The 57,671-nt window shown below is 54.0% G+C and carries 49 protein-coding genes (2 of these 49 cut by a window edge); 32 read left to right on the top strand and 17 right to left on the bottom strand.

Annotation, left to right across the window (positions count from 1 at the left end):
- Positions 1–4,225: the 3' portion of an adhesion domain-containing protein gene (locus JQ822_RS11835; protein ID WP_342344241.1), read on the top strand. It extends 2,981 nt beyond the left edge of the window; only the last 4,225 of its 7,206 coding nucleotides appear in the window; the start codon falls outside the window, past its left edge; the stop codon is at positions 4,223–4,225.
- A 50-nt stretch (positions 4,226–4,275) separates the two neighbouring features.
- Here JQ822_RS11835 and xseA read toward each other — a convergent pair whose 3' ends face one another.
- On the bottom strand, positions 4,276–5,649 hold the full coding sequence (xseA, locus tag JQ822_RS11840; protein WP_213133627.1) for an exodeoxyribonuclease VII large subunit: 1,374 nt from the start codon (positions 5,647–5,649) through the stop codon (positions 4,276–4,278).
- A 161-nt stretch (positions 5,650–5,810) separates the two neighbouring features.
- Between xseA and guaB the strand changes: the two genes are divergently transcribed.
- Both guaB and guaA read left to right on the top strand, forming a co-directional pair.
- Positions 5,811–7,277 (top strand): IMP dehydrogenase, encoded by a 1,467-nt coding sequence (gene guaB / locus JQ822_RS11845; protein ID WP_213133628.1) that lies wholly within the window; start codon positions 5,811–5,813, stop codon positions 7,275–7,277.
- 63 nt (positions 7,278–7,340) lie between these two features.
- Complete coding sequence (gene guaA / locus JQ822_RS11850; protein WP_213133629.1) at positions 7,341–8,918, top strand: glutamine-hydrolyzing GMP synthase; 1,578 nt, start codon at positions 7,341–7,343, stop codon at positions 8,916–8,918.
- A gap of 81 nt (positions 8,919–8,999) precedes the next feature.
- Here guaA and mscS read toward each other — a convergent pair whose 3' ends face one another.
- Positions 9,000–9,878, bottom strand: a complete 879-nt coding sequence (gene mscS, locus JQ822_RS11855; RefSeq protein WP_213133630.1) for a small-conductance mechanosensitive channel MscS — start codon at positions 9,876–9,878, stop codon at positions 9,000–9,002.
- A gap of 369 nt (positions 9,879–10,247) precedes the next feature.
- The gene (locus JQ822_RS11860) at positions 10,248–10,451 is read right to left on the bottom strand and encodes a DUF2633 family protein (protein WP_213133631.1); all 204 of its coding nucleotides are present in this window, start codon (positions 10,449–10,451) and stop codon (positions 10,248–10,250) included.
- Between the two features lie 348 nt (positions 10,452–10,799).
- On the opposite strand from JQ822_RS11860, the gene JQ822_RS11865 reads away from it, so the two are divergent.
- Complete coding sequence (locus tag JQ822_RS11865) at positions 10,800–13,070, top strand: sensor domain-containing phosphodiesterase (RefSeq protein ID WP_213133632.1); 2,271 nt, start codon at positions 10,800–10,802, stop codon at positions 13,068–13,070.
- Here the strand turns inward: JQ822_RS11865 and ppx are convergent.
- From ppx to purM, 4 genes are all read right to left on the bottom strand, one after another.
- A complete protein-coding gene (gene ppx, locus JQ822_RS11870) occupies positions 13,050–14,591 on the bottom strand; it encodes an exopolyphosphatase (RefSeq protein ID WP_213134072.1) in 1,542 nt (513 codons plus the stop codon). The genes JQ822_RS11865 and ppx overlap by 21 nt on opposite strands.
- 4 nt (positions 14,592–14,595) lie before the next feature.
- On the bottom strand, positions 14,596–16,662 hold the full coding sequence (gene ppk1 / locus JQ822_RS11875) for a polyphosphate kinase 1 (RefSeq protein WP_213133633.1): 2,067 nt from the start codon (positions 16,660–16,662) through the stop codon (positions 14,596–14,598).
- 190 nt (positions 16,663–16,852) lie between these two features.
- On the bottom strand, positions 16,853–17,497 hold the full coding sequence (gene purN, locus JQ822_RS11880) for a phosphoribosylglycinamide formyltransferase (protein ID WP_213133634.1): 645 nt from the start codon (positions 17,495–17,497) through the stop codon (positions 16,853–16,855).
- The gene (gene purM / locus JQ822_RS11885; protein ID WP_213133635.1) at positions 17,494–18,531 is read right to left on the bottom strand and encodes a phosphoribosylformylglycinamidine cyclo-ligase; all 1,038 of its coding nucleotides are present in this window, start codon (positions 18,529–18,531) and stop codon (positions 17,494–17,496) included. The genes purN and purM overlap by 4 nt, the downstream gene beginning before the upstream one ends.
- Before the next feature lie 447 nt (positions 18,532–18,978).
- On the opposite strand from purM, the gene upp reads away from it, so the two are divergent.
- From upp to JQ822_RS11900, 3 genes are all read left to right on the top strand, one after another.
- Positions 18,979–19,605 (top strand): uracil phosphoribosyltransferase, encoded by a 627-nt coding sequence (gene upp, locus JQ822_RS11890; protein ID WP_096756189.1) that lies wholly within the window; start codon positions 18,979–18,981, stop codon positions 19,603–19,605.
- A gap of 96 nt (positions 19,606–19,701) precedes the next feature.
- A complete protein-coding gene (gene uraA, locus JQ822_RS11895; protein WP_213133636.1) occupies positions 19,702–20,991 on the top strand; it encodes a uracil permease in 1,290 nt (429 codons plus the stop codon).
- Between the two features lie 95 nt (positions 20,992–21,086).
- A complete protein-coding gene (locus JQ822_RS11900) occupies positions 21,087–21,788 on the top strand; it encodes a DnaA inactivator Hda (protein ID WP_213134073.1) in 702 nt (233 codons plus the stop codon).
- Positions 21,789–21,821: 33 nt separating this feature from the next.
- Here the strand turns inward: JQ822_RS11900 and arsC are convergent, their stop codons facing one another.
- Entirely contained in the window at positions 21,822–22,181 is a 360-nt protein-coding gene (gene arsC, locus JQ822_RS11905; protein WP_213133637.1) for an arsenate reductase (glutaredoxin), read from the bottom strand.
- 13 nt (positions 22,182–22,194) lie between these two features.
- Positions 22,195–23,658 carry a beta-barrel assembly-enhancing protease gene (gene bepA, locus JQ822_RS11910; RefSeq protein WP_213133638.1) on the bottom strand — a complete coding sequence of 488 codons (1,464 nt, stop codon included), beginning with the start codon at positions 23,656–23,658 and terminating at the stop codon, positions 22,195–22,197.
- Between the two features lie 226 nt (positions 23,659–23,884).
- On the opposite strand from bepA, the gene JQ822_RS11915 reads away from it, so the two are divergent.
- The 4 genes from JQ822_RS11915 (at position 23,885) to iadA (ending at position 27,414) form a co-directional block, all read left to right on the top strand.
- Positions 23,885–24,949 (top strand): AI-2E family transporter, encoded by a 1,065-nt coding sequence (locus JQ822_RS11915; RefSeq protein ID WP_213133639.1) that lies wholly within the window; start codon positions 23,885–23,887, stop codon positions 24,947–24,949.
- A gap of 167 nt (positions 24,950–25,116) precedes the next feature.
- Positions 25,117–25,776, top strand: a complete 660-nt coding sequence (locus JQ822_RS11920; protein ID WP_213133640.1) for a nucleoside recognition domain-containing protein — start codon at positions 25,117–25,119, stop codon at positions 25,774–25,776.
- Between the two features lies 1 nt (position 25,777).
- Positions 25,778–26,239 (top strand): YjiG family protein, encoded by a 462-nt coding sequence (locus JQ822_RS11925; protein WP_213133641.1) that lies wholly within the window; start codon positions 25,778–25,780, stop codon positions 26,237–26,239.
- An 11-nt stretch (positions 26,240–26,250) separates the two neighbouring features.
- Complete coding sequence (iadA, locus tag JQ822_RS11930; RefSeq protein WP_213133642.1) at positions 26,251–27,414, top strand: beta-aspartyl-peptidase; 1,164 nt, start codon at positions 26,251–26,253, stop codon at positions 27,412–27,414.
- Positions 27,415–27,465: 51 nt separating this feature from the next.
- Here the strand turns inward: iadA and bcp are convergent, their stop codons facing one another.
- The gene (gene bcp, locus JQ822_RS11935; protein WP_135324785.1) at positions 27,466–27,936 is read right to left on the bottom strand and encodes a thioredoxin-dependent thiol peroxidase; all 471 of its coding nucleotides are present in this window, start codon (positions 27,934–27,936) and stop codon (positions 27,466–27,468) included.
- Complete coding sequence (locus JQ822_RS11940) at positions 27,936–28,508, bottom strand: glycine cleavage system transcriptional repressor (RefSeq protein ID WP_213133643.1); 573 nt, start codon at positions 28,506–28,508, stop codon at positions 27,936–27,938. The genes bcp and JQ822_RS11940 overlap by 1 nt, the downstream gene beginning before the upstream one ends.
- A 145-nt stretch (positions 28,509–28,653) precedes the next feature.
- On the opposite strand from JQ822_RS11940, the gene dapA reads away from it, so the two are divergent.
- From dapA to ypfH, 6 genes are all read left to right on the top strand, one after another.
- Positions 28,654–29,532, top strand: a complete 879-nt coding sequence (gene dapA, locus JQ822_RS11945; protein WP_135324787.1) for a 4-hydroxy-tetrahydrodipicolinate synthase — start codon at positions 28,654–28,656, stop codon at positions 29,530–29,532.
- A gap of 16 nt (positions 29,533–29,548) precedes the next feature.
- Positions 29,549–30,583: an outer membrane protein assembly factor BamC gene (bamC, locus tag JQ822_RS11950; protein ID WP_213133644.1), complete on the top strand. Its 1,035-nt coding sequence runs from the start codon at positions 29,549–29,551 to the stop codon at positions 30,581–30,583.
- Positions 30,584–30,694: 111 nt separating this feature from the next.
- Positions 30,695–31,408, top strand: coding sequence for a phosphoribosylaminoimidazolesuccinocarboxamide synthase (gene purC, locus JQ822_RS11955; protein WP_003835086.1), 714 nt, complete (start codon positions 30,695–30,697; stop codon positions 31,406–31,408).
- Between the two features lie 128 nt (positions 31,409–31,536).
- Complete coding sequence (gene ypfJ, locus JQ822_RS11960) at positions 31,537–32,403, top strand: KPN_02809 family neutral zinc metallopeptidase (RefSeq protein ID WP_213133645.1); 867 nt, start codon at positions 31,537–31,539, stop codon at positions 32,401–32,403.
- Between the two features lie 15 nt (positions 32,404–32,418).
- Positions 32,419–34,434, top strand: a complete 2,016-nt coding sequence (locus JQ822_RS11965) for a tRNA(Met) cytidine acetyltransferase TmcA (RefSeq protein ID WP_213133646.1) — start codon at positions 32,419–32,421, stop codon at positions 34,432–34,434.
- Between the two features lie 73 nt (positions 34,435–34,507).
- Complete coding sequence (ypfH, locus tag JQ822_RS11970) at positions 34,508–35,206, top strand: esterase (RefSeq protein WP_213133647.1); 699 nt, start codon at positions 34,508–34,510, stop codon at positions 35,204–35,206.
- 47 nt (positions 35,207–35,253) lie between these two features.
- On the opposite strand, the gene JQ822_RS11975 is transcribed toward ypfH, so the two are convergent.
- The 3 genes from JQ822_RS11975 to JQ822_RS11985 are packed head-to-tail and all read right to left on the bottom strand — an operon-like array spanning position 35,254 to position 36,969.
- Positions 35,254–35,454, bottom strand: coding sequence for a hypothetical protein (locus JQ822_RS11975; protein ID WP_096756206.1), 201 nt, complete (start codon positions 35,452–35,454; stop codon positions 35,254–35,256).
- Between the two features lie 27 nt (positions 35,455–35,481).
- Entirely contained in the window at positions 35,482–36,609 is a 1,128-nt protein-coding gene (gene dapE, locus JQ822_RS11980) for a succinyl-diaminopimelate desuccinylase (protein ID WP_213133648.1), read from the bottom strand.
- Positions 36,610–36,612: 3 nt separating this feature from the next.
- Positions 36,613–36,969: an ArsC family reductase gene (locus tag JQ822_RS11985; RefSeq protein WP_213133649.1), complete on the bottom strand. Its 357-nt coding sequence runs from the start codon at positions 36,967–36,969 to the stop codon at positions 36,613–36,615.
- Positions 36,970–37,357: 388 nt separating this feature from the next.
- Here JQ822_RS11985 and ypfM point away from each other — a divergent pair, with 388 nt between their 5' ends.
- Positions 37,358–37,417, top strand: coding sequence for a protein YpfM (gene ypfM / locus JQ822_RS11990; RefSeq protein ID WP_001386977.1), 60 nt, complete (start codon positions 37,358–37,360; stop codon positions 37,415–37,417).
- 73 nt (positions 37,418–37,490) lie between these two features.
- On the opposite strand, the gene acrD is transcribed toward ypfM, so the two are convergent.
- Positions 37,491–40,604 (bottom strand): multidrug efflux RND transporter permease AcrD, encoded by a 3,114-nt coding sequence (acrD, locus tag JQ822_RS11995; protein ID WP_213133650.1) that lies wholly within the window; start codon positions 40,602–40,604, stop codon positions 37,491–37,493.
- Between the two features lie 184 nt (positions 40,605–40,788).
- Positions 40,789–42,486, bottom strand: a complete 1,698-nt coding sequence (gene narQ, locus JQ822_RS12000; RefSeq protein WP_213133651.1) for a nitrate/nitrite two-component system sensor histidine kinase NarQ — start codon at positions 42,484–42,486, stop codon at positions 40,789–40,791.
- A 264-nt stretch (positions 42,487–42,750) separates the two neighbouring features.
- Between narQ and aegA the strand changes: the two genes are divergently transcribed.
- The 3 genes from aegA to JQ822_RS12015 all read left to right on the top strand — a co-directional run bounded on the left by aegA (position 42,751) and on the right by JQ822_RS12015 (position 46,540).
- The gene (gene aegA / locus JQ822_RS12005) at positions 42,751–44,730 is read left to right on the top strand and encodes a formate-dependent uric acid utilization protein AegA (RefSeq protein ID WP_213133652.1); all 1,980 of its coding nucleotides are present in this window, start codon (positions 42,751–42,753) and stop codon (positions 44,728–44,730) included.
- Between the two features lie 67 nt (positions 44,731–44,797).
- Positions 44,798–45,373, top strand: coding sequence for a GDP-mannose pyrophosphatase NudK (gene nudK, locus JQ822_RS12010; protein ID WP_213133653.1), 576 nt, complete (start codon positions 44,798–44,800; stop codon positions 45,371–45,373).
- A 123-nt stretch (positions 45,374–45,496) separates the two neighbouring features.
- The gene (locus JQ822_RS12015; RefSeq protein ID WP_213133654.1) at positions 45,497–46,540 is read left to right on the top strand and encodes a DUF1176 domain-containing protein; all 1,044 of its coding nucleotides are present in this window, start codon (positions 45,497–45,499) and stop codon (positions 46,538–46,540) included.
- Here the strand turns inward: JQ822_RS12015 and tkt are convergent.
- A complete protein-coding gene (gene tkt / locus JQ822_RS12020) occupies positions 46,530–48,524 on the bottom strand; it encodes a transketolase (protein ID WP_213133655.1) in 1,995 nt (664 codons plus the stop codon). The genes JQ822_RS12015 and tkt overlap by 11 nt on opposite strands.
- A gap of 278 nt (positions 48,525–48,802) precedes the next feature.
- Here tkt and maeB point away from each other — a divergent pair, with 278 nt between their 5' ends.
- The 11 genes from maeB to eutG form a co-directional block, all read left to right on the top strand.
- Positions 48,803–51,082, top strand: a complete 2,280-nt coding sequence (maeB, locus tag JQ822_RS12025) for an NADP-dependent oxaloacetate-decarboxylating malate dehydrogenase (protein ID WP_213133656.1) — start codon at positions 48,803–48,805, stop codon at positions 51,080–51,082.
- Positions 51,083–51,240: 158 nt separating this feature from the next.
- Entirely contained in the window at positions 51,241–51,576 is a 336-nt protein-coding gene (gene eutS, locus JQ822_RS12030; protein ID WP_096756222.1) for an ethanolamine utilization microcompartment protein EutS, read from the top strand.
- A gap of 12 nt (positions 51,577–51,588) precedes the next feature.
- The gene (gene eutP, locus JQ822_RS12035) at positions 51,589–52,068 is read left to right on the top strand and encodes an ethanolamine utilization acetate kinase EutP (protein WP_096756223.1); all 480 of its coding nucleotides are present in this window, start codon (positions 51,589–51,591) and stop codon (positions 52,066–52,068) included.
- Positions 52,046–52,759, top strand: coding sequence for an ethanolamine utilization acetate kinase EutQ (gene eutQ, locus JQ822_RS12040; RefSeq protein WP_213133657.1), 714 nt, complete (start codon positions 52,046–52,048; stop codon positions 52,757–52,759). The genes eutP and eutQ overlap by 23 nt, the downstream gene beginning before the upstream one ends.
- Before the next feature lie 9 nt (positions 52,760–52,768).
- A complete protein-coding gene (eutT, locus tag JQ822_RS12045; protein WP_213133658.1) occupies positions 52,769–53,572 on the top strand; it encodes an ethanolamine utilization cob(I)yrinic acid a,c-diamide adenosyltransferase EutT in 804 nt (267 codons plus the stop codon).
- On the top strand, positions 53,569–54,585 hold the full coding sequence (gene pta, locus JQ822_RS12050) for a phosphate acetyltransferase (protein ID WP_213133659.1): 1,017 nt from the start codon (positions 53,569–53,571) through the stop codon (positions 54,583–54,585). Before eutT ends, pta begins: the two co-directional genes overlap by 4 nt.
- A gap of 41 nt (positions 54,586–54,626) precedes the next feature.
- Positions 54,627–54,920 carry an ethanolamine utilization microcompartment protein EutM gene (gene eutM, locus JQ822_RS12055; RefSeq protein ID WP_005121908.1) on the top strand — a complete coding sequence of 98 codons (294 nt, stop codon included), beginning with the start codon at positions 54,627–54,629 and terminating at the stop codon, positions 54,918–54,920.
- A 121-nt stretch (positions 54,921–55,041) separates the two neighbouring features.
- Positions 55,042–55,329 (top strand): ethanolamine utilization microcompartment protein EutN, encoded by a 288-nt coding sequence (gene eutN, locus JQ822_RS12060; RefSeq protein ID WP_213133660.1) that lies wholly within the window; start codon positions 55,042–55,044, stop codon positions 55,327–55,329.
- Between the two features lie 11 nt (positions 55,330–55,340).
- The gene (locus tag JQ822_RS12065; protein ID WP_213133661.1) at positions 55,341–56,744 is read left to right on the top strand and encodes an aldehyde dehydrogenase family protein; all 1,404 of its coding nucleotides are present in this window, start codon (positions 55,341–55,343) and stop codon (positions 56,742–56,744) included.
- A gap of 12 nt (positions 56,745–56,756) precedes the next feature.
- Positions 56,757–57,596: an ethanolamine utilization protein EutJ gene (eutJ, locus tag JQ822_RS12070; RefSeq protein ID WP_213133662.1), complete on the top strand. Its 840-nt coding sequence runs from the start codon at positions 56,757–56,759 to the stop codon at positions 57,594–57,596.
- Positions 57,586–57,671: the 5' end (the start) of an ethanolamine utilization ethanol dehydrogenase EutG gene (eutG, locus tag JQ822_RS12075; protein ID WP_213133663.1), read on the top strand. The gene runs 1,102 nt beyond the window's last position; only the first 86 of its 1,188 coding nucleotides appear in the window; it begins with the start codon at positions 57,586–57,588; its stop codon lies beyond the right edge, outside the window. Before eutJ ends, eutG begins: the two co-directional genes overlap by 11 nt.

A 57,671-nucleotide genomic window follows, 5' to 3' on the forward strand; every position in this document is an offset into this window, starting at 1 on the left:
GGTGGACGCGTCGCAGTGGTATGACAATAACGTTAATCGCGTGCATGCGGTGAAGGTGAAGAAAGGCGAGACGCTACAACTGAAGGTCACGGTGAAAGACGCCAGCGGTAACCCGGTATCGGATGCGGCGTTTGTGCTGAGCCGTGGCGATGGTTACACCCGAAGTAATGTGAAACATGCCGCTGGCAGTGGTGACAGTATTGTGTCGCCGGTGGTCATTGACGGCGAATCTGTTAACGACACGGCGACGAAAATTGGCGGCCTGACGGGCGTGGACGGTAGCAAAATTATTAATGTGACCCGCCCGGATACGCACGGCACTAAAGTGGCGATAACGGCGGCGCTGTATGGCAATGACAGCGTGAGTGCCAGTCTTGATACCATCTTTACGGTGGTTACCAGCCCCGACTCGGATAAGGCGGCTCTGTGGGGACATATGGCGGACACGCTGACGGCGGCAGACGGCACGATCTACCACCGGCCGCTGCTGTACGCGGAGCTGAGTAATACCCTCAGTGTGGTGAGTTATACGGAAGATAACGAGGCATGGACCCGGTTTTACGGACCCGATGGTCGCAAGAACAATGCGGAGATGTGCGCCGCCGGATATTACCCTGCCATTGACGGCCTGGACGCGCTTTATCGCCAATACCCGGACAGACGCATCAAGACGGCGCAGGGCTGGCCGATAGACTACTCCTACTGGAGTGGCAGCTATGCGAGTCAGTTTTCTTCTGAAGCGCCCATCAATTTTTATGTCGTCGATCTGGATGATGGCAGCCATCATTCTGTGTCGGCAAAGGATGCCAGCGCCATGCAGTACCAGATTTGTACGAGTACGGAAGCTGCACTGGCAACGACGATTGCGCTGACCTCGACGATGGCAATGGATGAAACCGCGCAGGCGGTGAAAGTGAAGACGGGTGAAAGAGTGCCGTTAACGATCACCACCAAGGATGCTGCGGGTAACCCGGTCGGGAACACGGCGTTTACGTTGACGCGAGATCAAGGCTCCAGACGCGGTAACAACGCCATTAGTTCCTGGCCAATACCCGTCATGCAGCTGGTACTGGCCGGACAGGCGTCGCAGGACTGGCTTTATAACGGTACCTATTATGGCGTCACGGGATCGGACGGTACGCTGTCCTTTGATCTGGGTGAAGATACTGGGCCGGGGTTGAAGACGGTGCTGAACGCCAGCTTGTATAAAACCCCTGCGGCAACCTCGTTGCTGTCGACAGTGTTTACCGTGCTCACCAGTCCTGACAGCAACAAATCCCAGATGTGGGGGCATATGCCGGAGACCTTCACCGCCAGCAACGGCGCGGAATTTATGCGCCCAAGGCTGATGCCTGAGCTGGATTCAGAAACGGATACGGCGGGGCTCATTCAAAATAATGAAATGTGGTACACGGTGAAAAATGTAAATAGCGGGCGCGGGGCCTGTACGATGAGCCAAATGCCGACGGCGGCCGATTTAACGTCGCTGTATAACGATCACCCGGATGGCGCATTAATCGCTGATTACGGTCTCCCGATGATCGTGTCGTATGGGTGGTGGGCGGGTAATAAGACGCTAAGCGGCCAATCGTTATTATATCAATACATTAATTTTCAAAACGGTATCATGAAAACAACGACATCTTCGTCCCCGACCAACGTAGCGCAGATGTGTCTGACGGCAAAACGTGAGTATGTCATTACGCTTGACTCCTCCACATCATGGAATGAGAAGTACGCGAGCTTCATGGCGAAGAAAGGCGAAACGATACCGGTGACGGTTACTGTAACCAATGCCACTGGCGTCCCACAGGCAAATACCACAGTAGTACTGAATCGTTCTGCATCGACCACACGTGCTAATACGGCGATAACGAGCACTGCGGCTTATATGACGTTGACGCCCGTTGCGCCTGCAGGGAGCGCGACGAGTTTCAATACCAGTTCGTCGAAATGGTATGGGGTGACGGATGCTGACGGTAAGGTGCAATTGACGTTAGCTCAGAACAATTCGAGCGGTCTGAAAACGACGGTAACCGCCTCGGTGGAGGGGGACAGTTTAGCCAAGGTCAGCAAAGATATGATCTTTACCGTTATCACCAGTCCGGACAGCGATAAGGCCACCATGTGGGGTCATATGCCGGAAACGGTGACCAATAGCGCAGGCGTTACATTCCATCGCCCTTATCTGGCGGCGGAGACGTCGGACTATACTTCCAGCGTGACCAGCAGCAATGAACTCTGGCCGCGGAGAGCGAGATCCTCCACGCTGACGGCAGGGACGTCCGATTGCGATGAGGCGTACCAGCCTTTATTAAGCGATCTGCAAACATTGTATGCAGATAATCCCAGCGGAGCGTTGTTTGAACGTTATGGTTGGCCAGTGAAAGAAAAATGGTACTGGTTTGCGGTAGATCGCGCGGCGAATACCGGGAACTATCAGTCTGTGCGGCTGGATTCGGGCGACGTTGCGTCAAACGGTACGGTGTATACCGCGGGGGCGCAGGTTTGCCTGGTCGACCCTCATCCCGCGTTGCCCGCGACGATTGAACTGACTTCCACTATTGCCATCGACACGGCAAGTGATGCCTTGAAGGTGAAAAAAGGCGAAGAGATTCCGCTGACTATCATTATAAAAGATAGCAACGGTAATCCGGCTGCAAATAAAGCATTTACGATTTCGCGCGGTCAAGGCTTTTCTCGCCGAGGGAATTCGAATACCAGCGGGAACGGCGGTGCGACGGACGATCTTACGCTTGAGCAACTGACGCCAACGGCGACAACGGCGCTACTGAAGGATTATCTCGCTGTTTATCACGGCGTGACCGGTGCGGATGGTAAGGCGACGTTTAGCCTGCGCCAGGACACTGCCCTGGGGCTGAAAACGGCGATCTCGGCGAAGATGGACGATTATCCTAATTTGACCTCTTCGCTTAACGTGATCTTTACCGTGATTTCCAGCCCGGATAGCGACAAGGCCGAATACTGGGGGCATATGCCGGAAACGGTGACCAGCAGCGACGGCGTGGTATTTAAGCGGCCACTGCTGGCGGCTGAGGCGCCGTCGAAAGACAACACTTCAGGCGCTTACAATGGCAATGAGATTTGGCCGATATTTAATCATAATGGCTCAGGGCTGGCGAGCAAATCGGGCTGCCCTGATAACAACCAGCCGACATTGAGCGAGATGCAAAAACTCTACAGTGATTATCCTGATGGTCAATTGGGAGAACAGTATGGCTGGCCTGTCGTAAATTTTACCTGGTGGGTTCTCGACAGAGCGGGTCTGTCTTACCAGAGTATAGACCTTCAAAAAGGTAATATTCACGTGAAGGGTTCCTCTGGCGATGATCGGACAGATCAGACGCTGGTTTGCCTGGTAAATCAGCGGGCACCCGTCGCGGCGATTACGCTAACTTCATCGGCGATGGACGTGGATAAACAGGCGGCAGTGGCCAAAAAGGATGAATCGCTTCCTATGACCGTCACAGTGAAAGACAGCGCGGGTAATCCAGTGATGAGCCAGGAATTTACGCTGTCGCGCGGTGACGCGCTGTCGCGTGCTGGCGATGTCGTCACGTTGTACGGTCGAGATGACCTCAGATTACAGCAGATATCGCCTTTCTCAGAAACTCTTTCGATGACCACTAACACTGTTGTCTTTCACGGCGTCACCGGCCCTGACGGTACGGCGACGTTCGAGCTGCGCCAGGACCAGAGTGTCGGGTTGAAAACCATGCTAACGGCGACGCTATCGAGTGATACGACAATCCACTCCACGCTGGGTGCTATTTTCACCATACTGACTAGCCCGGATACGGATAAGGCGATTTACTGGGGACACATGGCGGAGACGGCCGCGGTAGAGGGTAAAACTCTCCATCGGCCGTTATTGCTGGCGGAGTTGCCATCGGGTGCAACGGCTGTAGGGCATATAGGCATTAGCGGCGAAACATGGGCGTTGGCTCATACAATCGATGCCGCCGGATGGGATCTTGCCGCCCAGTGCGGCAGCCTGCTGAAGGCGCCAACCTATGATGAGCTGAATGAACTGCATGCCGTACCATTTAGCGCATTGGGCTGGCCGGCGTCGCCGTCTTTTCCGTATCTTTCGCGTAGCCCGGCAAGCGGCGATCTCTACTGCGGGGTTGAAGAAGCAAGCGGCAACATGAACTGCGGAATACACAAATCCAGTACGGCAGGTTTTGCGACCTGCCTGCCGTGAGGTGTGGGTTAGCGGGTACGATTTTTAGCGCTGCGCCAGGCGACAGCGGGCTACTTCGCTTTTGGCTGTCGCTTTTTCGCGGCAGCCTTTACCAATTTTATCTCGCTTTCCACCCAGCCATCGTTCAGGCGGGTGGTGAGCAGAGCGCCTGGTCTGGCCTGTTTGGTTGTCTTTAACACTGCGCCATCGTTTGTTGTGGTGACGCTATAGCCGCGCGCCAGCGTGGCTAACGGGCTGACCGCCTCCAGATGCGTGACCGCGTTGCCAAAACGCTCGCGCTGTTCGCTAAGGCGCGTGCGAATGTTTTCCGCCAGTCGATACTCCAACTGCTGAATACGTGATTGCGCACGATGAATGCGCGGCTGCGGGTTTTGCTGATTCAGCCTTTGCTCAAGGCGAATTTGCTGCTGTGAAGCGCGCTTGAGCTGGTTTTCCAGCGCAAAGCTCATGCGCTGACGCAGTCGCTCCAGCGCCGTTTGCTGGCGAGCCAGACGCAACTGCGGGTGCTGCTGTTGCAAGCGGTGATGTAGCTGGGTAAATCGACGAGTGCGATTGGCGAGGTAGTAATCCATCGCCATGCCTAAACGTTGCTGGACGGATTGAATCTGGCGCAGCAACTCCTGCTGGTTACGGCTAACAATTTCGGCAGCCGCAGAAGGCGTTGGGGCGCGCAGGTCGCCAACAAAATCGGCGATGGTCACGTCAGTTTCGTGGCCGACTGCGCTAACTACCGGGATCGTGCTTGCAAAAATCGCCCGCGCCACGCGTTCGTCGTTAAAGCTCCATAAATCCTCCAGCGAGCCGCCGCCGCGTCCGACGATGAGTACATCGCACTCGCCTCGCGCGTTCGCCAGTTCAATGGCGCGAACAATCTGCCCCGGCGCATCATCGCCCTGAACGGCGGTCGGGTAAATGATAACGGGCAGGGAAGGATCGCGACGCTTCAGGACGTGGAGAATATCGTGCAGCGCGGCGCCCGTTTTGGAGGTAATCACCCCGACGCAGTGGGCAGGAGAGGGCAGTGATTTCTTGAACTGCTGATCAAACAATCCTTCGGCCTGCAGTTTGGCTTTCAGTTGCTCATACTTCTGTTGCAACAGGCCTTCACCCGCAGGCTGCATGCTCTCAACGATAATCTGGTAATCACCACGCGGTTCATACAGCGTAATGTTCGCGCGCACCAGCACTTGCTGCCCGTGTTGCGGGCGGAATGTCACACGACGGTTGCTGTTGCGAAACATCGCGCAGCGCACCTGAGCGGTGTCATCTTTGAGCGTGAAATACCAGTGGCCGGACGAAGGTTGGGTGAAATTCGAGATTTCGCCGCTGATCCACACTTGTCCCATCTCCTGCTCAAGCAGCAGACGAACCGTCTGATTAAGGCGACTTACGGTAAAGATTGACGAGGTTTGAGAGGATAACATGTGAGCGGGATCAAATTCTAAATCAGCAGGTTATTCAGTCGAAAGTAACATGCCCACAGAGGAGCGCAAGGTTTTTTTGCAAAAAAGTGTGGATGCAATCGGTTACGCTCTGTATAATGCCACGGCAATATTTATTAACCAATCTGGTCGAGATATTGCCCATGCTACGTATTGCCAAAGAAGCCCTGACGTTTGACGACGTCCTCCTCGTTCCCGCTCATTCTACCGTTCTGCCGAATACTGCTGACCTCAGCACGCAGTTGACGAAAACCATTCGTCTGAACATTCCTATGCTCTCCGCAGCCATGGATACCGTGACTGAAGCGCGCCTTGCGATTGCTCTGGCACAGGAAGGCGGCATCGGTTTTATCCACAAAAACATGTCTATCGAGCGCCAGGCTGAAGAAGTCCGTCGCGTGAAGAAACACGAATCAGGCGTGGTGACTGACCCACAGACCGTGCTGCCAACCACGACTCTGCGCGAAGTAAGAGAACTGACCGAACGCAACGGTTTTGCGGGCTATCCGGTGGTGACGGAAGATAACGAACTGGTGGGTATCATCACCGGTCGTGACGTGCGTTTTGTGACCGACCTCAGTCAGCCGGTTAGCGTATACATGACGCCAAAAGAGCGTCTGGTTACGGTACGTGAAGGCGAAGCGCGTGATGTTGTGCTGGCAAAAATGCACGAAAAGCGCGTTGAGAAAGCGCTGGTTGTTGATAACGGCTTCCATCTGCGCGGCATGATCACCGTAAAAGACTTCCAGAAAGCTGAGCGTAAACCTAACGCCTGTAAAGACGAGCATGGCCGTCTGCGCGTAGGTGCGGCTGTAGGCGCGGGTGCAGGTAACGAAGAGCGTGTTGATGCGCTGGTTGCCGCAGGTGTTGACGTGTTGCTGATTGACTCCTCCCATGGCCACTCTGAAGGCGTATTGCAGCGTATTCGTGAAACCCGTGCGAAATACCCGGATCTGCAAATCATCGGCGGTAACGTTGCAACGGGCGCAGGCGCTCGTGCGCTGGCTGAAGCCGGTTGCAGCGCGGTGAAAGTGGGTATTGGCCCTGGTTCTATCTGTACGACTCGTATCGTCACCGGCGTGGGCGTTCCGCAGATCACTGCGGTTTCCGACGCGGTTGAAGCGCTGGAAGGCACCGGTATTCCGGTTATCGCCGACGGCGGTATCCGTTTCTCTGGCGATATCGCTAAAGCGATCGCTGCAGGCGCGGCTGCGGTAATGGTGGGTTCTATGCTGGCCGGTACCGAAGAATCCCCGGGTGAAATTGAACTCTACCAGGGTCGTTCTTACAAATCTTACCGTGGTATGGGCTCTCTGGGCGCGATGTCCAAAGGCTCTTCTGACCGTTACTTCCAGAGCGATAACGCTGCTGACAAACTGGTACCGGAAGGTATCGAAGGTCGCGTTGCCTATAAAGGCCGCCTGAAAGAGATTATCCACCAGCAGATGGGCGGCCTGCGCTCCTGTATGGGGCTGACCGGCTGTGGTACTATCGACGCGCTGCGAACGAAAGCAGAGTTTGTCCGCATCAGCGGTGCGGGTATTCAGGAAAGTCACGTTCACGACGTGACCATCACCAAAGAGTCCCCTAACTACCGCATGGGCTCCTGATAAGTTTCCGCGCCCGGCTCAATGCCGGGCGAATTTGTTTCACTTGCCTCGGAATTAGCGTCAATGACAGACAATATTCATAAACATCGCATTCTCATCCTCGATTTTGGATCGCAGTACACTCAACTGGTGGCACGTCGCGTACGTGAGCTGGGCGTCTACTGTGAACTGTGGGCATGGGATGTTACGGAAGCACAAATTCGCGAATTCAACCCAAGCGGTATTATTCTTTCCGGCGGCCCGGAAAGCACTACTGAAGACAATAGCCCGCGAGCACCGCAGTATGTGTTTGAAGCGGGTGTTCCTGTATTTGGCGTGTGCTACGGCATGCAGACCATGGCGATGCAGCTCGGTGGCCATGTTGAAGGGTCTCACGAGCGTGAATTCGGCTACGCGCAGGTAGAAGTTCAGACCGACAGCGCGCTGATCCGTGGCATCGAAGATTCACTGACCGCAGATGGCAAACCGCTGCTGGACGTGTGGATGAGCCACGGCGACAAAGTGACCGCTATCCCGGAAGGCTTCGTCACCGTTGCCAGCACCGAAAGCTGTCCGTTTGCCATTATGGCGCATGAAGAAAAACGCTTTTACGGCGTGCAGTTCCACCCGGAGGTCACCCACACCCGTCAGGGGCTGCGTATGCTGGAGCGCTTTGTGCGTGACATCTGCCAGTGTGAAGCCCTGTGGACGCCGGCAAAAATCATTGACGACGCCGTGGAGCGTATCCGTCAGCAGGTTGGCGACGACAAAGTGATCCTCGGCCTGTCCGGCGGCGTTGACTCCTCCGTGACCGCCATGCTGCTGCATCGCGCCATCGGTAAAAACCTGACCTGCGTATTCGTTGATAACGGTCTGCTGCGCCTCAATGAAGCTGAGCAGGTCATGGATATGTTCGGCGATCACTTCGGCTTGAACATCATTCACGTTAAAGGCGAGCAGCGTTTCCTGGACGCGCTGAAAGGCGAGAACGATCCGGAAGCCAAACGTAAAATTATCGGTCGCGTGTTCGTTGAAGTCTTTGACGAAGAAGCGCTGAAACTGCAAGACGTGAAGTGGCTGGCGCAGGGCACTATCTACCCGGACGTTATCGAATCTGCCGCTTCTGCAACCGGTAAAGCACACGTCATCAAATCTCATCACAACGTCGGCGGCCTGCCGAAAGAGATGAAGATGGGTCTCGTTGAACCGCTGCGTGAGCTGTTCAAAGATGAAGTGCGTAAAATTGGCCTGGAGCTGGGGCTGCCGTACGACATGCTGTACCGTCACCCGTTCCCGGGGCCAGGTTTGGGCGTACGCGTGCTGGGCGAAGTGAAGAAAGAGTACTGCGACCTGCTGCGTCGTGCGGACGCTATCTTCATTGAAGAGCTGCACAAAGCTGACCTGTACAACAAAGTGAGCCAGGCGTTCACCGTGTTTCTGCCGGTACGTTCCGTTGGTGTGATGGGCGATGGACGTAAGTACGACTGGGTGGTTTCTCTGCGTGCGGTAGAAACCATCGACTTTATGACTGCTCACTGGGCACACCTGCCGTATGACTTCCTCGGTCGCGTGTCCAACCGCATTATCAACGAAGTGAACGGTATTTCCCGCGTGGTGTATGACATCAGCGGTAAGCCGCCAGCAACGATTGAGTGGGAATAACAACGTCCCCCTTAACCTGATTTTACGCAGGTGACTCGCACAAAACCCTCTGTTTTTACAGAGGGTTTTTTATTATTGCAGTTAATCGACCAGCTGTAGCTGCGGCTGTGATTGTGATGGAACGTTCTGAACACGGACATCCATTTGTGGATAAGGTAGATCGATATGGTTGGCGTCCATCGCTTCTTTGATGTTTTCCAGCAGATCGTAATATGTGTTCCAGTATTCGCCGTTACGCACCCAAACGCGAACGTAGAAGTTTAGCGATGAGGCGGCAAGTTCGCCCAGACGCACGGTCACGCCGCGACTCTGATCAATGCGTTCATCTTGCTCGATGATGTGATTAATGACGCGTTTCACATCTGCAATACGGCTCTGATAGCCGACGCCAATCACCAGGTCGATACGGCGAAACGGGTGGCGAGAATAGTTGATGATATTGTCAGAGATAATCTTACCGTTGGGGATCACCACTTCTTTGCTATCGGCGGTGAGCAGAGTGGTTGAGAAGAGATGTACCTTTTCAACCGTCCCGGTGACCGCGCCAATTTGCACGATCTCGCCGGAGCGGAATGGGCGCAAGGAGACCAGTAGCACGCCGGCTGCAAAGTTGGACAGCGACCCCTGCAGCGCCAGGCCAACGGCCAGCCCGGCGGCACCAATGATGGCAATAATGGATGACGTTTCGATGCCGATGCGACCCAGAGCTGCAACGACAAAAAATGCGAGGATGATATAGCGGACCAGCGCGGTGAAGAACTGGATAATAGTGATGTCGACTTTACGCTTTAACAGCAGCTTCTCCAGTCCTCGAGAAAGCAGGCGTGAGACAAATTTACCGATAAACAGTAGAATCACGGCGGCAACAATGTTCCAGCCAAATTGAATCACCGCATCGCTGTGCCCGGCGATCCACTCAAAACCGCTTCGTATTTTAGGAAATAATGTAAAACCCTGCATGGTATTACCCTGTTGAATATAAAAATGATAAAAGGCTTATATAAATTTCAATTGCATATGACATACAAATAAACGAGCCATTTATATTAATTAATAATATTGATTAGCGGCTATTTGAGCTGTGTTTGTGCTTTTTATGTTCAATAAACAAAAACATAGGAAATCTGCGTGAATAGTGCTGCGACGTGGTATGAAAAGATAGTGTAATTGTGCGGAAAACCAAAATGCCTTGTCGGGGCACAATGTACGGGGGTATAAAAAGGGTAAGAGAAGGGAACGCAAATCCCTTACCGGATGGTTAAATGTCAGGCGATTAGCCATCCGGTAAGGAATCTTGTAATTCATGACATCACAAAGGTCTACGAGCGATTAACGTTGGTCAATTTGTGCCGGGGAAGTCTGTTGCGACAGACTGCTCTGTTGGGATTCTTTCTTGTCCTGATGGTGGTGCCACGCACCGATAGCAGAGTAGACGAAGCGTCCAAAGAAGAAGAGAAAGCTGATAAGCAGTACGATCCTGATCATTCGACTGTTAAATCGGTGTCGTTTTCGTAGGCTGGTAACCTGGCTCACAAAGGGTTCCTTCAAGTGTACCCAACGATGGGCGATACTTACATTAAGGCACACTGTGAGGGAATGGTCAATTCATTATTATGTAAAAAGCATCAGTCGTTTTATCTTCTTATGTTATGAAAGATAATTTTATTATTTGCATTAATAATGGATTAACGATAACAAAAGAGGAAAAAAGTAATAAATGATTAATGAGGAATATTTTTCTTGATATATATCAAATGCCCTCAGCAAGTGATAACTAAAATCGATGCGTCATTGCGGCGTGCTATACATCATCGCTTTAAAGCCAGGAGGGATACCTGTCTGAATACCCCATCAGGATGTGAGGGACTCTACTGAGCATCTATGAAACTTAATAAAAAATATATTAGTACCAGAGATAAGTGGTGGGCATTACCTCTCCTTTTACCCTCCTTGTTGTTGCCTTTATTGAGCGGTGCGAACACCTACGCATATATTAGTACGAGTACCGTCGTTCTTTTTTATCTGCCTTTAGCGCTGATGATAAGCCTGATGCTCTTTTTTGGCTGGGCAGCATTGCCGGGAATTATCGTTGCGATAGTCTGGTATAAACTCCCGCAGGTCGGGGTGTCTGAAACAGTGTCAATCATTGCGCACTTTATCGTAACCATTGTACTCTGCTGGGGAGGGTATCGGGTATTTGCCCCCCGTCGGAGCAATGTGGCTCATGGCGACTCTCATCTGATGTTCCAGCGCATATTTTGGCAGGTTTTCTGTCCGGCAACGCTGTTTCTGGTGCTCTTTCAGTTTGCCGCGTTTGTTGGCGTGTATGAGAGCAAATCCGGCATGATGGGTGTCATGCCTTTTAATACCGGCACGCTGATTAATTATCAGGCATTACTGACGGGGAACCTTGTAGGCATCCCGCTGTGCTATTTTATCATTCGTGTTGTACGGAATCCTTTTCACCTACGCGGCTATTTTTCTCAGTTAAAGCAGCAGTTTGATTCCAAAGTAACGAAAACAGAGTTTGCAGCGTGGTTGATGGTATTGGCTACGTTAATGACGCTGTTGTGTATGCCGTTAAATGAAAATAGCTCAATATTCAGCACAAATTATACCCTGTCTCTGTTATTGCCTGTCATGTTGTGGGGGGCAATGCGCTATGGCTATAGATTTATTTCGTTGATATGGGCAGTCATACTCATTACGGGAATACATCATTTTCGGAGCTATATGCCCTGGTATTCGGGTTACGATACGCAACTGGCGATCACCTCCTCGAGCTACCTTGTTTTCTCTTTTATCGTGAATTATATCGCTGTATTGGCGACGCGTCAGAGGGTTGCGACCCGACGTACCCATCGTCTGGCCTACTTTGATCCCATGGTACATCTTCCAAACCTGCGTGCGTTGAACCGGGAGTTGAAGAAGGCGCCATGGTCCGTGCTCTGTTTTTTGCGGATCCCCGGCATGGAGCCGCTGGTAAAAAACTATGGCATCATGCTACGTATTCAGTACAAGCAAAAAATCGCTCACTGGATAGCCCCGTTCCTTGAACAAGATGAGTACGTCTTTCAACTCTCCGGTAATGATTTAGTCCTGCGTTTTAACACTGAGTCCCATCAGCAGCGTATTGAGGCGTTGGATCAGCATATAAAGCAGTTTCGCTTTATCTGGGATGGTATGACTTTACAGCCGCAGGTGGGGATCAGTTATTGCTATGTTCGTAATCCGGTGAGTCATATCTACCTGTTATTAGGTGAACTCAGCACCATTGCCGAGCTCTCCCTGGCCACCAATGCGCCTGAAAATTTACAACGACGCGGTGCCATGCACCTGCAGCGGGACCTAAAAGATAAAGTAACGATGATGAACCGGCTGCAGCAGGCGCTGGAGCACAACCGCTTTTTCCTGATGGCGCAGCCAATTTATGGCGTGCGTGGGGATGTGTATCATGAAATCCTGCTGCGCCTGAAAGGGGATAGCGACGAAATCATTACGCCAGATAGTTTTTTACCTGTCGCGCATGAGTTTGGCTTGTCCTCCAGCATCGATATGTGGGTGATTGAAAATACGTTGAAATTTATGGCTCAGAATCGGGAAAGCATGCCAGCCCGTCGCTTTGCCATCAATCTATCCCCTACGTCAGTGTGCTGCGTCCGACTGCCGAGTGATATCGCTAAATTGCTGACGAAGTATCAGATTGAAGCGTGGCAGCTGATATTTGAGGTAACAGAAAGCAATGCCTTAACCAATGCAGAACAGGCGCAGGCAACGTTGCTGCAATTGCAGCTACTCGGTTGCCAGATTGCGATTGATGATTTTGGAACCGGCTATGCCAGCTATGCACGGTTGAAAAATGTGAGTGCCGATATCCTGAAAATTGACGGCAGCTTTATTCGTAATATTGTTTCGAATAGCCTCGACTACCAAATTGTGGCGTCTATTTGTCACCTGGCACGCATGAAAAGAATGATGGTGGTGGCGGAGTATGTCGAAAGCGAAGAGATACGCAGTGCGGTGATTTCTTTGGGGATTGATTACATGCAGGGCTATCTGATAGGCAAACCGCAGCCACTGAATGAGATCCTTGAAGAACAGGTGCCAGAAGCCCTGGCACCTGCAGAAGACTCACGCGGCGATATCGGGTGAGCTTTCTTCTTCAATTTTAAGCCGCCAGCCCGTTACGCCCTCCCAGTATTGCTGCTCTTTTTCCAGATCGAGCAATACCAGTGCGTTCTGGCTGAACCAGTCGTGTGGGAAGCGTAAGGTCCAGTGGTTCTCGTCTGCAATCAGCGTGAGCGTCGGCGGCGTTGTCGTCGCCTGGCGCTGATTATTCAGCAAGACGCCCAGACGTAATAACTGGATAAGTGGCAGGAATTGCTTCTTCTTGAACAGCGTAAAGCGCGGGAGATCGTCCAGCTTAACGGCTTTGCGATGGTAACGAACCAATGTCGCCATCATTAACTGCTGCTCCTGGTTGAATCCCGGTAAATCGCTGTTTTGCAGAATATAAGCAGAGTGACGGTGCAGGCCGCTGTGGTTGATGTTCAGCCCGACTTCATGCAGCATTGCGGCCCATTTGAGTAATGCTTCCAGCTGTGGATTTGCCAGTTTCGGCTGCTGCGCATGCCACTGGTCGTACATCTGCATGGTGGTTTCCAGTACGCGTCGCGCCTGTTCACTGTCGATGTTGTACTGGTTCGCCAGACTGCTGGCGGTACGACTGCGCACGTCTTGGTGACGAAAGCGGCCCTCCATCTCATACAGCACGCCTTCACGCAGCGCCCCATCGGAAAGGCGAAGCTCACGAATACCCAGCGCATCAAAAACGCCGCACAGGATAGCGAGACCAGGGACAAATACCGCTTTTCGTTCCTCGGATAACCCTGGCATACTGAGCGCTGTAAAAGACGAGTGCTTCAGGACTTCATTGATCAGCATCTCCAGGCGTTCGGGGGTGATAAAACCATCTTTCTCACCCATCTCCAGCAGCACCTCGTGCGCCGCTTTGATGGTGCCTGAGGCGCCCAGTGCCACGTTCCAGCCCTGAATACGAAACTGCCAGGTTAAGGTTTCCAGCTTCTGTGCCGCCGCCATACGGGCGCGCTGGAAGTTTTCCCGGTTGATAATGCCGCCCGGGAAATACATTTGGGCAAAGCTGACGCAGCCCATCCGACGGCTCTCGACCAGTTTAGGTTCGAAATCTTCTCCGATCACCAGTTCGGTGGAACCACCGCCGATGTCGATCACCAGCTTACGACCTTTCTCCGGCTGGGTATGTTCAACGCCCATAAAAATCAATCGGGCTTCTTCGTTACCGGAAATAATCTCGATCGGATAGGGGATGACCTTTTCCGCACGCTTGAGAAAATCAGTGGCATTTAGCGCCTGACGCAGCGTATGGGTCCCCACAATACAGACGCTGGATGGGGGGAAGCCCTGCAGACGTTCCGCGAACAATGACAAACAGCTTAATCCGCGCTCCATGGCTTCTTCGCTCAGCTTATTGTCTTCGCCGAGTCCATCCGCCAGATGTACGCGTTGCTTCAGTCGGCCGATAATTTGCATCGCCCCGTCAACCACACGGGCAATGACCATATGGAAACTGTTTGAACCAAGGTCGACCGCGGCAAACTCCTGCGGTCGTGGTGACTTGTCGTGTATTGGCATATCTTTAGTCAGGTTGCTCGAGTGATTTGATGTAGTCATAAATCGCTAATTGTGACTGAACTTTACGGCGGTTTCCGCGCGGCACGTAGCGATTACTGAGTTCTTTATCGATGAAGCGAGCCTTCACCGTGTCGCTGAACAGGATCTCGATAATATCCAGCACGCGCTGCTTGAGGTGTGGATCCAGCAGCGGTGTGGCCACCTCGATACGATAATCAATGTTTCTCGTCATCCAGTCCGCAGAGGACAGGTACACCTGCTTATCGCCACCGTTCTCGAAGATATAAACCCGGTCATGTTCAAGGTAGCGGTCAACGATGCTGATAACGCGAATGTTGTCACTGATACCTTCCAGATTTGGGATCAGGGAGCACATCCCGCGAATCAGCAAATTAACCGGCACGCCCGAGCTTGACGCCGCATAAAGACGGTCAACGAGGCCTTTATCAACCAGATTGTTCAGTTTTAACGTAATGCCGGAGGAGCGCCCCTGCTGCGCATTGGCGATCTCTTTGTCGATCATCGCGTACAGCAGACGTCGTGAGTTCTGTGGGGAAACCAGCAAATAATCGAAGGTCACCGGACGATACGGATTTTCGATAAAGTTGAACACCCGACGCACTTCGTTGGTAATGCGCGAATCGGCGGTCAGCAATGAATAATCGGTATACAGTCGCGCTGTTTTTTCGTTGAAGTTTCCGGTACCGATATGGGCGTAGCGCACCACCTCGTCGCCTTCTTTACGCGAGATAAGGAACAGCTTGGCGTGAATTTTCAGACCCGGCGCGGAGAAAATGACGTGTACGCCTGCTTCGGTAAGACGCTTGGCCCAATGAATATTGGCTTCTTCATCAAAGCGAGCCTGCAACTCAACGACCACGGTCACTTTTTTACTGTTGTGAGCCGCATGGATCATCGCGTCGATGATACGGGAGTCTTTTGCCACGCGGTAAATGTTGATCTTTATTGCCAGTACGCTCGGGTCAAATGAGGCCTGACGCAGCAGTTCAAGTACGTGTTCAAAAGTATGATACGGATAATAGAGCAGCACATCGCGCTCGCGGATCGCATCAAATCCGTTACGGAATTTCTCGTTATCAAACCAGATATGGCGCAGGCGAGGCAGCGGCTTGTTCACCAGGTTGGCTTTGCCAACGTTGGGGAAATTAATAAAGTCTTTAAAGTTATGGTAACGCCCGCCGGGGACGATTGAATCATAGCGGGAGATTGTCAGTTTTTCACGCAGGACTTCGACCAACGCATTGGGCATATCACGCTGATAGACAAAGCGCACAGGCTCCGCGGTCAGACGCTGTTTCAGGCTGGAGGACATAAGCTCCATCAGACTGGATTCCATCTCGTGCACCAAATCGTATTCGGCGTCACGGGTCATTTTCATTGAATAGGCGTTCAGCGTATCGTAATCAAAGAACCCTTTGAAAATGTCATCAAGGCAATAACGCAAGATGTTGTCTAACAGGATCATCGGTTTGCGGCGGCGCGGCGTTTCCGGCGGCAGATTTACAAAACGAGGAACCTTGTCGGAGGGAATTTCCAGCAGCGCATAGCGAATGGTATCACCGCGAATGATCTCCACGGCCAGATAGGTATAGTCATCTTTCAGAAACTGGACTAAATCTGTCTCACGATTAATCAGGATCGGCGTAATGTGCTGACGCAGATATTGCTTGAAGTAATGACGTAACCAGCTTTGTTGATTCACTGACAGCTGGCGCTCGTTGATTAAGAATATCTGATTGCGCGCCATCTCCAGCAGTAATTCATTGTACAGGCCGTCGAACTCCTGATCGGCTTTCAGCACGCGGGCCTGGATTTTGCCTAACAGATGGCGGGAGTGAGAGTTAGAACCCTGCTCTTCGCTAATAATGATGCGGCGTTTAAGTTCGGCAAAACGAACTTTATAAAACTCGTCGAGGTTATTGGAATAGATGCCCAGAAAGCGCATCCGTTCAATCAACGGGTTTGACTTATCAGCAGCTTCCTGCAGGACACGTTCGTTGAACGCTAACCAGCTCAGCTCTTTCTCGATGTATAGCTTTTCCTGACCCATTAACACTTTTACTCCGTTTCATTCACGGGACACTACATGATCATTATGGCGAGCATTGCTCTCAGATGTCCAACAGTGCCAGAAAGATATGACAATAAACCGTCTGATAGCAAAGAGAAAGGGGGAGAGTCGTGCCGTCATCCGGCAATCAGATGCAACAATGCCGGATGGCTCCGGCATTGAAAGTTTGTCAGTCGTGATCGGCCGCGTAGCCTTGTGGCGAGAGGCGATTACCGTCCAGCCAGGCTGCGTCATCACGCATTTTCAGCCGACCGTCGATAAACCAGCTGACCACTAGCGGATAAATAGCATGTTCCTGCGCCTGAACGCGGGCTGTTACGTCATCTTCGCTGTCGCCGTCAAACACCGGCACTTTCGCCTGGAGAATAACCGGTCCGCCGTCCAGCTCATCAGTAACGAAATGAACGGAAGTCCCGTGCTCTTCATCACCGTTTTCCAGAGCCTGGCGATGCGTATGCAGGCCGGGGTATTTGGGCAGCAGAGAAGGGTGGATATTCAGCAAACGCCCGGCGTAGTGAGCAACAAACGCCGGGCTGAGGATGCGCATATATCCGGCCAGCACAACGACATCTGGCACCCAGGCATCAATCTCTTGTATCAGTTGGCGATCAAATGCGTCACGGCTGGCAAATTGGCCGGCTTCCAGCGAATGTGCCGGTATACCGGCTTCTCGCGCACGTTCAAGGCCGAACGCATCGGCCTTGTTACTGAATACTGCGCGTACGGTGCCATTGATTTTTTTCTGTTTGCAGGCGTCGATTATCGCCTGCAAATTGCTTCCGTTGCCGGAAATGAGCACCACAATGCTTTTCATTCAATGACCACGCGCTGTTCGGAATCAGATGCTTTGATGATACCGATTCTCCACGCGTTTTCACCTTTTGCATTCAGCAGGGCGAGGGCATTTTCCACTTCTGCTTCCGGCAAGGCGATAACCATGCCTACGCCGCAGTTGAAGGTGCGATACATCTCATGCTGGCTGACGTTACCCGCCGTTTGCAGCCAGTTAAAGACGGCTGGCCACTGCCACGAGGATTCGTCAATGACTGCCTGGGTATTATCTGGCAGGACGCGCGGGATATTTTCCCAGAAACCACCGCCGGTCAGGTGTGCAATAGCGTGCACATCAACCTTCTCAATCAGCTCCAGGATAGATTTCACATAAATGCGGGTTGGTGCCAGCAAGTGATCGGCCAGTGATTTACCATCCAGCTCGGTTGTTTCCGGGTCGCAGCCGCTGACTTCAACGATCTTACGCACCAGAGAATAGCCGTTTGAGTGTGGACCGCTGGAGCCCAGCGCAATCAAGACATCGCCATCAGCCACTTTTGAGCCGTCGATGATTTCTGATTTCTCGACCACGCCAACGCAGAAACCGGCCACGTCATAATCTTCACCGTGATACATCCCCGGCATTTCAGCGGTCTCGCCACCGACCAGTGCACAACCGGACTGCAGGCAACCTTCGGCAATGCCGTTAATCACGCTGGCTGCGGTATCGACGTCCAGTTTGCCGGTGGCGTAGTAGTCGAGGAAAAACAGCGGCTCAGCGCCCTGAACCACGAGGTCGTTGACGCACATCGCCACCAGGTCAATGCCGATGGTGTCGTGGCGCTTCAGATCCATCGCCAGACGCAGCTTTGTTCCGACGCCGTCAGTGCCTGAAACCAGTACCGGTTCACGATATTTTTGCGGCAATGCGCACAGCGCACCGAAGCCACCCAGACCCCCCATAACTTCCGGGCGACGGGTTTTCTTTACTACGCCTTTGATTCGATCGACCAGAGCATTCCCTGCGTCAATATCAACACCGGCATCTTTGTAGCTAAGAGAGGTTTTATCGGTCACTGCCTGGTTCCCCACGTGTTTACTTGCAGTAAAAGTTAAATTCGGCGCAATTCTAACAGGGAAAGCAAACGTTTGCGAGCCTGCTCTGTATCGACTTTTTTCTGTCGGATTTTTCAGCGTTTTACGTCATGACTACGCGCCGTGAGGTTGCATGGCCTGGTATCTGCATAAAAATAGTGACGGTGGTGGAACATTAGCACGTGCGCCTAAGAAATCTTTTTAGAGTATCAATACACCGCCCAGGTTAACGATAAATTGTTATAGAATTCAATGTGCTGATAATCATCTCAGTCAATCATATGGGGCGTGTTTTATACTCATACTCCAGACGTAAATGACTTTGGTTGATCCATATCAAGCGTATGCAGTGTTGCGCCAGAGAGGAAAAGCGGTATAATCCGGCGATTTTTTTTGTGGTTGCCACTCGTCTGAGGAAAGGAGAAGAGTATGAAGATCGTGGAAGTCAAACACCCACTCGTCAAACACAAGCTGGGATTGATGCGTGAAAACGACATCAGCACTAAACGCTTTCGTGAACTCGCCTCGGAAGTTGGCAGTCTGCTGACTTATGAAGCAACCGCTGGTCTGGAAACCGAAAAGGTGACCATTGAAGGCTGGAACGGTCCGGTTGAAGTTGACCAAATTAAAGGTAAAAAAATCACCGTTGTGCCGATCCTGCGTGCGGGTCTGGGCATGATGGAAGGCGTACTGGAAAACGTTCCGAGCGCGCGTATCAGCGTTGTAGGTATGTACCGTAACGAAGAGACGCTGGAGCCGGTTCCGTACTTCCAGAAGCTGGTTTCTAACATTGATGAGCGCATGGCGCTGATCGTTGACCCGATGCTGGCCACCGGCGGTTCCGTTATCGCCACCATCGACCTGCTGAAAAACGCGGGCTGCAGCAGCATTAAAGTGCTGGTGCTGGTTGCGGCGCCGGAAGGTATTGCCGCGCTGGAAAAAGCGCATCCGGATGTTGAACTGTATACCGCATCTATCGACCAGGGGCTGAACGAGCACGGATACATTATTCCGGGACTCGGCGATGCCGGCGATAAGATTTTTGGTACCAAGTAAATGAATAAATAAAAAGAAGCCGACTTTAAGAGTCGGCTTTTTTTTGAATAAAACAACCCAATCGCAACTCACACAAAATACTCAGAGGAAAACACTATGACGCGCCGTGCTATCGGGGTGAGTGAAAGACCGCCGCTTTTACAGACAATCCCGCTTAGTTTGCAGCACCTGTTCGCCATGTTTGGCGCCACGGTACTGGTGCCAGTCCTGTTTCATATCAACCCGGCTACCGTCCTGCTGTTCAACGGCATTGGTACGTTGCTGTATCTCTTTATTTGTAAGGGGAAAATCCCTGCCTATCTGGGGTCCAGCTTCGCTTTTATCTCTCCGGTACTGCTGCTGCTGCCGTTAGGGTATGAAGTGGCGCTCGGCGGCTTTATTATGTGTGGCGTGCTGTTCTGCCTGGTTTCTTTCATCGTCAAGAAAGCAGGAACCGGCTGGCTGGATGTGATGTTCCCGCCTGCGGCAATGGGCGCAATCGTTGCCGTCATTGGTCTTGAGCTGGCTGGCGTCGCTGCGGGGATGGCGGGTTTGCTGCCTGCCGAAGGACAAATGCCGGATACTAAAACCATTATCATCTCGATGGTAACGCTGGGCGTAACGGTATTTGGTTCGGTACTGTTCCGCGGTTTCATGGCGATTATCCCTATTCTGATTGGTGTGCTGGCGGGTTATGCGCTTTCCTTCGTGATGGGCGTCGTGGACACCACGCCGATTGCCGAGGCCCACTGGTTTGCCCTGCCGACTTTCTACACGCCGCGCTTTGAATGGGTGGCTATTCTGACTATCCTGCCTGCGGCGCTGGTGGTGATTGCCGAACACGTAGGACACCTGGTGGTGACGGCCAATATCGTGAAGAAAGATTTGATTCGCGATCCCGGCCTGCACCGTTCGATGTTCGCCAACGGTCTGTCGACGGTGATCTCCGGCTTCTTTGGTTCGACGCCTAACACCACCTACGGTGAGAACATCGGCGTGATGGCGATTACCCGCGTGTACAGTACCTGGGTGATTGGCGGGGCGGCAATTTTTGCCATTCTGCTCTCCTGCGTGGGTAAACTGGCCGCCGCGATCCAGATAATCCCGCTGCCGGTCATGGGCGGCGTCTCGCTGCTGCTTTACGGGGTGATTGGCGCGTCGGGTATCCGCGTGTTGATCGAATCAAAAGTCGATTATAACAAAGCGCAAAACCTGATCTTGACGTCGGTTATTCTGATCATCGGCGTGAGCGGTGCGAAGGTTCACATTGGTGCCGCTGAGCTGAAAGGCATGGCGCTGGCGACCATTGTCGGCGTTTGTCTGAGCCTGATTTTCAAAGTGATCAGCCTGCTGCGTCCGGAAGAAGTTGTCCTCGATGCTGAAGATGCTGACAGCCCGCAACACTAAGTCTCTGACCGGGCGGCGATGCTGCCCGGTTCTATCGCGACGTATTTCTGTGGTAAACTCACCGCGATTTTATGAAATCCTGGGTTGAGGTATCTCTGAACACACCGGCACAGCTCTCTCTGCCACTTTATCTTCCTGACGATGAAACCTTCGCAAGTTTCTGGCCGGGGGATAACTCCTCTTTACTGGCCGCGCTGCAAAACGTGCTGCGTCAGGAACATAGCGGGTATATTTATCTCTGGTCGCGTGAAGGCGCGGGCCGCAGCCATTTGCTGCACGCAGCATGCGCCGAGCTTTCTCAGCGTGGTGATGCGGTAGGTTATGTCCCGCTGGATAAGCGCACGTGGTTCGTACCGGAAGTGCTTGATGGCATGGAGCATTTATCGCTGGTGTGCATCGATAACATCGAATGCGTGGCCGGGGATTCCCTGTGGGAAATGGCGATCTTCGATCTCTACAACCGCATCCTGGAATCAGGCAAAACCCGCCTGCTGATCACCGGCGATCGCCCACCAAGGCAGCTGAATCTCGGGCTGCCGGATCTGGCTTCTCGTCTGGACTGGGGACAAATCTACAAGCTGCAGCCGCTCTCGGATGAAGACAAACTGCAGGCGTTGCAATTACGCGCCAGGCTGCGTGGGTTCGAACTGCCGGAAGACGTGGGTCGTTTCCTGCTCAAGCGCCTGGATCGCGAAATGCGTACGTTGTTTATGACCCTGGATCAGCTGGATCATGCGTCAATCAGCGCTCAGCGCAAACTGACCATTCCATTCGTCAAAGAGATTTTGAAACTGTAAGCACCGCAGCCGGAAAGACTGCGGTGTGTCGCATTAGCCGACGATCTCCAGCACCTGCTCCGGCGGACGGCCAATTCGCGCCTGACCGTTGGCGACCACAATCGGGCGCTCCATCAGTTTTGGGTTTTCCACCATCGCCTGAATCAGCGCCTCTTCACTCAGATGACTGTCCGCCAGGTTGAGCGACGTATAGAGATCTTCTTTCTTGCGCATTAGCTCGCGCGCGCTGGACATGCCCAGCATTTGCAGCAGATTACGCAGGGTTTCCGCGTCCGCAGGGGCGTCGAGATACAGCACCACTTCCGGTTCCACACCGTTGGATTTCAGTAATTCCAGCGTTTCGCGGCTCTTTGAGCAACGTGGGTTATGGTAGATTCTAATCGCGTCAGTCATTGTTGTTTCCTGATTACATCTTGGTATACGGTTTAAAGCGCTCTTGCAGCTGGCGTAGCTGGTCGATGCGGGCATCGTACCGAGCCTGCTGCTGGCTTCCCAGCTTCACCTGCGAGCTTGCGCTGCTGAGCATAGAAATTGCCTGGTCAAGACGTCCTGCCAGGGCGTATCCTTCCGCGCGCGCCGCCAGTTCCTGATCGCGGTTGTTCAGCGTCGCTTCCGTTTGCGCTAACAGATCCCAACCGTTACCGTCATCTTTATGATTAAACGTATAACGATTCAGGATGGTTGCGGCTTCTTTGGCCTGACCGGCCTGCAAATAGGCATTCGCCAGGTTAAGTTGCAATACCGGATTCACGCGCAGGTCGCGGGCGTTTTTCAGGCGGTTAATGGCGTCGCTGGTTTTCTTCTGACCGAGATCGATATCGGTTGCCAGGTCAAGATACCAGGCATTGTTCGGATCGGCTGTCAGCAGCGGCTGCAGCGCTTTACGCGCGTCATCGTATTTACTGTCTTCCATTGCCTGTAACGCCCGGCCGTATTGTGCCGCCCGCTGTTCACGGACATTGCCTTTTGCCCAGTTATCCAGCAGATCGCTGCTTAACTGGTTGCGACCCGAGTTGTACATGCCCAGGGTTCGCGCTTTTGCCAGGTAAAAATCTTCCGAGGATTGCACCACCGTCGGACGCATTTGGTTAGCACGGTTACGCGCATCCGCCAGACGGCTTTCTGGCAGCGGGTGCGTCAGCAGAATTTCAGGCGGACGCGTGGAATAGCGCGCCTGATCGAGCAGTTTTTCCAGAAACGTCGGCATGGCTTGCGGATCAAACCCCGAACGTTGCAGGACCTGAATACCGATGCGGTCTGCTTCCTGTTCATTTTGCTGCGTAAAGCTGATCATCCCCTGACGGGTGCCTGCCAGCGTACCGGTCAGTGCCGCCATCCCCGCCTGCGGGCTGGCCATTGCCAACAGAATGGAACCCAGCGCGCCAACCCAAGTCAGCGGCGCAGAGCGTTTTTGGTCTTCCATGGCGCGCGCCAGGTGGCGCTGCGTGACGTGAGAAATTTCGTGCGCCATGACTGACGCCAGCTGGCTTTCGTTATCGGAATAGCGGAAAAGCGCAGAGTGCAACACCACGTTGCCGCCAAAGAAGGCAAAGGCGTTTATTTCATCGTTGTTTATCAAAAAGAAATGGAAGGGGGTTTTGACGGAGTCCGCGTGTGCGACCAGACGCATCCCCAGCGTATTAATGTATTGGGTCAGCAAAGGATCGTTAATTAACGGCGCACTGCCGCGCAGCTGACGCACGTAATAATCGCCCATCTGCATTTCCTGTCCGATGGAAAGCGTGCTTCCTGCTGAGGTTCCCATATCCGGTAGGGTGTCCGCAGTGTCAGCAAATGCGGGCGCGACCTGACCGAGGGCCAGTGCAGCAATGAGGGTAGCAACCAGGTTTTTCTTCAACTGCCTGAACATAACCTCTGTCCTGTATTCTTTTTTGAGATAGCCATTTGACCCATGCTGAGAAGTATCGTTCACACTCCGCAAGCTTTGTGAGTGTAACTGCGAAATCCGTCGATGAACACCCAGCAAAAATGTCTTTTCACTTTGCGTAAACAGCGATAAAAAGCGAAGTCTTTTTTGTGACATTTCGATACAATTCGGGATCGCAATCCCGCTATTGGGTTCATGGAAGGGTTTTATGCTCGAAATGTTGATGCAATGGTATCGCCGCCGCTTTAGCGACCCCGAAGCCATCGCCCTGCTGATTATTCTGGTTGCCGGTTTTGGCATCCTTTTCTTCTTTAGTGGGCTGTTAGCGCCGCTGCTGGTTGCCATTGTGCTGGCTTATCTGCTGGAATGGCCCACCGCGCGGCTGGAAAATATTGGCTGTTCAAGGCGTTGGGCGACATCCATTGTGCTGGTGGTGTTTGTCGGTATTCTGCTGCTGATGGCGTTTGTGGTAATGCCGGTTGCATGGCAGCAGGGGATCTACCTGATTCGTGACATGCCCGGCATGCTCAATAAGCTGTCTGATTTTGCCGCCACCCTGCCACGGCGGTATCCAGCGCTGATGGATGCCGGCATCATTGATGCGATGGCAGAGAATATGCGCGCGCGAATGCTCAATATGGGTGATTCCGTGGTGAAATATTCGCTGGCTTCGCTGGTCGGATTACTGACGCTGGCGGTGTATCTGGTACTCGTTCCGCTGATGGTGTTCTTCCTGGTGAAAGACAAAAGCCAGATGCTGAATGCCGTACGTCGGGTGCTGCCGCGTAACCGTGGTCTGGCCGGGCAGGTGTGGAAAGAGATGAACCAGCAAATCACCAACTATATTCGCGGCAAAGTGCTGGAAATGGTTGTAGTCGGCGTAGCGACATGGTTAGGTTTCCTGATGTTTGGCCTCAACTACTCTCTGTTGCTGGCGGTGCTGGTCGGGTTTTCGGTCCTGATCCCGTATATCGGTGCCTTTGTGGTGACCATTCCGGTGGTCGGCGTGGCGCTGTTTCAGTTTGGCCTCGGGACCGAGTTCTGGAGTTGTTTTGCCGTGTACCTGATTATTCAGGCGCTGGACGGCAACCTGCTGGTCCCGGTACTGTTCTCAGAAGCAGTAAACCTGCATCCGTTGGTGATTATTCTGTCGGTGGTTATTTTTGGCGGCCTGTGGGGATTTTGGGGCGTATTTTTTGCCATTCCGCTGGCGACGTTAATCAAAGCGGTGGTGCATGCCTGGCCAGATGGTCAGGTGATTGACGAGCCGTAATTCGCAAATTCCGGCGGCGCAATGTCGCCGGATCTAAACTTGTCTGACCTCTGTACACACTTTCTGAATAATCTCTCCGGGTGTCGTTTTTCTCCGTGTTTGTCTTTAACTTGACCAATGTGATGTCTTTTTTGTCACGCAAGGAATAAGACCAACAGGAGAAAAAAATGGGTCACAGCACGCACACGCAACAAAAAGTGGGATGGGTTGGCTATCTCGCCTTTTTCGTCACTATCATCCTTTTTTCCGGCATGTTTTCGAAAAGTACCGAGTGGTGGCGGGTGTTTGATTTCACCGTCCTCAACGGTGCGTTTGGCAAGGTTAATGCGGCAGGTGAGACGGTGGTTTCTTTTCGCGGTACCGGCGGTATGGGCGCAAAAGATGGATTTCTGTTCGCGCTGGAACTGGCACCTTCGGTCATTCTTTCACTCGGCATTATCTCCGTAACCGAAGGGTTGGGAGGATTGCGCGCGGCGCAACAGCTGATGACGCCGGTTCTGCGACCTTTGCTGGGTATCCCGGGCATTTGCTCGCTGGCGCTGATCGCGAATTTGCAAAATACCGATGCGGCAGCCGGGATGACCAAAGAGCTGGCGGAAGAGGGAATTATCACCGAGCAGGAGCGCGCCATTTTTGCCTGCTGGCAAACCAGCGGTAGCGCGTGTATCACTAACTATTTTTCCTCAGGTGCGGCGCTGTTTACGATGGTTACCGTCCCGGTGATTACGCCACTGGCTGTGATCCTGGTCTTTAAATTTGTCGGTGCAAACCTGCTGCGTCTGTGGATAGCGCAGCTTGAAAATCGCCGCCTGCAGCAGGGGGCTTGAGATGACAACGCAGGTACGTAAGAACGTCATGGATATGTTTATCGATGGCGCAAGGCGCGGGTTTACCATTGCCACAACCAGCTTGTTGCCTAACGTTGTCATGGCGTTTGTGATTATTCAGGCGCTGAAGGTAACCGGGTTGCTCGAGATTGTCGGTCGGGTGTGTGAACCAGTGATGGCGCTGTGGGGATTGCCGGGTGAATCAGCCACTGTGTTGTTAGCGGCGGTGATGAGCATGGGCGGCGGCGTGGGCGTTTGCGCCAGTCTGGTTGTCGCCGGTGCGCTTTCGGGACATGATGCTACGGTATTGCTACCGGCCATCTACCTGATGGGCAATCCGGTGCAAAATGTCGGACGCTGTCTGGGGACGGCGGGGGTTCATCCTCGCTATTACCCGCTTATTATTGCGGTATGCGTGATTAATGCGCTGCTTTCTATTTGGGTTATGCAGGTAATTGCCTGACAAGGAAGGTTATGAACTGTTCAATTCTTAATTTGACGTTGTTCCAGCGTGGACACGTTTACGCGCCAGAAGATTTGGGGCCACAGGATATTCTGGTTTCCGGCGGCAAAATTGTCGCCATCGCGCCGACGATATCTCCTGATGACTTTCCCGGCTGTGAGTGCATCAATCTTGCCGGTGCGATTGTGTGCCCTGGGTTTATCGATCAGCACGTCCATCTGATTGGCGGTGGCGGAGAAGCGGGACCGCATACCCGCACGCCGGAAGTTCGCCTGTCGCGTCTGGTTGAAGCTGGCGTCACCTCGGTGGTGGGATTGCTGGGTACCGACGGGGTCACTCGTCACCCGGAGTCACTATTGGCGAAAACTCGTGCGCTGGAATTTGAAGGCATCAGCGCCTGGATGCTCACCGGTGCGTACTCGTTACCTTCCCCGACCATTACCGGTAGCGTTGAGCGCGATGTAGCGCTGATCGACAAGGTGATTGGGGTGAAATGTGCGGTTTCAGACCACCGCTCGTCTGCCCCGAATACCTCGGTGCTGGCGAACATGGCGGCGCAGTCGCGCGTCGGCGGATTGTTAGGGCAGAAACCGGGGATCAGCGTCTTCCATATGGGCGACAGCCCGCGCATGCTGGAGCCGTTGTATGACATCCTCGCGCATTCGGATGTGCCGATCACTAAGCTACTGCCAACGCATGTTAATCGCGCGGAACCGCTGTTTCAGGCGGCGTTAGCCTATGCGCGCAAAGGCGGCTATATCGACATTACCAGCAGCATTGATGAGCCCGTCGACCCGGCAACGGCTATCGCCACGGCGCTGCGTCACGAAGTCCCGCTGTCGCGTATTACCCTGAGTTCAGACGGTAACGGTAGTCAGCCGGAGTTTGACGAACACGGAAATCTGACGGGCATTGGCGTGGCCGGATTTGAATCACTGGCCGAAACGCTGCGCCAGCTGGTGACGGTTCATGCTATTCCACTGGAGCAGGCACTATGCCCGCTCACGCGCACGGTGGCGGAGTTTCTGGGGCTTGGGCATAAAGGTCGTCTGGCGGTGGGATGCGATGCGGACATTCTGGTGCTCAATGACGCGCTGGAGGTTTATCACCTGTGGGCGAAGGGCAACGCCGTGGTGAAAGAGAAGAAAGCGTGCGTTAAGGGAACGTTTGAGTGATAGCGATTGTGCCGGATGGCGGCGTAAAATCCTCATCCGGCACAACGTACATCAGGCGTTTTCTTTCAGCCAGTTCATCACCACGTCGTGGTGATTGCTGGTTTTGAAATCATCAAACACATGTTCAATCTTGCCGTCGGCATCAATCAGGAAGCTGATGCGGTGGATGCCATCATAGGTTTTACCCATAAATGACTTTTCTCCCCAGACGCCAAACTGCTCGCAGACCTGGTGATCTTCATCGGACAGGAGTGTGAAGTTAAGCACTTCCTTTTCCACAAAGCGAGAAAGCTTCTCAGGTTTATCGGTGCTGATCCCCAGCACTTCGACGCCTGCTTTTTTTAACTGATCCATGTTATCGCGTAAGCCACAGGCTTGTACGGTACAGCCGGGCGTCATGGCTTTCGGGTAGAAATAAACCAGAACACGCTGTCCCTGGAAGTCGGTTAAATTTACTTGTTCTCCGTCTTGATCCGGCAAGCTAAATTTCGGTGCGATATCACCGGCTTTCAGTGGGTTCATTACTTAACTCCATCTTGTTCATCATGCTGTGAGTAATTGACGACGTTAATACTGCCTTGCGCATTGAGTTCTGTACAGAGTGCTTTAAACGCATCCTCAATATTTGCCGAGTCATGTGACGCAGGGCTATGTGCGGTAATTTGAATAAACAGCTGGGCGGCCTTGTCGTTCTCAGCCGGTTGGGTTCGAGAAACCAGTTCGGCAATATTCATATGGTGACTGTCGAAAAGGGCGGTAAAGCGCTCAATCAAATGGGGAGAGTCGGGGACATCAACCTGCACCCATACCGTGGCGGGCATCGCTGGACGAGGGCGTGCGGTCGTGCGCTTCATCACAATCAATAAATCCAGCTCTGCGCCTTTCAACGGCAAGGTTGATTCAATCAAGGTGATGGCATTCCAGGTGCCAGACAACAGCATGATAAACGTAAACTCGTCACCCAGCATGGCCAGTCGGCTGTCTTCAATATTACAGCCACAACTGCTGACATGACGAGTGATGGTGTTCACAATTCCTGGGCGGTCGGCACCCAGCGCAGTAATGACCAGATAGTGTTGCGATGACGATGTCAAACCTGTTCTTCCTTTGAGCGGTGAGGTAATCATAAGGAAAGCATAAAAAAAACATGCATACAACAATCAGAAGGGCTCTGGTCGCTTGCTTTTATTGTCGTACCAAACGTACCATTGAGGCACTTGTTTGCACAGAGGATGGCCCATGTTCACGGGAAGTATTGTCGCGCTTATTACGCCGATGGATGAGAAAGGTAAAGTCTGCCGGTCGAGCCTGAAAAAACTGATTGATTATCATGTCGCCAGCGGCACCTCGGCGATCGTTTCGGTTGGCACCACCGGTGAGTCCGCCACGCTGAGTCATGATGAACATGCCGATGTGGTGATGATGACGCTGGAGCTGGCCGACGGGCGTATTCCGGTGATTGCCGGAACCGGCGCTAATGCGACCGCAGAAGCCATTAGTCTGACGCAGCGTTTCAACGACAGCGGTATTGTCGGCTGCCTGACGGTGACGCCTTACTACAACCGCCCAACCCAGGAAGGTTTGTTCCAGCATTTCAAAGCCATCGCTGAACATACTGACTTGCCACAAATTCTGTATAATGTGCCGTCCCGTACTGGCTGCGATATGCTGCCTGAAACCGTGGGTCGTCTGGCGAAGGTAAAAAATATTGTCGCCATTAAAGAGGCCACAGGGAACTTAAGTCGTGTTCACCAGATCAAAGAGCTGGTTTCAGACGATTTTATTCTGCTCAGCGGTGATGATGCGACCGGGCTGGACTTTATGCAGCTCGGTGGTCATGGCGTGATTTCCGTTACTACTAACGTAGCGGCACGTGAAATGGCTGAGATGTGCAAACTGGCGGCTGAAGGGCGCTTTGCCGAGGCGCGGGTGATTAACCAGCGTCTGATGCCGTTACACAACAAACTATTTGTCGAACCCAATCCTATCCCGGTGAAATGGGCATGTAAGGAATTGGGTCTTGTGGCGACCGATACGCTACGTCTGCCGATGACGCCAATCACGGACAATGCTCGTGATATCGTCAAAGCGGCGCTTCAGCATGCCGGTTTGCTGTAAAGTTTAGGGAGATTTGATGGCTTACTCAGTACAAAAGTCGCGCCTGGCCAAGGTTGCGGGTGTTTCGCTAGTTATGTTGCTCGCGGCCTGTAGTTCTGACTCGCGCTATAAGCGCCAGGTGAGCGGTGATGAATCCTATCTGGAGGCCGCACCGCTTGCTGAGCTTCACGCGCCAGCTGGGATGATTTTGCCGGTAACGACCGGTGATTATAATATCCCGGTGACCAACGGCAGCGGTGCCGTGGGTAAAGCGTTGGATATTCGTCCACCGGCTCAGCCGTTAGCATTAGTCAGCGGCGCACGTACCCAGATTGCTGGTGATACGGCAACGTTACTGGTGGATAATGGTCGTGGTAACACGCTGTGGCCGCAGGTCGTCAGCGTGATTCAGGCTAAAAACTACACCATTACCAAACGTGATGATGCCAGCCAGACGTTGACCACCGATTGGGTTGACTGGAACCGTCTTGATGAAGACGAACAGTATCGCGGGCGTTATCAAATCTCGGTTAAACCGCAGGGCTATCAGCAGGCGGTAACGGTGAAACTGATTAACCTCGAGCAGGCCGGTAAGCCGGTGGCAGATGCCGCGTCCATGCAGCGCTACAGCGCTGAGATGATGAACGTTATCTCTGCGGGTCTGGACAAGACCGCCACCGATGCCGCGAATGCTGCGCAGAACCGCTCTGCCGCCACCATGGATGTTCAGAGCGCCGCTGATGACACCGGCTTGCCGATGCTGGTGGTACGCGGACCGTTCAACGTGGTGTGGCAACGTCTGCCGGCAGCGCTTGAGAAAGTGGGCATGAAAGTGACCGACAGCACCCGTTCTCAGGGCAGCATCGCCGTGACTTACAAACCACTGTCTGACAGCAACTGGCAGGAACTGGGCGCGAGCGATCCGGGTCTGGTATCCGGTGACTACAAACTGCAGGTCGGTGATTTAGACAACCGCAGCAGCATGCAGTTTATCGATCCGAAGGGGCATACCCTGACGCAAAGCCAGAACGACGCGCTGGTTGCCGTCTTCCAGGCTGCATTCAGTAAGTAAAAATAAAGGGCTGGATAACTCCAGCCCTTTTTTTCTGATATGATACGCAAACGTGTGCGTCGGCAGAAAAACGCAATATTTATCGTTATTTCACACCCAGGAGTAATAAAGATGCAAAAGCAAGCTGAGTTGTATCGTGGTAAAGCGAAGACCGTATACAGCACGGAAAACCCGGACCTGTTGGTGCTCGAATTCCGCAATGATACGTCAGCAGGGGATGGCGCGCGCATCGAACAGTTCGATCGTAAAGGCATGGTGAACAACAAGTTCAACCATTTCATTATGACCAAACTGCAAGAAGCGGGCATTCCGACCCAGATGGAGCGACTGCTATCCGATACCGAATGTCTGGTGAAAAAACTGGAGATGGTGCCGGTTGAGTGCGTGGTGCGTAACCGCGCGGCAGGTTCCCTGGTGAAGCGTTTAGGCGTTGAGGAAGGTATTGAACTGAATCCGCCGCTGTTTGATCTGTTCCTGAAAAACGATGCTATGCACGATCCAATGATTAACGATTCCTATTGCGAAACTTTTGGTTGGGTGAGCAAAGAGAATCTGGCACGGATGAAAGAGCTGACCTACAAAGCCAACGACGTGCTGAAAAAAATGTTTGATGATGCGGGTCTGATTCTGGTCGACTTCAAACTTGAGTTTGGCTTGTATAAAGGTGAAGTTGTTCTGGGTGATGAATTCTCTCCGGACGGTAGCCGTCTGTGGGACAAAGAAACGCTGGATAAAATGGACAAAGATCGCTTCCGCCAGAGTCTGGGCGGCCTGATCGAAGCCTATGAAGCCGTCGCACATCGCCTGGGTGTGAAGTTAGACTGATCCTCCCCTGAGCCGGCGATCGCTCTCCGGCTCATCAATTCCCCCCTTATTTGATTACTGTTTCTTATGGTAATCCTGTTCCGAACCGCCTACGATCATCATCATAATGAATAAAAGTTGAGGTGATTATGCGCTGGCAAGGGCGTCGCGAAAGCGACAATGTAGACGACAGACGTAATAGCTCGGGCGGCGGACCTTCTATGGGCGGGCCGGGTTTTCGTTTGCCAAGCGGTAAAGGCGGCATCATCCTGCTGATTGTGGTACTGGTGGCGGGGTATTATGGCGTAGATCTCACTGGGCTAATGACCGGTCAACCCGTTTCGCAGCAGCAATCAACGCGATCCATTAGTCCGAATGATGATGAGGCGGCGAAATTTACCTCGGTGATCCTCGCCACGACCGAAGACACCTGGGGACAGCAATTTGAAAAAATGGGCCGCACCTATCAGCAACCTAAGCTGGTAATGTACCGTGGCGCGACGCGAACAGGATGCGGCGCGGGCCAGTCAGTAATGGGCCCGTTTTATTGCCCTGCCGATGGCACCGTTTATATCGATCTCTCCTTCTATGATGACATGAAAAGCAAGCTGGGCGCTGACGGTGATTTCGCTCAGGGCTATGTCATTGCACATGAAGTTGGCCACCACGTGCAGAAGTTGTTGGGCATAGAACCGAAAGTTCGCCAGATGCAGCAGAATGCTTCCCAGGCGGAAGTGAACCGTCTTTCCGTGCGTATGGAGCTGCAGGCCGATTGCTTTGCTGGCGTCTGGGGTCACAGTATGCAGCAGCAGGGTGTGCTGGAAACAGGCGATCTGGAAGAGGCGCTTAACGCCGCCCAGGCAATTGGTGACGATCGTCTGCAGCAGCAGGGGCAAGGACGCGTGGTGCCGGACAGCTTTACGCATGGCACCTCTGAACAGCGACTTAGCTGGTTCAAACGCGGTTTTGATAGCGGCGACCCGGCACAATGTAATACCTTTGGCAAAGGCATTTAAGATTTTGAGGCAGGGATGTCTGAGAACATAGCGTTGAATGCGTTAACCGAACAAATGGCCCGGGAAGGGATCCGTCGTCTGCTGATTATCAGCGGCGAGGGTCCCTGGCCTCAGGAGCAGGCGTTTGCGCTACAAAGCACATTACCCGGCGACTGGTTATGGGTGGGGGCAACGGCCCCCGCTGAGCCCTGCTGCACGCCGCAGGCGTTGCAAACGTTGCTGGGTCGCGAATTTTGCCATGCGGTCTTTGACGCCCGGCAGGGATTCGATGCCGCGGCATTTGCCGCCTTAAGCGGCACGCTGCGTGCCGGGAGCTGGCTGGTGCTGCTGACTCCCCCCTGGCAGGACTGGCAAACGCATCCTGATGCAGATTCACTGCGCTGGAGCGACTGCGCCGAACCTATCCCTACGCCGCACTTTGTCGAACATTTTCAGCGGGTGATTACCCGTGATGGACAAACCCTGCACTGGCAGCAGCATCAGCCGTTTGCGCCGGTGCATTTTCCCGAGCGTGCTGGCTGGCAGCCGGCCAATGGCGATCCTCAGCCAGAACAGGCGGTAATTTTACAGCAATTGCTGGATATGCCTCCCGGTGTGGCTGCGGTGACCGCCGCGCGCGGCCGGGGAAAATCCGCGCTGGCAGGACAGCTGATATCAAGCATTAACGGGACAGCAATTGTTACCGCACCGGCGAAAGCGGCGACGGATGTGCTGGCGTATTTTGCCAGGGAACATTATCGCTTTATGGCACCAGACGCACTATTAACCGGCAGCGAAACCGCTGACTGGCTGGTCGTGGATGAGGCTGCCGCTATTCCCGCCCCGCTGTTACATCAGCTGGTTTCGCGTTTTCCGCGTGTGCTGTTGACCACCACCGTTCAGGGCTACGAGGGAACCGGCAGAGGGTTTTTATTGAAGTTCTGCGCGCGTTTCCCACATCTTCAGCGTTATGAACTGCAGCAGCCTGTCAGGTGGGCACTGGGGTGCCCGTTGGAAAAAATCGTCAGCGAGGCGCTGGTGCTCGACGACGAAACCTTTTCGCATCCCCCTCTGGGCGATATCCACTTCTCTGCCTTTGAGTCGACCGCCTGGCATCGCAACCCGCATCTGCCGCTGGCGGTCTATCAGCTGCTTTCCGGGGCGCATTATCGTACTTCACCGCTCGATCTCCGTCGGATGATGGATGCGCCCGGCCAGCACTTTCTGCAGGCCTCGGCGGCTGACGCGGTGGCGGGTGCTGTATGGCTGGTCGATGAAGGAGGATTGTCCGCTGAACTCAGCCAGGCCGTTTGGGCCGGGTTTCGTCGACCCAGAGGAAATCTGGTGGCGCAGTCGCTGGCTGCACATGGTGGCGATCCGCTGGCAGCAACGCTGGTTGGGCGGCGAGTAAGCCGTATAGCGGTTCATCCTGCCCGTCAGCGGGAAGGTATCGGACAACAGCTGATCGAACAGGCTCATCGCTATTCCACACAGTGTGACTATCTGTCCGTTAGTTTTGGTTATACGGCTGAACTATGGCGCTTCTGGCAGCGCTGCGGCTTTGTACTGGTGCGAATGGGCAATCATCGGGAAGCCAGCAGCGGGTGCTATACCGCAATGGCGCTACTGCCTGTCAGCGAGTCTGGAAAATACCTGGCTGCAACAGAGCATCTGCGCCTGCGTCGTGATGCTGACGTTTTGGCACTGTGGAACGGCGAGGACCTCCCGATAGCGCCGCTGAGAGAGACTACGCTTAATGATGACGACTGGCTGGCGCTGGCCGGATTTGCCTTTGCGCATCGGCCGCTACTCACATCACTCGGTTGTCTGAGTCGTCTGCTCCTGCACTGTGAACAGCCTCTCCCGGCGCTACGCGGTCGTTTACAGGAGAAATGCAGCGACGCTGAACTGTGCCAACGGCTGAAGGTACCCGGTCGTAAAGCGCTGTTGTTAGTTCAGCGAGATGAGGCGGCGCAGGCGTTAGCCCTGCTGGATGCGACCCGGACGCAATGGCTACAGAATCGCATTATGCAATGGCAATTTTTTCACTAACTTCTTCAATTTCCTGGCATGGTCATTGCGATTAAGCGGCGTAGAATCACTCTTATCAGTTAAGGAGATCGCCATGAAACATGACCATTTTGTTGTTCAAAGCCCCGATAAACCCGCTCAACAGCTATTGCTGCTGTTTCATGGCGTCGGCGATAATCCGGTTGCCATGGGCGAAATTGGTTCCTGGTTTGCGCCGCTGTTTCCGGATGCGCTGATTGTCAGCATCGGTGGGGCACAGCCTTACGGCACCGGCGGTGGGCGTCAGTGGTTTTCCGTGCAGGATGTGACGGAAGAGAACCGCCAGGCGCGCGTTGACGCCATCATGCCGGTGTTTATCGACACCGTACGCTACTGGCAGCAGCAGAGCGGCGTTTCCCCTCAGGCCACCGCGCTGATAGGTTTTTCGCAAGGGGCGATTATGTCGCTTGAGAGCGTCAAGGCTGAACCGGGGCTGGCATCACGGGTGATTGCGTTCAATGGCCGCTACGCCAGTTTGCCGGAGGTTGCGACGACCGCAACCACGGTGCATTTGATTCACGGTGGTGAAGACAGGGTCATTGAGTTGTCTCACGCTGTCGCCGCGCAGGAAGCGTTAATTCGTGCTGGCGGGGATGTGACGCTGGATATCGTCGACGACCTGGGTCACGCCATTGACGATCGCAGCATGCAGTTTGCGCTCGATCATTTGCGTTTTACCGTACCGAAGCACTACTTCGATGAAGCGTTGAGCGGCGGCACACCTCACGATGATGATGTCATTGAGATGATTTAAACGAAAAGCCCGGAAAATGAATGATTTTCCGGGCTTTTAAATTGTACTTACTTCTTAGGTTGGTCTTTGTTCGGCCAATCGTCGTCGTCATCCCATTTATCGTTAAAATCACGATGCGGGGGAAGCTCCGGTTTATTGGCGAGAAATTTCTTATGGTCAACGCGCTTGAGATCTTTGATCACATTCAGCAGTACGCCTACCAGAAACACCAGCACTAAAATCCACCAATACTTTGCCAGCAAGTCCATGCTTATTTCCTCTTGCAGGAACGCTCATCAGGCGACGAGCTGCTCCATGATACGTTGATACATACGGGCAAGCAGCTGCAGGTCGGCGGCATTAACACATTCATTAATTTTATGAATGGTGGCATTGACCGGCCCTAATTCTACTACCTGCGCCCCCATGCGGGCAATAAAGCGCCCGTCGGATGTCCCGCCTGTAGTCAGTAACTGCGGTTTAATTTCATTATAGTGCTCAATGGCGTTCACCACTGCATCCACCAGTTTACCGCGCGCTGTCAGGAACGGTTGACCGGATAGCCACCAGTCGGCGGTGTAACGCAACTGATGCTTATCCAATAGCGCCAGCACCCGGGACTTGATCATTTCATCGTTTAATTCGGTGCTGAAACGGAAGTTGAACTGGATAAACAGTTCGCCGGGAATGACGTTATTGCTGCCGGTGCCAGCCTGAATATTGGCAATCTGCATACTGGTAGCAGGGAAAAATTCATTGCCCTGATCCCACTCGATCTCCACCAGTTCATTGAGCATTGGCGCCGCGCGGTGTACCGGGTTATCAGCCAGATGCGGGTAGGCTACGTGACCCTGCACGCCGTGAATGGTCAGGTTGCAGGTCAGTGAACCCCGACGCCCGTTTTTAACCACGTCACCGACGATTTCCGTACTGGAGGGCTCACCGACCAGACAATAGTCCAGCCGCTCGTTGCGCGCCATCAACGCTTCGACCACCTTAACGGTGCCATTTTTAGCGCTGGCTTCTTCGTCTGAGGTGATTAAAAACGCCAGGCGGCCTTTGTGGTTAGGATGCTGGGCGACGAAGCGCTCGGCTGCGACAACCATCGCCGCCAGCGAGCCTTTCATATCGGCAGCGCCACGCCCGAACAGCATGCCGTCGCGGATCGTCGGTTCAAACGGTGGATTAATCCAACGATCAACATCGCCGGCAGGCACTACGTCAGTGTGACCGGCAAATGCCAGCGTCTCACCTTGTCCGCGCCATGCCCAAAAATTCTGTGTGTCACCAAAATCCATACGCTCAACGGTAAAACCTACCGCGCGCAGGCGTTCAATCATTAACGCCTGGCACCCGGCATCATCCGGGCTCAGGGAAGGACGGCGAATAAGCTGCTGTGTCAGCTCAATAACCGGGCACGACATAGATTACACCTCATTAAAAAACTGCAAATAACTGGATTCACTGAAACCCAGCAGCATAGGCTTACCCGGCTCGCAGAGCAATGGACGTTTGATAATTGCAGGCATTTCAATCATCAACGCAGCGGCGGAAGCCGCATCGGTGATTTGGCTGCGCGTGGATTCATCCAGTTTACGCCAGGTCGTGCCACGCGTATTGAGCAGCGGCTCCCAGCCTAACTCATTGATAAAGGACTGCATGAGCGCGTTGTCCAGACCATCAACGCGATAATCATGAAAGCGGTAGTCGACCCCATTTTCTTCCAGCCAACGTCGGGCCTTTTTAATCGTGTCGCAATTCTTAATACCGTAGAGGGTGATCATTTGAATCCTTATTGACTAATTTTGAATATCTATTCTTTTTCTGATGAATGCGGATAATACATATTGTCATTCAGACGTTATAGAAAAATATAACATTGTTGGGCAATGGTTAATAATAATTCCTGAAAGTTCCAATAATCTGTGCTGAACCACAATTCAGAATTTACCTGCTTGCATCAGCCTGTTTTTCCATCAGAATTGCAAAAGTAGTAGATGATGTATGAATATTTCAAAATATTGCCGTAAGTCACATAAAATTTATGGGTATAGCGCATAGTAATCACACAGGCCCCACACACGGGAGGATGCAATTACAACCATCGGTTAAATTGTCTTCTTTTAATGATGATGATTTCGTAGAATGCCCATAATAATAAGAGAGGTTGTTATGATTGAACGTGAACTGGGGAACTGGAAAGACTTTATCGAAGTGATGCTTCGTAAATAAATTTCTGGCAGATATCCTGATCCCGCAAGGGATAATAAAAAGGCGACTCATTGTAAGTCGCCTTTTTTGTCTCTTATTCAGGCTTCGGCTTCAACGGGAAGCGCCTGCGCACCAGCACAAAGAACAGCGGAACGAAGTAAATTGCCAGAATGGTGGCGGATATCATCCCACCCATTACGCCGGTCCCTACCGCATGCTGACCGCCGGAACCTGCGCCGCTGCTGATGGTCATCGGCAGCACCCCGAAGATAAATGCCAGTGACGTCATCAAAATCGGACGCAAACGCTGGCGACAGGCGTGCAGCGTGGCATCGAGCAGATCGTGGCCTTTCTCGTTCATCTCATTGGCGAATTCAACGATCAATATCGCGTTTTTTGCTGAAAGTCCGATAACCGTTAATAACCCGACCTGAAAATAGACGTCGTTTTCCAGGCCGCGCATCCAGGTTGCCAGCAGCGCACCAATAACCCCCAGCGGCACGACCAGCATAACAGAGAAGGGAACCGACCAGCTTTCGTACAGCGCCGCCAGGCACAGGAACACCACCAGCAGCGAAATGGCGTACAGGGCAGGGGCCTGAGAGCCAGAGAGCCGTTCCTGATACGACATTGCCGTCCATTCGAGGCCAAACCCGGTTGGTAGCTGATGTACCAGCGATTCCATCACATCCATTGCCGTACCGGTACTGACGCCGGGTGCAGCTTCGCCGACGATCTCGACGGCAGAGTAGCCGTTGTAGCGTTCCAGACGCGGTGAACCGGTTTCCCAGCGTGAGGTGGCAAACGCCGAGAACGGCACCATACCGCCGCTATTATTGCGCACGTACCACAGGTTAATATCGTCAGGAAGCATGCGATATTTCGCCGCCGCCTGCACGTAGACCTTCTTCACGCGACCACGGTCCATAAAGTCGTTGACGTAGCTGGAGCCCCAGGCCGTCTGCAGCGTATCGTTGATATCATCAATAGACACACCCAGCGCCTGCGCTTTGCGCTGGTCGATATCAATTTGTAGCTGTGGGCTGTCGTCCAGACCGTTATGACGTACGCGAGTGAGCGAGGTGTCTTTCCCGGCAAGCTCGATCAGTTTATCGCGCGCGGCCATTAACGCGTCATGGCCTGCGCCAGCGTGATCCTGCAATTCCATATCAAAACCGGCAGAGCTACCCAGGCCGCTAATCGCCGGGGGGCTGCTGGCGAAGACGCGGGCCTCTTTAATCTGGTTAAAGGCTTTGGTGGCGCGTTCGATAATGGCAAATGAGGTGCCGGTAGTGGCGTCACGATCGTCCCAGTCTTTTAAGCGGACAAACATGCGCGCCACGTTTTGTCCGTTGCCGCCAGGGCCAGAACCGACGGTCGAGAAGACCGACATGATGTTGTCTTTTTCATGGGTGAAGTAATACTTCTCAACTTCTTCCACCACTTTTAACGTTTGCTGCTGCGTGGAGCCGCTCGGTAACTGCACCGAGGTGGTGAACATGCCGCGGTCTTCCAGCGGCAGGAAGGAGGTTGGTAGTCGCAGGAACAGGAACACCATGCCGCCGAGCAGCAGGCCGTAGATCAGGATCCAGCGCAGGCTGCGATGTAAAATTCTGGCTACGCCTTTTTCGTAACGTTCAGCGTTGCGGTTGAACATCTGGTTAAACCAGCCGAAGAACCCGGTTTGCCCGTGATGTTCGCCCTTATGCAGCGGCTTGAGCAGCGTGGCGCACAGGGCCGGGGTCAGGATCATCGCCACCAGTACCGAGAGCACCATTGCCGAGACAATGGTAATCGAAAACTGGCGATAAATTGCCCCGGTGGTGCCGCCGAAGAAGGCCATCGGGATAAACACCGCCGACAGCACCATGGCGATACCTACCAGCGCGCCCTGGATCTGCCCCATTGATTTACGCGTGGCTTCACGCGGCGAGAGGCCTTCCTCGCTCATGATGCGCTCGACGTTCTCCACCACCACAATGGCGTCATCAACCAGCAGGCCGATCGCCAGCACCATTGCAAACATTGTTAGCGTGTTGACGCTGTAGCCAAAGGCGTAGAGCACGGAGAAGGTGCCCATTAACACCACCGGGACGGCGATGGTCGGGATAAGCGTCGCGCGGAAGTTTTGCAGGAACAGGTACATCACGAGGAAGACCAGCGCGATGGCTTCCAGCAGCGTTTTCACCACGTCGACGATTGAGGCTTTGACGAAGGAGGTGGTTTCATACGCCACCTTGTATTCCAGCCCGTGCGGGAAATATTGCGACAGTTCGTCGAGGCGGTTAAGTACCAACTCCGCCGTCGCCATTTCATTCGCACCGGAGGCCAGTTTCACCCCCAGACCGGAAGCAGGATTGCCGTTAAAGCGGCTGAGGTAGTCATACTTTTCTGCGCCCATTTCGACCGTGGCGACGTCGCCCAGTTTAACTTCTGAACCATCCTGATTCACACGCAGCGTAATCGCGCGGAATTCATCCGGCGTTTGCAGCAGCGACTGAGCGTTGATCGTCGCATTCAGCGCCTGCTTATCCACCGAAGGCGTGCCGCCAAGTTGGCCTACCGCAATTTGCGCATTCTGCGACTCGATAGCATCGGTCACATCTTTGGCGGTCATCTGGACGCTGTTCAGCTTGGCCGGGTCGAGCCAGATACGCATGGAGTATTGTGAACCGTAGGCGTCAATATCCCCCACGCCGTTAATCCGGCTAAGCGGGTCCTGAATATTACTCGCCACGTAGTCGGCGATGTCCTGCTTATCCATTGAGCCATCGGTGGAGACAAAGGCGATGGTCAGGATATTGGTATCCCCGGTTTTACGTACCGTCACCCCCTGATCCTGTACCGCCTGCGGCAGTTTACGCATCGCCGACTGCAGCTGGTTTTGCACCTGCTGCACGGCTTCGTCAGGATCGGTTCCGGCCACAAAACTCAACGTAACCGTCGCCTGACCGGTCCCGCTACTTTGCGAGGACATATACATCAGATTATCGAGACCGGTCATGTTCTGCTCGATAACCTGGGTCACGGTGTTTTCCAGGGTTTGCGCCGATGCGCCAGGGTAGTTCGCGGTGACGCGCACGTTTGGCGGTGCCAGATCGGGATATTGCTCAACGGGCAACGAAAAAATGGCCAGGGTTCCTGTGAGACACAACAGGATAGCTAACACCCAGGCAAAAATGGGGCGATCGATAAAAAAATTCGCCATTAAAAGAGGACCTCGTGTTTCTGCGTATCGTTATCGGTATGACTTGCTTCACTGTAGCGGCAAGGTACGGGCCAAACGTGGAGAAAAAAAGAAGATAATGTAAATTATCATGCGCGTTTACAGCGTACCTTTCGTGCCAACGCCGTCTGGCCTGGAGACTGGCTTTCTGGCGCTTTGCCGTTCTTTACGTTAGCTGACTTTCCGTTTCTGCCGATCGAAAACTGATGCTGACCAGCGTTCCGCCCCCGGAGGGTTGGGAGAAGGTCAGCGTACCGCTGAGTCGTTCCGCGCGCTCGCGCATAATATTTAAACCATAGTGCCCTGCGGGTTCTTGCGGATCGCCGATACCGACACCGTTATCGCGGATATACACGGTATGATTACCATCCGGCGCGGTTACGCAGCTAACGGCAATTTCGCTTGCGCTGGCGTGTTTAATGGCGTTCAACACCGCTTCACGGACGATCTGCAACAGATGAACCTGCATTTGCGCATCCAGCGCCAGCGTCGGTAACCGACAATCAAGCGTTAGTTTAGCCGATGTCTGATTTTGCAGCGTTTCCAGCATTTCATGCAGGGCTGAGGGCAGATCGGCCTGCTGTAAGGTCAAGCGGAAGGTCGTGAGCAACTCACGCAGTTGACGGTAAGCATCGTTCAACGCCTGGGAGAAGTCGGCCATGATGCGCTGCGCCGGGGCGTTATCTTCCGGAATCGAACGTTTCAGCAGCGTTAACTGAATGCGTAAATAGGAAAGCACCTGTGCCAGTGAGTCATGGAGTTCACGGGCGATGGTCGCTCGCTCTTCCATTAACAACAGTTGCTGAAAATGTTTTTGCGCCTGATTGAAGTACAACCCGCGCCCCAGCATAGTGGATACGCTGTTGAGCAGCGGAGTGGAGGCATTCACGTTAGGGCTTTGCCAGTGTAGCTCACCATAAACGGTCTCCTGCATCGTGACTGGCAGGATTTGCATCGGCAGGTCGGGGCTTTTCGTCCCTTCGCTGATACGCCAGTTATCACCGACGGTCAGTTCCAGAAAATACGCGGCGTCATGCTCGCGGACAATTTGTAAAATGTGGCGGAAGCAGTGTACATCAATTTGGCTGGTATTCAGCGCCTGGGAGCACTGATACAGCACCTCCAGGCGACGGTTGGCTTCGTGGAGATCGTGTGTTTTCTCCGCAACGGAGGCTTCCAGCGAGCGGTAAAGTTTATGCAACTCACTCGACATCTGGCTAAAGGTCTTGCCCAGCAGCCCCAGTTCGTTGGGTAAACCGGTATCCAGCACCGGGATATCAAACTGACCGTGTTCAATGTGCTGACTGGCCGTCACCAGTTTATTGAGTGGACGCACCACCTGCTGGCGAATACGCCGCAGGGTAAAGAAGACCAGAGTGAAAATGCCGATCCCGCCTGCCAGCGATATGCCAAACACCAGCATCACCTTGCGCTCAGCATAATGCTGTAGTGCCAGCACGAAGAGGTCGATTTGGTCGACATAGTTGTTGATATTGGCCTGATACCATTGCAAATCGCCGCGTATCAGTCGGGCGTTCATTTCCAGCCAGTTCGCATGCAGGTGTCCATAGCGGTTTTTTACCGCTTCCGGAACATACCAGGCGTTCAGATTTTGTAATGCTGGCGCGTTTAACGCCTGCTGGAAAAGCTGACGGTGGGCGTTGAGCTGCGGGCTTTGGCTTTGCAGGTCATAACCCAGCCGATAGCTTTGCATACGCAAGGAACCGGCAATATTAATCGCCTCAGCATCGCGCAAACTGCTGGTTAGTGTAAGCAGCGCAATACCCGTAGAGAGAATTGACAGCAGCACAATGTAGAAAAAAGCCTTGGCTAAACTGGCCGAGACAGGACGCTTTACCGTCACTCGCACATCCTCACACAATACGCGTCGCGCCTGGATGCAGCCCGAACGACGCAGTGTATTTGATAAATGTTAATAAGATCGCCATGAAACAGGATGGTAACTGAAACACAATTTCATATGCGATGAAATAAATTGATCTGCCACAGGTTCTGGACAAATAGTTGTGCTTCCTGGGCAAATGGACATTGCCGCTCTCTTCAGGGTCGGTTAATAACAACAGTCATATAAAGAATAAGGTTTTTGCAACCAAAAAAGAAGGAAGCCATGAATCGTTTTATTATGGTCAACAGCCAACAGTGCCTGGGATGCCACGCCTGTGAGGTCGCCTGCGTCATGGCGCATAACGGTGAGCAGCATGTCCTGAGCCAACGGCATTTTCAGCCGCGCATTACCGTCATTAAACATCAACACCAGCGCAGTGCGGTGACCTGTCGCCACTGTGAGGACGCGCCCTGCGCCAGAAGCTGCCCGAATGGTGCAATCAGTCATGACAATGACAGCGTACAAGTGAACGCGAAAAAGTGTATTGGCTGTAAATCCTGTGTTGTTGCCTGTCCTTTTGGCACGATGCAGATCGTACTCACTCCCGTGGCGAAAGGAAAGGTGAAAGCGACCGCGCATAAATGCGATCTGTGCCAGGGGCGGGAAGAGGGGCCGGCCTGCGTCGAGAATTGCCCGGCGCAGGCGCTACAACAGGTGACGGAGGCATCGCTTACCGGTCTGTCAAAAGCGCGCAGGCTGCGTGCAGCCAGTCAGGAGAGCCAACCCTGGCATGCTATTGCTACCGAAATGACGCCGCATGTCACCAGTAAACTCGAGCAAATGCAGGCCACACCTCCGCGCGGTGAGCCAGATAAACTGGCAATTGAGGCCCGTAAAACCAGCTTTGAAGAGATCTATCTGCCGTTTCGCACAGTGCAGGCGGAACGGGAAGCCTCCCGCTGCCTGAAGTGCGGAGAACACAGTATTTGCGAATGGACGTGTCCGCTGCACAACCATATTCCGCAGTGGATCGAACTGGTGAAAGCCGGAGATATCGACGCGGCGGTTGAGCTTTCTCACCAGACTAACTGTCTGCCGGAGATTACCGGACGCGTCTGCCCGCAGGACAGGCTCTGCGAAGGGGCCTGTACGGTGCGTGACGAGCACGGTGCGGTCACGATTGGCAATATCGAGCGTTACATCTCCGACCGGGCGCTAAGCAAAGGGTGGAGACCCGATCTCAGCCACGTACAAAAAGTCGATAAACGCGTCGCCATTATCGGCGCCGGTCCGGCGGGGCTCGCCTGTGCGGATGTGTTAGCCCGAAATGGTGTCAGCGCCACCGTTTTCGATCGCCACCCTGAAATTGGCGGCTTACTGACGTTTGGTATTCCGGCCTTCAAACTGGATAAATCATTACTGGCGCGCCGTCGTGAAATCTTCAGCGCCATGGGTATTCATTTCGAACTGAACTGCGAGGTCGGCAAGGACGTTGCGCTGGCCGCGTTGCTTGAAGACTACGATGCCGTGTTCGTGGGCGTCGGGACTTATCGCTCAATGAAAGCGGATCTGCCGAACGAAGATGCGCCCGGCGTGTATGACGCGCTGCCGTTCCTGATTGCCAACACCAAGCAGGTGATGGGGCTGGACGAGCTGCCGGAGGAGCCATTTATTGATACCGCCGGACTGAACGTGGTTGTACTGGGCGGAGGCGATACGGCCATGGACTGCGTGCGCACTGCGCTGCGCCACGGCGCAAGCCAGGTGACCTGTGCTTACCGGCGTGATGAAGCCAACATGCCCGGCTCAAAAAAAGAGGTAAAAAATGCCCGCGAAGAGGGGGCAAACTTTGAATTTAACGTCCAGCCAGTGGAGCTGGTGCTGAATGCCGACGGTCGCGTCAGCGGCGTGCGTTTCTTACGTACCCAACTCGGCGAGCCTGACGCGCAGGGGCGTCGTCGTCCGGTCCCCATCGCGGGCAGTGAGTTTGTGATGCCAGCAGATGCGGTCATTATGGCGTTTGGTTTTCATCCGCACGGCATGCCGTGGCTGGAGACTCACGGCGTGAAGGTTGATAGCTGGGGGCGCATCGCTGCTGATGTTGAGAGCGCTTACCGTTATCAAACCTCTAACCCGAAGATCTTTGCCGGAGGGGATGCGGTGCGCGGTGCCGATCTGGTGGTGACGGCCATGGCGGAAGGGCGTCATGCCGCTCAGGGGATCATCGACTGGCTGGGTATAAAATCAGTCAAATCTCACTAATCTGGGGTCAAGACAAACCCGGTTTCACGGCGTAGTATTATTGCTCACTTCTCGCCGTGGAGCCGGTATGTCGCAAAAATTTACCCTCATCAAAGACAAAGTCCTTTCCGATAACTACTTCATCCTGCGCAATATCACCTATGAACTGACCCGGAGCAATGGCGAGGTTATCCGCCATAAACGTGAGGTGTACGACCGCGGTAACGGAGCCACCATTCTGCTGTATAACCCGGACAAAAAGACCGTGGTGCTTATCCGTCAGTTTCGCGTTGCCACCTGGGTCAACGGTAACGAAAGCGGACAGTTGATAGAAACCTGTGCCGGACTACTGGACAACGACGAGCCGGAAGCCTGCATTCGCAAAGAGGCGATTGAAGAAACCGGTTATGAAGTGGGTGAGGTGCGTAAACTGTTTGAGCTGTACATGTCGCCGGGCGGCGTGACGGAGTTAATCCACTTTTTTATCGCCCAATACAGCGACAGCCAGCGGGCAAACGCGGGCGGCGGTGTGGAAGATGAAGATATTGAGGTTCTGGAACTGCCGTTCACGCAGGCGCTGGAAATGATTAAAACGGGTGAGATCCGTGACGGTAAAACGGTGCTATTACTGAACTATTTGCAGTCGTCGCATCTCATGGACTAATGTCCGGGATTTATATTTCTTTACAAAATTGCGGCCAATCCGACGATTCTGATTGAGCCACATCAGTCGCGCAAGGAAGATACCGCTTAGGCTGTGTGTTTTGACTTCGGGGTTGTACCGTCCATGCGCTATCGCGTTATTTTCATCTTCCTGCTCGGTTTGCTGCCGGTCCGCTTTCTGTGGGCGGCTCCTGCGCAGCAGGCGTTTTCCGACTGGCAGGTGACCTGCAATAACCAGAACTTTTGCGTGGCGCGCAATACGGGCGAACATCACGGCCTGGTAATGACCCTGAGCCGCAGTGCCGGGGCGCATACCGACGCGGTGCTGCGTATTGAGCTGGGTGGTCTGGATTCCCCTGATGCCAAAGAAGTGGAGATTGCACCGCGTTTGCAACTCGATGGCGCGCCGCTGCCGCTGACCGGCGAGCACTGGCGCATTACGCCCTGGCATCTGATGACCGATGATCCAGTCACCATTAGCGCCTTTTTACAGACCGTTCAAAACGCGCAGGCGATCACCCTGCAAAAAGGCGTGCAAACCCTGTCGCTGGCAGGACTGAAAGCCGCGCTGCTGTTCATTGACGCGCAGCAAAAACGCGTAGGCAGTGAAACCGCGTGGATCGAAAAAGGTGACGAACCGCCGCTCAGCGTGCCTCCGGCACCTGCCCTGAAAGGCGTGGCCATCGTTAACCCAACACCAACACCGCTGTCTCAACAAGAGCGCAGCGACCTGCTGGATTACGGGAACTGGCGGATAAACGGTATGCGCTGTTCGCTCGACCCGATGCGCCGTGAGGTGCGGGTGTCTGCGTTAACGGACGACAAAGCGCTGCTGATGATCGGCTGCGAAGCCGGGGCGTATAACACCATCGATCTGGCATGGATTGTTTCCCGCAGCAAACCGCTGACCTCCCGCACCGTAAGGTTAAGTCTGCCGTTTAAGACGGATGCAGAAAGCAATGATATGGAATTGACCAATGCCGTGTTTGATGAAAAATCACGCGAGCTGATTACGCTCGCTAAAGGGCGAGGATTATCGGACTGCGGCATCCAGACGCGCTGGCGTTTTGACGGCCAGCGTTTTCGTCTGGTGCGTTATGCGCAGGAGCCAAGCTGTGATAACTGGCATGGCCCCGATGCCTGGCCCACGCTGTGGATCACGCGTTAAGCACCTTATGCGCTTTCTCCACGATGTTCTCCACCGTAAAGCCGAAGAAGGGGAACAGCTTGTCCGCAGGGGCGGATTCCCCATAACCCGTCATACCGACAATCGCCCCTTTCAGCCCGACGTATTTGTACCAGTAATCGGCAATGCCCGCTTCGACCGCCACTCGCGCGCTGACGTTTGCTGGCAGGACTGATTCCCGGTACGCCTCATCCTGAGCGTCGAAAATATCCGTTGAGGGCAGGGAGACCACGCGGACGTTACGCCCTTCGCCGGTTAGTTTTTCCGCCGCCAGCAACGTGATTTCCATTTCTGACCCGGTGGCAATCAGGATCACATCCGGCTTACCGCCGCTATCCTTCAGCACGTAGCCGCCACGGGCAATCTCTTTTACCTGCTCAGGCGTGCGTTCAACCTGCGCCAGATTCTGCCGGGAAAGGATCAGCGCCGTGGGTCCGTTATGGCGCTCAACGCCCAGCTTCCAGCCCACCGCCGTTTCAACCTGATCGCACGGTCGCCAGGTGCTGAAATTCGGCGTCAGACGCAGGCTGGCAAGCTGTTCGACGGCCTGGTGCGTGGGCCCGTCTTCCCCCAGACCAATCGAGTCATGGGTATAAACCATGATTTGTCGGGCCTTCATCAGCGCCGCCATGCGCGCGGCATTACGGGCATATTCGACAAACATCAGGAAGGTGGCGGTATACGGGACAAATCCGCCGTGGTGAGCGATGCCGTTGGCAATTGCGGTCATACCAAACTCACGCACGCCGTAGTGAATATAGTTGCCTGCCGGGTCGTCTTTCAGCGAGGTTGAGCCTTTCCAGATGGTCAGGTTGCTGGGGGCGAGATCGGCGGAACCGCCAAGCAGTTCAGGCAGCATCGGGCCATAGACGTTGAGGGTGTTTTGCGAGGCCTTACGGGTGGCAATTTTGGCCGGATTAGCCTGCAATTCGCTGATATATTTCTCGGTGCTCTTTTCCCATTCTGTTGGCAGTCCGCCGCTCATCCGGCGGGTAAATTCTGCTGCCAGTTCCGGGTACGCTTGTTGGTACGCTGAGAATTTCGTCTTCCAGTCCTGCTGGGCTTTTTCGCCTTTTTCTCGCGCGTCCCAGGCCCGGTAAATCTCTTTGGGGATCTCAAAGGCGGGATGATGCCAGCCCAGCTTCTGGCGGGTCAGCGCCACTTCTTCTTCACCCAGCGCCGCGCCGTGCGCCTCCTCTTTCCCGGCCTTGTTCGGCGAGCCAAAGCCAATTACCGTCCGACAGATAATCAGCGACGGCTTATCGGTTACGCTTTGGGCTTCAAGAATGGCTTTCTTCACCGCCTCAGGGTCATGACCGTCTATTTCGTGCACCACGTGCCAGTGATACGCTTCAAAGCGCTTCGCTGTATCGTCGGTAAACCAGCCTTTGGTCTCGCCATCGATAGAGATGCCGTTGTGATCGTAAAAACCTATCAACTTGCCCAGCCCCAGCGTCCCCGCCAGCGAACAAACTTCGTGGGAAATCCCCTCCATCAGGCAGCCGTCGCCCATAAAGACATAAGTGAAGTGGTCGACAATCTCATGATCCGGCTGATTAAACTGTGCCGCCAGCGTGCGTTCGGCGACCGCCATCCCGACGGCGTTCGCCAGGCCTTGACCCAGCGGTCCGGTGGTGGTTTCCACGCCTGGCGTGTAGCCAAGTTCCGGGTGGCCGGGCGTTTTTGAATGCAGCTGGCGGAAGTTCTTTAATTCTTCCAGCGCCAGGTCATAGCCGGAAAGATGCAGCAGGCTGTAAAGCAGCATTGAGGCGTGGCCGTTGGACAAAATAAACCGGTCACGATCGTACCAGTGAGGGTCATTCGGATTATGGCGGAGAAAATCGTTCCACAGCACTTCGGCGATATCGGCCATGCCCATCGGTGCGCCGGGATGGCCTGAGTTGGCTTTTTGGACGGCATCCATACTCAGCGCACGAATGGCATTGGCAAGCTCTTTACGGGTCATAGGAAATACTCCTTGAAAAGTAAAGTGTTAGAGCGTGTGTTAATTCACACTTTTGGAGAATTTGCAGGCGTTGTCAGCAAAAAGCATAGCAGACAGGCATGGTATTGCTGGCTTAAGCAGGTAACATGGCTGTTATAAATTGATAACAAATTCTTTCTTTGAGTAGTGAGAGTTTGGGGACCTTCAAAGTTTGCGCCGTTGACTGAGGTGATAATGTGCGGCTCAACAAAAGGGTTACCTGCGACACTTTTTGATCGAAACGTGAAAGGAACAACAAGATGGATGACCAGTTAAAACAAAGCGCCCTCGATTTCCACGAATTTCCAGTACCAGGCAAAATTCAGGTTTCTCCGACCAAACCGCTTGCCACCCAACGCGACCTTGCGCTGGCCTATTCACCCGGTGTTGCAGCCCCGTGCCTGGAAATTGAAAAGGACCCGCTGGCGGCCTACAAATACACCGCGCGCGGTAATCTGGTTGCGGTTATTTCCAACGGTACTGCGGTGCTGGGGCTGGGTAACATTGGTGCGCTGGCCGGCAAACCGGTGATGGAAGGGAAAGGCGTTCTGTTTAAGAAATTTGCCGGGATTGACGTGTTCGACATTGAAGTTGATGAACTCGATCCGGATAAATTTATCAATGTGGTAGCGGCCCTTGAGCCGACGTTTGGCGGCATTAACCTCGAAGATATCAAAGCGCCGGAATGCTTCTACATTGAGCAAAAGCTGCGCGAGCGCATGAATATTCCGGTCTTCCACGACGATCAGCACGGCACGGCAATCATCAGCACCGCCGCAATCCTCAATGGCCTGCGGGTGGTGGAGAAGAATATCTCTGATGTGCGTATGGTGGTGTCCGGTGCGGGCGCAGCGGCGATTGCCTGTATGAACCTGCTGGTGGCGCTGGGCATGCAGAAACACAACATTGTGGTCTGCGACTCCAAAGGCGTGATTTATAAAGATCGCGAACCGAACATGGCCGAAACCAAAGCGGCCTACGCGGTGGTGGATGACGGCAAGCGTACGCTGGACGACGTGATTGACGGCGCGGACATTTTCCTTGGCTGTTCCGGCCCGAAAGTGCTGACCCAGGACATGGTCAAGAAGATGGCGCGCGCGCCGATGATTCTGGCACTGGCGAACCCGGAACCGGAAATTCTGCCGCCGCTGGCAAAAGAGGTGCGTTCTGACGCCATCATCTGTACTGGCCGCTCCGACTACCCGAACCAGGTCAACAACGTCCTGTGTTTCCCGTTCATCTTCCGCGGTGCGCTGGACGTTGGCGCCACCGCCATCAACGAAGAGATGAAGCTGGCGGCGGTACACGCCATTGCGGAACTGGCACATGCCGAGCAGAGCGAAGTTGTGGCCTCTGCCTATGGCGATCAGGACCTGAGCTTTGGCCCGGAATACATTATTCCTAAGCCGTTCGACCCGCGCCTGATTGTCAAAATTGCGCCTGCGGTGGCGAAGGCGGCGATGGACTCCGGCGTGGCGACGCGCCCGATTGCCGACTTTGATGCTTACATCGATAAGCTGAGTGAGTTCGTTTACAAAACCAACCTGTTCATGAAGCCGATTTTCTCGCTGGCACGCAAAGCGCCGAAGCGCGTGGTGCTGACGGAAGGGGAAGAGGCGCGCGTGCTGCACGCCACCCAGGAATTAATCACTTTAGGTCTGGCGAAGCCGATCCTGATCGGTCGTCCGAGCGTGATCGAAATGCGTATCCAGAAACTGGGTCTGCAGATCAAAGCCGGCGTTGATTTTGAAATAGTCAACAATGAATCCGATCCGCGCTTCAAAGAGTACTGGAGTGAGTACTACCAGATCATGAAGCGCCGTGGGATCACCCAGGAGCAGGCACAGCGGGCGGTGATTGCCAATACTACGGTGATCGGCGCGATCATGGTGCAGCGCGGCGAAGCGGATGCCATGATCTGCGGCACGATCGGTGACTACCACGAGCACTTCAGCGTGGTGAACGCGGTATTTGGTCACCGCGAAGGCGTTCATACGGCAGGGGCAATGAACGCACTGCTGCTGCCAAGCGGTAACACCTTTATCGCCGATACCTACGTCAACGATGACCCGACGCCGGATCAACTGGCTGAAATCGCTATCATGGCGGCAGAAACCGTGCGCCGTTTTGGTATCGAGCCGAAGGTGGCGCTGCTGTCGCACTCCAACTTCGGTTCATCTAACTGCCCGTCGGCTGGTAAAATGCGTGAAGCTTTGGAGCTGATTAAGGCGCGTGCGCCAGAACTGATGATTGACGGTGAAATGCACGGTGATGCCGCGCTGGTGGAAAGCATTCGTAATGACCGGATGCCGGACAGCCCGCTGAAAGGCTCCGCTAATATTCTGGTGATGCCAAATATGGAAGCCGCGCGTATTAGTTACAACTTACTACGCGTTTCCAGTTCAGAAGGTGTAACGGTCGGCCCAGTGCTGATGGGCGTAGCGAAACCGGTTCACGTATTAACGCCGATCGCTTCTGTTCGTCGTATCGTTAATATGGTGGCGCTGGCGGTTGTAGAAGCGCAAACACAGCCGCTGTAATTTCACTTTAATTAATTCCGGCGCGGGTTTCTCCCGCGCCTTTTTATTTTCTTTTCTTAGTGATCCACTTCACCTTTTAAACCTGGTTGCCGAATTTTGTTATTTACTCTGACGAAAAATTGCCACGATGGGGTCAGTTTTAGCAGAGGCGGTGAGCAATGGAAAAAGAACGCATCATCCAGGAATTTGTGCCGGGGAAACAGGTCACGCTGGCGCATCTGATTGCGCACCCCGGTGAAGAATTGGCGAAAAAGATCGGCGTTCCCGAATCTGGCGCTATCGGCATCATGACCTTAACGCCGGGTGAAACGGCGATGATTGCCGGTGATTTAGCCATGAAGGCGGCGGATGTACATATCGGTTTTCTCGATAGATTCAGCGGCGCACTGGTGATCTACGGCTCCGTAGGCGCCGTGGAAGAGGCGTTGCTCCAGACGGTAAGCGGTCTGGGCCGGTTATTAAATTTCACGTTGTGTAACCTGACAAAAAGTTAATCAGAGGCGGCGATGAAACGTATTGCGTTTGTCGGTACGGTGGGGGCGGGAAAAACAACGCTCTTTAATGCGCTCCAGGGGAATTATTCCCTCGCCAGAAAAACACAGGCTGTCGAGTTTAATGAAAACGGCGATATCGACACACCGGGAGAATATTTTAGCCATCCGCGCTGGTATCACGCCTTAATTACCACGCTGCAGGATGTCGATACGTTGATTTATATACATGCGGCAAATGATCTAGAAAGTCGCTTACCTGCCGGGCTGTTGGATATCGGCGCCAGTAAACGACAAATCGCCGTTATTAGCAAAACGGATGTGCCGGATGCCAATGTCGCCGCAACGCGACAATTACTTCGCGGGATAGGGTTTCAGGAGCCGATTTTTGAGCTCAATAGCCACGACCCAAGCAGTGTGCAGCACCTGGTGGATTATCTGACTGAGCTCAGCCAAAAGGAGGAAAGGGCAGGTGAAAAAACTCATCACAGCTAACGATATTCGTGCGGCCCACGCACGCGGTGAACAGGACGTATCGGTTGTTCTGCGCGCCAGCATCATCACCCCGGAGGCGCGTGAAGTTGCGGCGCTGCTGGGCGTCACTATCACTGAATGCGATGAATCCGCTCCGGCAACCGTATCAACGTCAACGACAGCACCTGCTGCGGTGGATGACGGCAAAACGGAAAGCCAACGTATTCGCGAAACCATTATTGCGCAGTTGCCGGAAGGCCAGTTTACCGAAAGCCTGGTCGCGCAGCTGATGGACAAAGTGATGAAGGAGAAACAGTCGCTGGAGCAGGGCGGAATGCAGCCGAGTTTTGCCTCAGTGACCGGCAAAGGCGGCGTCAAGGTCATCGACGGCAGCAGCGTGAAGTTTGGCCGTTTTGACGGCGCGCAGCCGCACTGCGTCGGCTTAACCGACTTAGTCACTGACCAGGATGGGAGCAGCATGGCCGCCGGGTTTATGCAGTGGGATAACGCGTTTTTCCCATGGACGCTGAACTACGACGAAATCGACATGATTCTGGAAGGCGAGCTGCACGTTCGTCATGAAGGCGAAACCATGATTGCCAAAGCCGGGGATGTGATGTTTATCCCGAAAGGCTCCAGCATTGAATTTGGTACGCCATCAACGGTGAAGTTCCTGTATGTGGCCTGGCCTGCGAACTGGCAGTCCTGCTAAGGCGGATGTATGAAGGATTTCATTACCGAAGCATGGCTCAGAGCGAATCATACGCTCAGCGAAGGGGCTGAAATTCACCTCCCCGCTGATGCTCGCCTGACGCCGTCTGCCCGGGAGTTGCTGGAAAGCCGTCGTCTGCGCATTAAGTATATCGACGAGCAGGGAAGCTTGTTTGTTGACGACGAGGAACAGCAGCCGCAGCCGGTGCATGGTTTAACCAGCAGCGATACACATCCGCAGGCAGCCTGCGAGCTGTGTCATCAACCGGTGGCGAAGAAACCTGACACGCTGACGCATCTGACGGCGGACAAAATGGTCGCCAAAAGTGACCCCCGACTTGGATTTCGTGCAGCGCTCGACAGCACCATTGGTCTGGCCGTGTGGTTACAGATTGAACTGGCGGAACCCTGGCAGCCGTGGCTGGCGGATATTCGCTCGCGTTTAGGCAACATTATGCGCGCCGATGCCATGGATGAACCGCTGGATGCGCAGGCCATTGTTGGTTTTAGCGACGAAGATTTACACCGGCTCTCGCACCAGCCGCTGCGTTATCTGGACCACGATCATCTGGTTCCGGAAGCCAGCCACGGTCGTGATTGCGCGCTGCTTAATCTGCTGCGTACCAAAGTCCGTGAAACGGAAACGGTGGCAGCCCAGGTGTTTATCACCCGCAGTTTTGACGTTATGCGACCAGACATCATGCAGGCGCTCAATCGTCTTTCAAGTACGGTTTACGTGATGATGATTCTGAGCGTGGCGAAGCATCCGCTAAGTGTCAGCCAAATCCAACAGCGACTGGGGGAGAAGTCATGATCATTGAACGTGCTCGCCAACTCGCCAAACGAACGCCGGCTCGGGTGGTGTTCCCGGATGCGCTGGATGTACGGGTGCTGAAAGCCGCCAATTACCTGCATCAGCACGGTCTGGCACGCCCCGTTCTCGTCGCCAGCCCGTTTGCGCTACGCCAGTTTGCCCTTAGCCACCGTGTAGCCATGGATGGTATTCAGGTTGTTGATCCGCAAAGCAATGTGCAGATGCGTGAAGAGTTTGCCCTGCGCTGGCGGGCAACGGCAGGCGAAAAAACACCGCCGGATGCGCGGGAGAAGCTCAACGATCCGCTGATGTTTGCCGCCGCGATGGTCAGTGCCGGTAAAGCCGATGTGTGTATTGCGGGCAATCTGTCGTCAACGGCAAGCGTGCTGCGCGCAGGGTTGCGCATCATTGGATTACAGCCTGGCTGCAAAACGCTGTCGTCGATTTTCCTGATGCTTCCGCAGTATCTCGGGCCGTCATTAGGATTTGCAGACTGTAGCGTTGTGCCGCAGCCCACCGCAGCACAGCTGGCGGATATTGCCATCGCCAGCGCGGAAACCTGGCGGGCGATTACCGGCGAAGAGCCGCGTGTTGCCATGCTGTCGTTTTCAAGTCAAGGCAGTGCCCGCCATCCCAACGTGGCTAACGTACAGCAAGCGACGGACATGGTTCGTGAGCGTGCGCCGCAGCTTACTGTGGATGGGGAACTGCAATTTGATGCCGCTTTTGTGCCGGAAGTCGCCGCGCAAAAAGCGCCCGCCAGCCCGCTACAGGGCAATGCCAACGTGATGGTTTTCCCGTCGCTGGAGGCAGGCAATATTGGTTATAAAATCGCCCAGCGTCTGGGAGGGTATCGTGCCGTAGGTCCCTTGATTCAGGGACTTGCTGCACCGCTTCACGACCTCTCTCGCGGCTGTAGCGTACAGGAAATTATCGAACTGGCGTTGGTGGCAGCTGTGCCGCGCCAGACTGACGTGAGCCGTGAAAGCGTCTCGCAAACACTGGTTGAATGAACGGTCCCGTTCTGGACCCCTTTGATTAAGAGGAAAGCACAATGGAAGCATTAGGAATGATTGAAACCCGGGGCCTGGTTGCACTGATTGAGGCTTCTGACGCAATGGTTAAAGCGGCACGCGTGAAACTGGTTGGCGTAAAGCAGATCGGTGGCGGCCTGTGTACTGCCATGGTTCGTGGTGATGTGGCAGCCTGCAAAGCGGCTACAGATGCCGGCGCTGCTGCCGCGCAGCGTATCGGTGAACTGGTTTCTGTACACGTTATCCCGCGTCCGCATGGCGATCTGGAAGAAGTGTTCCCGATCAGCTTCAAAGGCGACAGCAACGATATGTAAGTCGTCCATGTGACGCCACTGGATCGTTAAGAGAAAGCTGGCGTCACCCTCTCTCCTTTTCACATTACCTTCTGCGGAGGGTTGGGGGAGGTTTTACCTGAAATATGCCACGGAGGCGGGTATGAAACTGGCAATCGTCACAGGACAAATTGTTTGTACCGTTCGCCATCAGGGGCTCGCGCACGACAAGTTGCTGATGGTGGAAATGATTGATTCCTGCGGAAATCCCGATGGGCAGTGTGCTGTTGCGATCGACAGCATCGGGGCGGGAAATGGAGAGTGGGTGCTGCTGGTCAGCGGAAGCTCCGCCCGTCAGGCGCACCATAACGAATCATCACCTGTCGATTTGTGCGTGATCGGCATCGTTGATGAAGTGGTGGCAGGTGGTCAGGTGATCTTCCATAAATAAGGCAGAAAATCATGAATCAACAGGATATTGAACAGGTCGTGAAAGCGGTACTGCTGAAAATGAAAGACAGCAGTCAACCCGTCAGTGCCGTTCAAGAAATGGGCGTCTTTGCCTCCCTGGATGACGCGGTAGCGGCAGCAAAACTGGCCCAGCAGGGGCTGAAAAGCGTCGCTATGCGCCAGTTAGCCATTCACGCCATTCGTGAAGCGGGCGAAAAACACGCCAGAGAATTAGCGGAATTTGCCGTCAGTGAAACCGGCATGGGACGCGTTGAAGATAAGTTTGCCAAAAACGTGGCGCAGGCTCGCGGTACGCCGGGCGTGGAATGCCTGTCTCCACAGGTATTGACCGGCGATAACGGCCTGACGCTGATTGAAAACGCACCGTGGGGCGTGGTGGCTTCGGTAACGCCGTCCACCAACCCGGCGGCGACCGTCATTAACAACGCCATCAGCCTGATTGCCGCGGGTAACAGCGTGGTCTTTGCGCCACATCCGGCCGCGAAAGGTGTTTCTCAGCGTGCGATCGGCCTGCTTAACCAGGCGGTGGTTGCTGCGGGTGGCCCGGCAAATCTGCTGGTTACCGTCGCCAACCCGGATATCGAAACCGCGCAGCGTCTGTTCAAGTACCCAGGCATCGGTTTGCTGGTGGTGACCGGCGGTGAAGCGGTGGTGGAATCTGCGCGTAAGCACACCAACAAACGTCTGATTGCCGCAGGTGCCGGGAACCCGCCGGTGGTGGTGGATGAAACGGCCGATCTGACTCGCGCCGCGCAGTCCATCGTCAAAGGCGCATCGTTTGATAACAACATTATCTGTGCCGATGAAAAAGTGTTGATCGTCGTGGATAGCGTTGCTGATGAACTGATGCGTCTGATGGAAAGCCAGCACGCGGTCAAACTGACGACCGCTCAGGCTGAACAATTGCAACCGGTATTGCTGAAAAACGTCGACGAGCGCGGTAAAGGCACGGTCAGCCGTGACTGGGTAGGGCGCGACGCGGCAAAAATCGCCGCGGCGATCGGCCTGAACGTCCCGGAGCAAACCCGCCTGTTGTTCGTCGAAACCTCCGCCACGCATCCGTTTGCGGTGACTGAACTGATGATGCCGGTGTTGCCGGTGGTGCGAGTGGCTAACGTTGACGAAGCCATTGCGCTGGCGGTCACGCTCGAAGGCGGTTGCCACCATACGGCGGCGATGCACTCGCGCAATATCGACAACATGAACCGTATGGCTAACGCCATCGACACCAGCATTTTCGTCAAGAACGGACCGTGCATTGCCGGCCTTGGGCTTGGCGGCGAAGGCTGGACTACCATGACCATTACCACGCCAACCGGGGAAGGGGTGACCAGTGCGCGCACGTTTGTACGCCTGCGTCGCTGTGTGCTGGTGGATGCGTTTCGCATCGTATAAGGAGTGAAAGAGATGGCGCATGACGAACAACAGTGGCTCACACCCAGACTGCAAAAAGCAGCATCGCTGTGTAACCAGACGCCTGCCGCGAGCGATTCACCGCTGTGGCTGGGCGTTGATTTGGGAACCTGTGATGTGGTGTCGATGGTTGTCGACAGCGAAGGGCAGCCGGTTGCGGTTTGTCTGGACTGGGCCGACGTCGTGCGCGATGGCATCGTCTGGGATTTCTTCGGTGCAGTGACCATTGTTCGTCGCCATCTCGATACGCTCGAGCAACAACTGGGCTGCCGCTTTACCCATGCGGCAACCTCGTTCCCGCCGGGAACGGACCCACGTATCTCCATCAACGTACTGGAATCTGCCGGACTTGAGGTGAGTCATGTGCTGGATGAGCCGACCGCCGTGGCGGATCTGCTGGCGCTTGATAACGCCGGAGTCGTCGATATCGGCGGCGGTACGACCGGTATCGCGATAGTGAAACAGGGCAAAGTGACCTACTCCGCCGACGAAGCGACCGGCGGGCACCACATTTCCCTGACGCTCGCCGGGAACCGTCGTATTCAACTGGAAGAAGCTGAGCAGCACAAGCGCAGCAACGGCAAAGAAATCTGGCCGGTAGTTAAGCCGGTTTACGAAAAGATGGCGGAAATCGTCGCCCATCATATTGCCGGACAAGGTGTCACGGATTTATGGCTGGCCGGTGGGTCCTGTATGCAGCCGGGGGTTGATGAGCTGTTTCGTAAGCGTTTCCCGGAGCTGCAGGTGCATTTACCGCAGCACAGTCTGTTTATGACCCCGCTGGCGATTGCCAATAGCGGAAAAGTAAAAGCGGAAGGAATCTATGCAAGCTGAATTGCAGACCGCGCTCTTTCAGGCATTTGATGCCCTGAATCTGCAACGCGTAAAAACGTTCAGCGTTCCACCGGT

It is taken from the genome of Citrobacter sp. FP75, from assembly GCF_018342065.1.
Lineage (GTDB): Bacteria > Pseudomonadota > Gammaproteobacteria > Enterobacterales > Enterobacteriaceae > Citrobacter.

What these genes read in the sequence shown, in the direction of transcription:
- xseA (WP_213133627.1), bottom strand. Translation starts at nt 5,649, where the DNA reads ATGTTATCCTCTCAAACCTCGTCAATCTTTACCGTAAGTCGCCTTAAT.
- guaB (WP_213133628.1), top strand. Translation starts at nt 5,811, where the DNA reads ATGCTACGTATTGCCAAAGAAGCCCTGACGTTTGACGACGTCCTCCTC.
- guaA (WP_213133629.1), top strand. Translation starts at nt 7,341, where the DNA reads ATGACAGACAATATTCATAAACATCGCATTCTCATCCTCGATTTTGGA.
- mscS (WP_213133630.1), bottom strand. Translation starts at nt 9,878, where the DNA reads ATGCAGGGTTTTACATTATTTCCTAAAATACGAAGCGGTTTTGAGTGG.
- JQ822_RS11865 (WP_213133632.1), top strand. Translation starts at nt 10,800, where the DNA reads ATGAAACTTAATAAAAAATATATTAGTACCAGAGATAAGTGGTGGGCA.
- ppx (WP_213134072.1), bottom strand. Translation starts at nt 14,591, where the DNA reads ATGCCAATACACGACAAGTCACCACGACCGCAGGAGTTTGCCGCGGTC.
- ppk1 (WP_213133633.1), bottom strand. Translation starts at nt 16,662, where the DNA reads ATGGGTCAGGAAAAGCTATACATCGAGAAAGAGCTGAGCTGGTTAGCG.
- purN (WP_213133634.1), bottom strand. Translation starts at nt 17,497, where the DNA reads ATGAAAAGCATTGTGGTGCTCATTTCCGGCAACGGAAGCAATTTGCAG.
- upp (WP_096756189.1), top strand. Translation starts at nt 18,979, where the DNA reads ATGAAGATCGTGGAAGTCAAACACCCACTCGTCAAACACAAGCTGGGA.
- uraA (WP_213133636.1), top strand. Translation starts at nt 19,702, where the DNA reads ATGACGCGCCGTGCTATCGGGGTGAGTGAAAGACCGCCGCTTTTACAG.
- arsC (WP_213133637.1), bottom strand. Translation starts at nt 22,181, where the DNA reads ATGACTGACGCGATTAGAATCTACCATAACCCACGTTGCTCAAAGAGC.
- bepA (WP_213133638.1), bottom strand. Translation starts at nt 23,658, where the DNA reads ATGTTCAGGCAGTTGAAGAAAAACCTGGTTGCTACCCTCATTGCTGCA.
- JQ822_RS11915 (WP_213133639.1), top strand. Translation starts at nt 23,885, where the DNA reads ATGCTCGAAATGTTGATGCAATGGTATCGCCGCCGCTTTAGCGACCCC.
- JQ822_RS11920 (WP_213133640.1), top strand. Translation starts at nt 25,117, where the DNA reads ATGGGTCACAGCACGCACACGCAACAAAAAGTGGGATGGGTTGGCTAT.
- JQ822_RS11925 (WP_213133641.1), top strand. Translation starts at nt 25,778, where the DNA reads ATGACAACGCAGGTACGTAAGAACGTCATGGATATGTTTATCGATGGC.
- iadA (WP_213133642.1), top strand. Translation starts at nt 26,251, where the DNA reads ATGAACTGTTCAATTCTTAATTTGACGTTGTTCCAGCGTGGACACGTT.
- bcp (WP_135324785.1), bottom strand. Translation starts at nt 27,936, where the DNA reads ATGAACCCACTGAAAGCCGGTGATATCGCACCGAAATTTAGCTTGCCG.
- dapA (WP_135324787.1), top strand. Translation starts at nt 28,654, where the DNA reads ATGTTCACGGGAAGTATTGTCGCGCTTATTACGCCGATGGATGAGAAA.
- bamC (WP_213133644.1), top strand. Translation starts at nt 29,549, where the DNA reads ATGGCTTACTCAGTACAAAAGTCGCGCCTGGCCAAGGTTGCGGGTGTT.
- purC (WP_003835086.1), top strand. Translation starts at nt 30,695, where the DNA reads ATGCAAAAGCAAGCTGAGTTGTATCGTGGTAAAGCGAAGACCGTATAC.
- ypfJ (WP_213133645.1), top strand. Translation starts at nt 31,537, where the DNA reads ATGCGCTGGCAAGGGCGTCGCGAAAGCGACAATGTAGACGACAGACGT.
- JQ822_RS11965 (WP_213133646.1), top strand. Translation starts at nt 32,419, where the DNA reads ATGTCTGAGAACATAGCGTTGAATGCGTTAACCGAACAAATGGCCCGG.
- ypfH (WP_213133647.1), top strand. Translation starts at nt 34,508, where the DNA reads ATGAAACATGACCATTTTGTTGTTCAAAGCCCCGATAAACCCGCTCAA.
- JQ822_RS11975 (WP_096756206.1), bottom strand. Translation starts at nt 35,454, where the DNA reads ATGGACTTGCTGGCAAAGTATTGGTGGATTTTAGTGCTGGTGTTTCTG.
- dapE (WP_213133648.1), bottom strand. Translation starts at nt 36,609, where the DNA reads ATGTCGTGCCCGGTTATTGAGCTGACACAGCAGCTTATTCGCCGTCCT.
- JQ822_RS11985 (WP_213133649.1), bottom strand. Translation starts at nt 36,969, where the DNA reads ATGATCACCCTCTACGGTATTAAGAATTGCGACACGATTAAAAAGGCC.
- acrD (WP_213133650.1), bottom strand. Translation starts at nt 40,604, where the DNA reads ATGGCGAATTTTTTTATCGATCGCCCCATTTTTGCCTGGGTGTTAGCT.
- aegA (WP_213133652.1), top strand. Translation starts at nt 42,751, where the DNA reads ATGAATCGTTTTATTATGGTCAACAGCCAACAGTGCCTGGGATGCCAC.
- nudK (WP_213133653.1), top strand. Translation starts at nt 44,798, where the DNA reads ATGTCGCAAAAATTTACCCTCATCAAAGACAAAGTCCTTTCCGATAAC.
- JQ822_RS12015 (WP_213133654.1), top strand. Translation starts at nt 45,497, where the DNA reads ATGCGCTATCGCGTTATTTTCATCTTCCTGCTCGGTTTGCTGCCGGTC.
- tkt (WP_213133655.1), bottom strand. Translation starts at nt 48,524, where the DNA reads ATGACCCGTAAAGAGCTTGCCAATGCCATTCGTGCGCTGAGTATGGAT.
- maeB (WP_213133656.1), top strand. Translation starts at nt 48,803, where the DNA reads ATGGATGACCAGTTAAAACAAAGCGCCCTCGATTTCCACGAATTTCCA.
- eutS (WP_096756222.1), top strand. Translation starts at nt 51,241, where the DNA reads ATGGAAAAAGAACGCATCATCCAGGAATTTGTGCCGGGGAAACAGGTC.
- eutP (WP_096756223.1), top strand. Translation starts at nt 51,589, where the DNA reads ATGAAACGTATTGCGTTTGTCGGTACGGTGGGGGCGGGAAAAACAACG.
- eutT (WP_213133658.1), top strand. Translation starts at nt 52,769, where the DNA reads ATGAAGGATTTCATTACCGAAGCATGGCTCAGAGCGAATCATACGCTC.
- pta (WP_213133659.1), top strand. Translation starts at nt 53,569, where the DNA reads ATGATCATTGAACGTGCTCGCCAACTCGCCAAACGAACGCCGGCTCGG.
- eutM (WP_005121908.1), top strand. Translation starts at nt 54,627, where the DNA reads ATGGAAGCATTAGGAATGATTGAAACCCGGGGCCTGGTTGCACTGATT.
- eutN (WP_213133660.1), top strand. Translation starts at nt 55,042, where the DNA reads ATGAAACTGGCAATCGTCACAGGACAAATTGTTTGTACCGTTCGCCAT.
- JQ822_RS12065 (WP_213133661.1), top strand. Translation starts at nt 55,341, where the DNA reads ATGAATCAACAGGATATTGAACAGGTCGTGAAAGCGGTACTGCTGAAA.
- eutJ (WP_213133662.1), top strand. Translation starts at nt 56,757, where the DNA reads ATGGCGCATGACGAACAACAGTGGCTCACACCCAGACTGCAAAAAGCA.